This is a genomic window from Paraclostridium bifermentans, from assembly GCF_964259345.1.
Taxonomy (GTDB): Bacteria; Bacillota; Clostridia; order Peptostreptococcales; family Peptostreptococcaceae; genus Paraclostridium; species Paraclostridium bifermentans_B.
The window spans coordinates 403,699-461,369 of the sequence record NZ_CAXVJR010000002.1; the positions used below are offsets into that span (position 1 = coordinate 403,699).

The following is a 57,671-nucleotide window of genomic DNA, read 5'->3' on the forward strand; positions in this document are numbered from 1 at the left end:
TTTGATAGAGATGAATTAAAGGAAAATTTAAAAGATATGATAGTATCTATAAAAGATAAATATGAAAAAGGAGAAAGACCTATAAGTGAAGAAAAACCTAGAATTCTTATAACTGGATGTCCTATAGGAGGAGTAAGTGAGAAAATAGTTAAGACTTTAGAAGATAGTGGAGCTGTTGTAGTTGCATATGAGTTGTGTGGAGGAATAAGATCAAATGATGAATTAGTAGACGAAAGCAATCCAGATCCTATAGATGCTATAGCTAAAAAATATATAAATATAGCTTGCTCATGTATGGCTAATAATGATGCAAGAATAGAACTATTAGATAGATTAATAGATGAGTATAAGGTAGATGGAGTTATAGATGTAGTACTTCAAGCATGTCATACATTTAATGTTGAAAGTTATAGAGTTAAAAAATTTGTAAATGGAGTTAAAAATAAACCTTATATGGCTATTGAGACTGATTATTCAAAGTCAGATACTGAACAGTTAAGAACTAGATTTGAAGCATTTATAGAAATGATAGACTAAAATAGGGGGGAAATATGTATAGTATAGGAATAGACTCAGGGTCTGTAGCAACAAAGGGTGTTTTATTTGATGGAGAAAAAATACTAAAAAAAATTGTTATACCAACAGGGTGGAGTCCTAAAAATGCATCGCTTGAGGTATTTGAAAATCTTACACAAGATATAGATAAAGATAATATAAAAAAAGTTATAGGAACTGGATATGGAAGAGTTAGTATGGACTTTGTTGATAAAAAAGTTACAGAGATAACTTGCCATGCAAAAGGAATTCATTTTCTAAATAACAATATAAGAACAATACTTGATATAGGTGGACAAGATAGCAAAGTTATAAGTTTAGATGATGATGGTAATGTATCAAATTTTATAATGAATGATAAATGCGCAGCAGGAACAGGTAGGTTTTTACAAGTTACAGCTAATTTATTAGGAAGTGATGTTGAAAGTATAGATAAACTTGCTAAGAATACAGAACCACAAATTATATCGAGTATGTGCACTGTATTTGCAGAATCAGAAATTATAAGTTTGTTGGCTAAAAATATTTCTAAAGAATCTATAGCAGCAGGAATATTTAAATCTATAGCAAATAGATCAGCATCTATGCTATCTAGAATAAATATAGTAGATGATATTGCATTTACAGGTGGAGTAGCTAAAAGTAGTGTTCTCGTAGACATGATAGAAGAAAATTTAATGAAAAAAATATATATAACAGAAGATACACAAATTGTAGGAGCATTAGGAGCTGCAATTGTTGGATACAAAAAATAAAAAAGGATGGGGTTTCCATCCTTTTTATTATGCAACTGAATCAGTTGATTCTTCTAATGTATCTTTAGGTAGTCTTGTTATACCAAATCCTGTAGCCGCTAAAGTTAAAGATATTACAGGACATAATAAGTTGAAAAACGCATACGGTAAAAATGCAAATGAGTTAATTGCAAGAGTAGCACTCATATACGCTCCACAAGTATTCCAAGGTATAAGTGGAGATGTTATAGTAGCACTATCTTCTAAAGCACGAGATAAGTTTTCAGGGCAAAGTCCTTGCTTTTTGAATGCTTCTCTATACATACTACCAGGCATAACTATTGCTAAATATTGGTCAGCAACAGCTAAGTTAGTTCCGATGCAAGTAAATATTGTAGCAGCTACTAAACCAAAAGTACCTTTTGCAAATTTTAATATAGCTGTAGCTAATGCTTCTAGCATACCAGTTTTTTCTAGTATACCACCAGTAGCTAATGCACATAACATAAGCGATACTGTACCTAACATACTATCAAGACCTCCACGAGTTAGCAACTCATCAACAAATGCCATTCCACTGTTAGATGTATAACCAACTTGAGCAACTTCTAACACTTCTTTAAATGACGCTCCTTGGAATAAAATAGCAACAGCACCTCCAAGTAATGTACCTATTATAAGTCCTGGTACTGCAGGAACCTTACATATTACCATAACTATAACTAACACAGGAATCAATAATAATAAAGGAGATAGTGTATTATAGCTAGCAGCTAAAGCTTGTTGAATTTGAGCTATTTGACTATTGTCTATAGCTTGCCCAGCATATTTAAAACCTATAATCCCGTAAATAATAAGCGAAATTGCATATGCAGGAACTGTTGAATAAAGCATATGTTTTATATGTGTAAATAAATCTGTACCTGCCATAGCTGGAGCTAAATTTGTAGTATCTGAAAGTGGAGACATTTTATCACCGAAGTAAGCACCAGATATTATCGCCCCTGCTATTATTTCTTTAGGGATACCAAGGGCACTACCTATACCTAAAAGAGCTATACCTATAGTACCAGCTGTAGTCCAAGAAGAACCTGTAGATATAGATACGATAGAACATATTATTGTTGTAGCAACTAAAAATATTCCTGGAGATAATATATTTAATCCCCAATAAATCATACTTGGAACAACACCAGATAAAATCCATGTACCAATTAACATTCCAACTATTAATAAAATTATTATAGCTTGCATTGTAGAATTAATAGTAGCTAAAATACCTTCTTCTAGTTCTTTCCATGTGAACCCTAATTTAAAAACAGCTACAAACCCACTAAATATTCCACCAAGGGCTAGTGGTATATGAGCTGAAACGCCTAACTTAGTTAGAGATATAGATAATAAAACTATTAAGAAACCTATACATAAAAGCGAATCGCCTAATGAAGCTTGTCTTTTTTCTCTTTTTAACATAATTACCTCCCAAAGTTGTAAGAATATAACGAAAAATGGAGAATAATAAAAAAAGTCTAGAAGATGCAAAGAAACTCCTAGACTTGAAATTATAAATCAATATAATAACTTAATCTAAAGATAGCCCTCCACATAAAGTGACAGTGTTATACATATTTTGCATAACCCCAATATATAAGCTTAAAGCATTACTTATATATTTCGGCATTATTACCTTTCTTATTACATCACAGGAGCTTAACCTCAATAATAATACTATTTAACAATGCAACCTCTACCATTAGTTATATTCTGTTTAATTATTTTATGTATACAATTATATCATATAAAATAAAAAAGTAAATAGGAATTTAAATACAAATAAAAATTTTAAGAAAATTTAAAATAGTCTATCTAATAGATAGACTATTTTTTAGCTTAATATATTAGGGCCATAAGTTGATATTATTTCTTCTTTTAACTCATTGGGATCATTTATACCTAGGCTCATTGCTTTAGCTAGTATATTAGCTTTATCATAAGGAGCCATCCAAGAGAAAATACCTCCTAGACAGTTATCTATAACATACTGAGATTTTATATAAATAGATAGAATATCGTCATATGACATTGCAAACTCTCCATTTTTTTCTAAATATGAAGCTTGAGCCTCTTTATCGAACTTAAATGAGTATCCATTTTTATTTATATAATCTCTTCTAAGCTGATCATAAGATTTTGTTACACTAGAACCTAATCTACCATAAAAAGGAACTCCCAATAATATTTTTTCGGAAGGCATACCAGCCTCAACTAAATTTATAACCATTGAATCTACACTATATCCAGGAATGCTTAGGTCAGAATTATATAAATTTGCTTGATGCTTTTTACCACTTTCTCCAGTAGATCCAGCTGTAAAGTCATAACTCATCAAATTAAAATAATTTATTAAAGGCGCTATTTTATCAATTTCAGCACTTTTATTTATATAAGCTTTGTCTCCTGTTCCAGCTACACTTAACCACTTACTATTCCCAATTACATCTCTTATAGCTGTTAATAGTAATGTAAAGTTTTCTCTATCCTCAGGTCTAGATTTAATTCCAGCTGCACTATTTCCTGGATATTCCCAGTCTATATCAATTCCATCTAAGTTATATTGATTTATAAGTGAATTTACTTCTCTAGCAAATTTATATCTAGCAGATGGAGTTAATGCAGCATCTGAAAATCCATCTTGTCCCCAACCTCCAATAGCTGCAATAACCTTTAAATCAGGATTATCTTTTTTTAGAGCTAATAATTGACGTAAATATCTAGGTGTTGGAACAAATAATGTACCATCAGGTTTTATTTCTACAAATGCATAAATAACAAAATCAAGTAAAAATGCATCTACATTAGAAGGATCACCTAAAACATATTCTCCAACCAATCTTCTTAAATCAGGACATGCTGGATTTACAGGTATAGATTTAGATGGAGCATCAATTTGAGGTCTAGATTTAGCACCTTTTTTCTTAGAGTACACTGGTTCAATAATATTATTATTGTCAGAATTTGATTTATCAGGTACAAAACAAAGATACCAGTCTATACATTTTTTATTATTTGAACAACTAGTAATTCGCTCTTTAAGTTCTTTGTATGTCTTAGGAGGTGGAAGTATAACAGGCATACCTGGTAGCCAATTTGCAGGTGTTACAACATTTTGTTCATCTGAAGTTTGTAGAGCATCAATTATTCTTATTATCTCAGGTATGTTTCTTCCTGTAGTTAATGGATAATATAATATAGTTCTTAGTATTTGGTTTGGGTCTATTATAAAAACTGATCTAATAGTAGCTACATCACTCATAGGCTCTGAAATCATTCCATATAGTTGAGAAATCTCCATTTTTCTATCATCAATTATAGGAAATGGAATTTCAACACCAGTGTTTTTGTAAATATTATAGATCCATGCTAAATGAGAGCTATTGCTATCGACACTAAGTCCTAAAAGCTCTGTATTTCTTTTTTTAAAGTTAGGGTAGTATTTTGCAAAGCATAAAAACTCTGTAGTGCAAACAGGTGTAAAATCACCAGGATGTGAAAATAAAACAACCCATTTACCTTTATAGTCTGATAATTTTATAGGTCCATGTGTTGTGTTAGCACTAAAATTAGGTGCTTTAGAACCTAAGCTAGGAAGGCATGGCAAATAAATCACTCCTTTTAAAAATAGTCTTAATTTAATTTATTAATTAATATAGAGTAATGTTACTAATAAGAATTGCTATTTTAAGACAAATTTGGTATATTTATTATATTAGAATACATGTATGATTTATTGATAATAGGGGGCAAAAACATGAAAAAAAGCCAAAAAAATAAAAATGTGCCAAAGTTTGTTAAAGTAATTTCAGACATTTGGAAAATATTTGTTTTGTCATCTTTAATATCTTTAAGTGTTACTAGCATACTCTTGTTAATAAATTCATTTACAGGAGTGTTTATAGGATTTAGATATTATATTGTTTTGGCACTAGGAATGATTATGACACTGACACCATGTTGGGTTTTATGCGATTGTAAAAGAATATTTGGTAGAAGAATAATTAGCGCTAAAAAGCAAGTTAAGACTAATAAAAGACATCAAAGAAATAAAGATACAGTTAGAAGAAGAAAAATATCTTAGAGTACAGCACATGCTGTACTTTTTTTCATATAACTTAATATAATTAATATTAAGTCAGGAGGGGTTATATGAGATTTGATGTGTTTTATAGTAGTGTTACAGGATATAAAAATAAAATTAAGGGGAAGAATTCTCAAGACTATTTAAGAATTAAAAAAGTTGAAAATGGAGTTATATGTGCAATTGGAGATGGTCATGGAATAGATAGATGTAAATATAGTTATAAAGGATCGGAATTTGCATGTGATGCATGTATAGATATTTTAGAAAAACTATATAATGAAATAAAGTTTATAAATTATGAAAATTTAGATAATATAATGAACTATATAAAAAAAGAGGAAAAAATACAAAAACTTATTCAAGAGAGATGGAGAAGTTACGTATTAAGTCACTACAAGACTAAAATTCCAAATGTTTACAATGTAGACTATGTTCTTTATGGTACAACACTTATAGGAAGTTTGATTACTGATAAAATAAAAATTTATATACAAATAGGAGATGGAAATATAGTTGAATACACAAATAAGTTCAATTTAATAAAGTATGATAAAAATAGTAAAGTATATGGGGTATTAAACTCTATGTATTTAGATGATGCTTATAAATATATAGATTTAAAAATAAGTATTAATAATATAGACACTGTAGATTCAATAGTTATTTTTTCAGATGGTTTTACAAATAGTTTTAAAACATATGAGGAGTTAGATAGAAGTTTAAAATTATCTATAAAAGAATACAGAAAAAATGTATTTACAAGGTATAATTTAGAAAAAAAATATAAGCGATATTTAGAATATTTAACAGTGAATAAAAGCAAAGATGACATAAGCATAATATTTATTATATAAGTTGGAAGAAAAAATATTAAGCTTTTACTATATTACAAAATATGGTTAATAATTCTACTATATGTTATAATAAATCATAAAACATTTATATTACTGTTTGAGAAAGGTAAGAGAATGATTATGAAAGATTTTTTTGAAAAAATAGTAGAATTTATAGACAGGAATAATAAAATAATAATAAAATCATCATTAATAATATTGAGTATTATTTTGCTAGGTATATTTATTATATTTACCGCTGATAGTTTTAGCGTAAGTAGAGAGAGTAATAAGCTTGTAAGTTATATAGAAAAAAGAAATTATTCTCAGGCTATATCATACTACGATAAAGTAAAAGAAGAATTTTCGGAAACTAAGATGAATAGATTTAGCAAAAACTTATCAAAAAAGGTTAATAAAATAATTTTAAATTATGGAGATCGATATATAAAAGGAGAGATAGGTAAAGATTACTTTATTTCACTTATAAACATAGTTAATGAATTAGATACAGTTTATATAGATACAGACAGTATAATAGACCAAGCTAAAAGAGTGAATGAACTATACCTACAAGAAAAAATAAGTTATAAAACAGCAATGGGGTATATACAAGCTGTATCTACTCTTAAAATTTCAAAAAATGAAATTTATGTTTATGCTAAAAAAATTGAAGTCATTGAAGATTCTAGAAAAATTTATAAACTTGGAGTTACAGATCAAAGCAAAAAAATGTATAAAGAAGCAATTCAGAATTATGATAAGGTAATATCTGAGGATAAAAAGTATTATGATTTAGCACAAGATAAAAAAGAAGAATGTATAGAGCTTATGTATGACTACTATATAGATAAAGCTAAAATTGAAAATGAAAATGGAAACTATCAAGAGGCACTAGAATATATAGATTACTTAAAACAATATTATTTAGATGATGAAACTTTAGATGATTTATCGACTGAATTTGAAAAGAATTTAGAAATGTACAATATGACTAATGATGAAGTAATATCATTGATATCTAAAAAAAGTGGAATAGATAAACATGATATTAGAGCTAATATATTCCAACAAATGATAAATGGAAATAAATATTATTATGCAGAGGCTTTTGTTAAAAATGACAGAATAGATGAGTTTTTAATAGATCCAATGAATAAAAGAATATACTCATATTTAGATGAAAAAAAATCATATAATAATAATTATAGTGATGGACATTGGAGAGCGACCAAAGATGGTAACGTTGAATTTACTATAAGTAAAAGTACAGCTGAAAGTATTTTGGAGAAAAAACTAAATGAACTTGGAGACAATTACAAATATCTTGCTATAGAAGAAAAAGAAAAAGCACTAAGATATGTAGATGATACTAAGGTTGTAGAAAACTTTGTAGGCAAAAACAATGATATTTATTATTATGCAGTAGTTAATAGAGGATTTTTTAAATCTAAAGAAGTATATTTAATAAATCCATATACAAAACAAATATATAAAGTAGAAGATAATAGTGTAAATAAGATATAAAAGCGTGTGAAAACACGCTTTTATTTTTAAAATTTAATAATTTATATAAATATAATAAGAGTTATGATACTATTAAATTATATTTAGAAGTTAAGGAGATTTATAGTAATTATGGAGGATAAAAATAAAAAATTATATATTATAGTTAGTATTATTATCATTGCAATTGTAAGTATATCAATAGCTTTATTTATACAAAGTAAAAATAATAAAATAGTGAAAAATGTATATATAGAAAATATAAATGTTGGAGGAATGACTAGAGCTGAAGCTAGCAAAAAATTAAAGGAATCATTCAAAGAAAAAAATATAACTCTTAAGTTTGAAAATAAAAATTGGGATGTAGATTATAAAGATTTCAATTTTAATTACAATATAGAGAAAACTATAGATGATGTGTATGAAATTAATAAGGGTAATAATATAGCTAATAATATTATAGAAACAGCTAAAGCTATATTAGGAAATGATACTAAAGTAAATATAGAGATGAATTATGATAATAAGAAATTAGAATCAATAATAAATGATATTGCAAAGGATATAAATAAAAAATCAGAAAATGCAACTATAGATATAAATGGTGATGAAATTAATATAACTAGTGAAAAAATGGGAGCAAAAGTTAATGTGGCAGAAACTTTAAAAAACATAAAGTCTAGTTTAGAAAAGCATAATTTTATATGTGAAATAGTAACAACAAAAGATAAGCCAAATATAACAAAATTAAAATTAGAAAACATTAATACTATTTTAGGAAGTTATTCAACAAATTTTAATGGAGGCATATCTGGGAGAAATCAAAATATAAAGTTAGCAGCTCAAAGAACTAGTGATATATTACTAATGCCAGGAGAGTCATTTTCTTATAATACTTATACAAAAAAGAGAACACTAAGTAATGGATATAAAAATGCACCAGTTATTGTACAAGGGGTTGTTCAAGAAGGAATAGGTGGAGGGGTATGTCAAGTATCTACAACTCTATATAATGCTACATTATATGCAGGTTTAGAGTATATGGAACTTAGAAATCATTCAATTCCATCCTCATATGCGCCAAAAGGAAGAGATGCTACAGTAGCTGATGGAAGTATAGATTTTGTATTTAAAAATAATTTGAAATATCCAATATATATAAAAAATACTGTAAATGGAAACACGGTTACATGTCAGATTTATGGAAGTTCTAAAGATAAGAAAGATATTGAAATATTAACAAGTACTGATGAGGTTTCAGTTGCACCTATAAAAAAAGTTGATGACCCATCATTAGAAAATGGAAAAGAAAAAGTTTTAGAAAAAGGTAGAGATGGGTACATAGTATCAACTTATAGAATATATAAGGATAACAATGGGAATATAATAGAAAAGGAAAAGGTGTCTAAGTCGTATTATCCTAAAAAACAAGGTGTAGTAGCTGTGGGAACTAAGGAAGATACACCTAAACTCGAAGATAATAAAGAAGAATCTGTAATTCAGCCTGATATACAAGTACCTGAAGAAAAACCAGAAGTTAAACCTGTAGACCCAACTACACCACCTGTAATAGATCCAGAATCAAAGCCAGAACAAGAATTAACACCAGAACAAGAGAATAAACCAGAGGATCAAAATAATATTAAACAACCTCAGCAGACACAAAATAATCAAGTAGATACGACAAAAGGTGAATAAATTAAATAGTATTTAAGATTAAAAAAGTCTTACTCAAATATTTGGGTAAGACTTTTAGTAAATTATGTATAATTTTGACTAAATTAAATTAATGTGGTATTTTATTATATATAAATTATAAAGAGGGTGATTAACATATTAAAGTTAAATATACAAAGTGATATAAAAAATTTACATAAAAAAATATTAGATATGTCACTTATAAGCGAAGATAATAATGATACTACTTTTTTTAATATAGATGATGAAGAAATAAATGAAACATTAAAAGCTCTTAAAAAAACATATATAACATCTAATAGTAAAGATGAAACAATATTAAATTTAAAGCATAAAACAAAAAAACAAAATAAGGATATAAGAGCATTAAAGTTAGAGTCTTATAAAAAATATAATGAAGCTTTAAATATGATAAAAAGAAGCTTCATGACAAGTGCTACAGAAATGGTAGAAGAAGCTTTAGAATTAAATCCTAAGGATACGGATATATTAAATTTAAGAGGCTTGTTAAAACTTTTAAAATGTAATTTTGATGAAGCCTTTGAGAGTTTTTATAAAAGTTTATGCTATGATAATAATGAACTAGCTAGAAGGTATGTAGATTTATTAACATCAGATACTTTTAGTATATTTCTAAGCAGATACAACCATGCCATAAGATTTATAAATAATGACTTAAATCAAGAGAGTATACAAATACTTGAAAATATAATAAATGAAGAACCTGAATTGATAGAACCTTATTTACTACTTCATTTAATATATGAAAAACTAGGCGATAATGTAAAAGCTGATGAATATTTAAAAATGTTACAAAAAGTAGATAAAGATAATAGTATTTTTGAAAAAGAAAATACAGATGTGAAAAAAGAAGAGTCTGTTAAAGAAGATCCAAAGAAAAGTAATAAAAGTCATAAATCATTATATGCATTAATAGCTGTATTGGTTTTAATAATAGGTGGAATTTATTTTACTAATAAAAAGAAATTAGATGAGTTAACAAATCAAGTTAGTGAGAAAAATGAGAAACTTGATCAAGCTAGTGAAAAATTAGATAAAACAAAAGATGAATTAGAAAAAGCAAAAACAGAAAATAAAGACAAAGAAGAAAGTAAAACTGAAGTTATTGTAGGCGATGAAGAAGATTTATATTTTAAAGCAATGGATTTAAAAAAAGAAGGTAATAATGAAGAGGCTATAAAATATTTAAAACTAGTAGTTGAGAATGGAAAAACTAAAAAATATATATCAGAAGCTATATATCAATTAGCATTAATAAATGAAGATGAAGGTAATAATGAAGAAGCTATAAAATATTATAGAAAGTATGTAAATACTTATAAACCTTCAGATAATTATTTTGATGATAGCTATTACAATATGGGTATGTTATATTATAAAGATGGAGAATTAGAAAAAGCACAAGAGACATTTTATAGTCTAAGAGCGGAAGATCCAGATAGTATGTATAACAACTCAGAAGTGCAATCTATATTAAAAGAGAGATAAAAGAGTGGGTTTATATAAGAGCGTATTAACGCTCTTTTTTTTTATGCTTAAGACTGTTATTAACGAATATTTGCGGATAATTTATGAAGTATATATATATCAATAGATTGTATTTGAGCATAAAAATTTTGAATAAAGTACAAAGTTGTTGGCGACATTAGAGAAGCAAATTCCTATTATTTAGAATAAAATTTAAAAATTAGTATAGGAAATACAAATTAATAATATTAATTATTAGTAGAGTAGTTAATAATTTATGAAAAGGAGGTTAAATATGAAAAAAGATAAATTATTTCTTCCTATACTAAGAGATGGAAAATATGGATTTCTTGATATTAACAATAATATAGTTATAAAGCCTAAATTTAAATATGTATCGGATAGGTTTAGAGACGGATATTGTATTGTAACATATATAAAGCGTATTAGAAAATCTGTAAAATGGGTTTTTGGATATCTAGATGAATATGGATATAACAATATATATTTACATTTAGATAGTGCATCAGATTTTAATGAAGGAATGTCTAAAATTAAAATCAATGGTAAATATGGTTTTTTAGATAAAAATTTAAACTATGTGATAGAAACTAAGTACGAATCAGCAGCTAATTTTAATGAAGGTTTAGCTGGAATCAAAATCAATAAAAGGTGGGGCTATATAAATAAGTACGGAGAAATAGTTATAAAACCTATGTATAGCTATGTTAATGCATTTAATGAAGGTTTAGCTTTAGTTGAGTATAAGAATAAGTATGGATATATAAATAGATGTGGAGAATTCGCTATAAATCCAGAATATGATATAGCAACTGATTTTTCAGAAGGTATAGCAGGTATACGTTTAAATGACAAATGGGGTTATATAAATAAAAAAGGAGAAAAAATAATAGATTATAAGTTTGATAGGGCGAAATCATTTAGTGATGGGTTAGCACCTGTATGTATAAATGATAAATGGGGTTACATAAATATTTATGGAGAAATAGTTATTGAACCAATATTTGACTATGCATGTGAATTTTGCGACGGATTAGCTAGATTTAATATAGGGTCTAATTCACTAACTAGAGGGATGTGTATCCCTAAAGGTGGATTATGGGGATTTTTAAATAAAGATGGAAAAATAAAAATATTACCAACATTAAAATCAGTTTCAGATTTTGAAAATGGATATGCACAGATAATTGAAGGAGATAACAATAACTATATAGATAAAAATGGTGATATTTTAATAAATTAAGCTGAAAATGTAGAAATATTAGGTTTGAAAAAAGAAAGATATAATAGTAATATATAGAGAGAAGTTTTAGGGAGTAGTAATCTCCCTTTAATTTTGCAAAAAAATAAACTAGGAGATAGAGTAAATGAAATTATTAAGACAGCTGGCCTTAATACTTATTATATGGGCCGTGGGAGAATACATTAGTTCATTTTTAAGTAATATAATTATTATACCTGGAAGTATAATTGGAATGATTTTATTATTTATATTACTAAAAATTAAAGTTATAAAAGTTGAATCTATAGAGGAACTTAGCAACTTCTTTTTAGACAATATGGCTATATTTTTTGTTCCAGCAGGGGTATCGCTTATAAATTCATTAGATTTAATTGGTTCAAATGTAATAGTTTTAGCTGCCACTATACTAATAAGTACTACATTAGTAATGATTGTTACAGCTTTAGTTGTTGAAAAAATGATAGAAATGAAAAGTAAGAGAGGTTAATTTTATGTATGATGTATTAAAGACACCTATATTTGGAATAGTAGCTACAATTATATTTTTTAATATAGGAGCATATATCCAAAAGAAAACAAAAATGGCTATATTCAATCCATTATTAATAGCTATTTTGGGAATAATAGCTTTTTTAAAGGTAAGTAATATTTCTTATGATAGTTATAAACTAGGAGGAGATACAATAAATTTCTTTTTAGCACCAGTAACTATTGTACTAGCAGTACCTCTGTACAAACAATATGACTTATTAAAAAAGCATTTTTATGAAATAATGATAGGAATAACTACTGGGGTGGTAGTTTCATTTGTTAGTATAGTAATTATAAGTAAGTTAACTAAATCAGATATTTTAATAATGAACTCATTATTAGGAAAATCAATTACAACTCCTATGGGAATATCACTAACATCTACATTAGGAGGAATAGAATCAGTTACAATAGTAGCTATAATTTTAACTGGAATAATAGGAGGAATAATAGCTACACCTATATTTAAAATAATCAATACAAAACATCCAGTATCAAAAGGAATAGCGTTAGGAACAGCATCACATGCATTAGGAACAACAAAGGCTTTGGAATTAGGAGAAGTTGAAGGTGCAATGAGTGGATTAGCTATAGGTATCTCTGGTACAATAACTGTAATTTTAATTCCGATATTAATTAATTTTATAAAATAAAGATATAAATATAAAAAGGTTTGAAGGGAGAAAAATGATGAGTGAAGTAAAGAATACTTTAGAGGAAAATATAGTACTGAGGTATTTATTTATAGTAGTGGGAATAACTATATCATCAATAGGAATTAATGGTTTTTTGAAACCAGCACATTTATTAGGTGGTGGAGTAGCGGGACTATCAGTTGCGCTAAACTATCTTACTAACGTAAATATAGGGGTATTGTCATTTCTTATAAATGTACCTATATTTATATTAGGTTTTATATATTTAGAAAAAGAGTTTTGTATAACTAGTTTAATAAATATGATTTTATTTTCTACTATTTTAGGATTGACTCAAAACATAGGAAACTATATTGGGGTTAATGACTTATTATTACAAACAGTATATGGAGGGATACTAGGAGGAATAGGACTTGGTATGGTATTTAAGGCTAAGTCTTCTCTAGGAGGTACAGATATAATTGCAGCTATTCTTAAATTTAAGAAAAATATACCGATGAAAGATACTGGTCTTTTTATGAACTTTTTAGTAGTTTGTATAGGGGCTACGCTTTTTGGATTAGAATTAGGATTATATACATTAATAGGAATGTTTTTAAATGTATATGCTATGAATATAGTTAAAGACGCAATGAATTCTCAAAAATCAGTTATGTTAATATCTAATAAAAGTGAAGAAATATCAAAATGTATAATGAAAGATCTTATAAGAGGAGTAACGCTATTAGAAGCAGAAGGTGCATATACACATGAAAAGAAAAAAATAATATATTGTATAGTTGCTTCAAATGAAATACCAAGGATAAAAGAGATAGCTTTAAGACATGATAAAAAAGCTTTTATATCAGTTAATGATGTAAATGAAGTTAAAGGAAGAGGATTTAAAGAAAAATATTTATAAATTATGAATAAAATATTAAATAATAGATAAAATACATTATGTGATATAGAATATATCACATAACAATATCTAGAATTGTTAATATAAACGGGTAAATATAGTATACATATACGTATAAGCTGTGCTCGTACTTTATTTAGAGCGGAATTGAAATATTAAATCGGAACTTAATTAAAATAATAAAGCATGCTAAAATTAGCATGCTTTATTATTTTAATTATGATATATAAAAATAGGAAATTTAGATGAAAGTATGGAAAAAATGTAGAAGTTTAATATATAATAGAATTAAAAATATAAGAGTAATAAGTGAAAGTAGTGGGGTAGTTATAAATGAACACAGAAAAAAAAGATAAAGACTTAATAGAAACGTACAAAAAAACTATACATAGTATAGAAAAAGAAGTTAAACGTATAAATTTTTTAAATATATTTATATCTAAAAAATCATCGCATGAGGAAGAAGTATCAATAAATAATGAAAATTGCCCGAAAACTGATAAACAAGAAATTGAATTAGATAAAAAAAAATCTGGAAGAATTCATACATTTAATAATGGAGATACCTATATAGGTAAAATTGTAGATGGTAAAATGGAAGGTAGAGGTACATATATATTTTTAAATGAAGATGGGACAAAATTAGAATATATAGGTAATTTTAAAAATGATATGAAAGAAGGCCCTGGAAAGTGCGAACTTCCTAATGGATGTATATATACAGGTGAATGGAAGCATGATTTAATGGACGGGATAGGAAAGATGACTTATGCAAGTAATGATGATTATTTAGGAAATTGGAAAAATGGTAAAAAAGAAGGTCATGGAGTTTATACATGGAAAGATAAAGGTATGTATATTGGTGAATTTAAAAATGGTAAGATGGATGGAATAGGAACATGTTATGATAATGATGGATTAATTATGTATGAAGGTGAATTCAAGAATAACTTACCTCATGGTCAAGGAAGTTACACATGGCCAGATAATAAAAAGTATGTAGGTGAATTTAGGCACGGAAAAAAACATGGACATGGAACTTTCTATATAAATGGTGAAATATGTTATCAAGGAAACTGGAAGTTTGATAAGCCAAGTATTTTCAATAAAAGTTTAGATGAAATAATATCTAGTATAAAATAGACTGTATCTAATATAGGTATAGTCTATTTTATTTATATAAAAATCAATATTATGTATGAAAGAATATAAATATTAATAAATGTATATAATTTAAAAAGCTATAAAACAATTTAAATAAAGGTGTGATAGTTTTGAAAAAAATAATATACATATTAATATTTATAGTTTTAATTACAATATATGTAAATATAGATGGAAACTATGATTATATAAATAATAAAGCAATAAAAGAAACATCTGTTATAGGGGGAGAAGATATAAAAAAATATTACAATATAAAAATTGGAGATAGTGAAAGTAGTGTAATAAATAAAATTGGATTACCAGATAGAAAAGATTTAAGTGAATATGGATTTACATGGTATGTGTATAATAGATTTGAAAAAAATTTTATCATGGTAGGAATTGATAATAACAAAGTTGTAGGATTATATAGTAATTCTTTAGATTCTGAAGAAACTGAAGGAATAAGACTTAATGATAAACAAGAATTAGTTAGACAAAATTATAAAGCAATAGAATATAAGAAAAAAGGAAATACTAAATTTATGATAGAATCTGATAATCAATTTGATATAATTTTAAAAAATAATAAATATATAACTATATTTTATGATTTACATAAAGGGAATAAAGTAATTTCTTATCAAGTAATAGATAAAAATATAGAAGATAGCACTAAAGATATATATCCTACGTATAGCGATGAATTAAAGGAAAGCTTTGAGTTACAAATAATAGATCTTACTAATAGTGTTAGAGAAAAAAACAACCTAAATAGATTGAATTTTAGTAGTAAGGCTAAGATTAGCTCTATAAAACATAGTGAAGATATGCGAAATAAAAATTATTTTGACCATGTAAATAAAAATAATGAATCACCATTTGATAGGATGAAAAAAGAAAAAATAAAATATAGTTTAGCTGGAGAAAATATAGCGGCAGGTCAAGTTAGTGCTATTTATGCCCATGAAGCTTGGATGAATTCATTAGGGCATAGAAAAAATATTTTAGGGGATTATGAAAATATAGGAGTTGGAGTAAGTTTTGGAGGACACTATAAAATATATTATACTCAAAATTTCTATAGTGAATAAACTGACATTACGAAAGGGTGCATTTTATGCAGTTCATAAAAAACAAGTTATATTATATAGCCATAATTATTATAGTTTTTATAATAATTAGTTCAGGGCAAGTTTTTTCTATTAAAAATGAAGAAATATTTATAAAAAATGGGCCAAGAGATAAAAAGTATTTGGCTATAACTTTTGATGATGGACCACATCCGAAAGAAACTAATGAAGTATTAAATGTATTGAAAAAATATGATGTAAAAGCTACTTTTTTTATAGCAGGAAAGCATGCAAATTGGTATAGTGAGCCACTTATAAGAGCTAGTAAAGAAGGCCATGAAATAGGAAATCACACATTTAATCATCCAGATATATCAAACTTAGATAAAGCTCAATTAGAGGAAGAAATTATTAAATGTGAAGAAGTTATTGTTAAAATGACTGGAAAAAAACCTACTCTTTTTAGACCGCCATATGGAAGTTATAAAAAAGAAGAATTAGCTAAAGTTGCAAGTAAGCATGGCTATAAAGTAGTGTTGTGGACTACAATAGATACTAAAGATTGGAAAAATCCACAGGCATTCAAAATAGCAGATACAATAATAAATAATGCTAAAAATGGAGATATAATATTACTTCATGATTATGCAACAAATAATACTGTGGAAGCACTAGATATATTTATACCAGAAATGCAAAAACGAGGATATAAATTTGTTACGGTGTCTGAGTTATATAAATAATAAAAAATAATCTTAAAATATAAAGAAATATATACACTTTTTATCTTAAATTAATATTATATAATAAGACTATTTCTAAAAAAGGATGAAGTGTATGTATAATAAAATATTTGAAAGAAAAGAATTTATAATATTTCAGGTTAAGGAAGGTTATATAGCTTACAATACAAAAAAAGAGTTTAAGGATGGGCATACACACCTAAAGCATTTTAATGCAGCTAAAAAAGCTATAGACTTAGTCATAAATAAAAAAATACCTAAAAGCACTAATGTATACTATTTAACAAGTTTAATAAGATTAACAAATGATGATGGGTATGTAGAAAAAATTAATGAATTAATTGATGTAAGAAGTAAAAAAGGAAAAAAAGAAAAGTATTACAATGTAGGGTATAGATGGACGAAAAGGAGCTCATAGGCTCCTTTTTTATTTTATTATTAGTTTTTTAATACAGTATAATTGAAATATTTATTTTCTAAAATTAACAAAGAGGATATACCTTCTCGGTCAAACTGTTTTATTGTTTTTAAAGCTTCTTTTTTTGACATAGGAGAAGATATAGACTTTGTATCAGATCTTATTATAATATACTTATTCACAATAAAACCTCCTAAAAAATATAATTTTTAAGCTGTTGTACTTTAAGTAGTTTTTGTTTAATATTAATAAATATACATAATATATTCTTGCCATTTTCATCAAAAACGTCTATGTTGACATTGATTTCTCAAGAAATATATAATTAACTTGTAGTAAAAAAATATATAGACATAAAAAATAAGATATTTTGTAATTTATTAATGTAGAGGGGGTATTTTATGATACTAATGATAGATAACTATGATTCCTTTGTTTATAATTTAGTACAGTTTTTAGGAGAAATAGGAGAAGATATAATAGTAAAAAGAAATGATGAAATAACTATAAGGGAGATTGAAAAACTAAACCCTGAAATAATTGTATTATCTCCAGGACCATGCTCTCCTAAAGAAGCAGGAATATGCATAGAAGTTGTAAAAAACTTTAAAGGTAAAAAGCCTATATTAGGAATATGCTTAGGGCACCAAATTATAGGACATGCTTTTGGTGCTAAAATAATAAAAGCCAGTCAGCCTGTACATGGAAAAGTTCATGCCATAAATCATAATAATAGCGGAGTGTTTGAAAATTTAAATAATCCTTTAAATGTAACTAGATATCATTCACTTATAATTGATGAAAATACAATAAATGATGAACTTGAAGTTACTGCAAGAAGTAAGGATGGAGAGATAATGGGCGTAAGATGTAAGAACTATCATATAGAAGGTGTTCAATTTCATCCAGAAGCTATACTATCCGAGCAAGGTCATGACATATTAAGAAACTTTATAAAAAAATCTAGAGCTTGTAAGGAGGATAGCAAATGTTAAAACAAATAAATACTAATTTAAATGCGTTTGAAATATACTCTTTATTTAAAGAGGAAAAAAATAGTTTTATATTAGATAGTGGGATGGATGAAAAAAAATTAGGAAGATATTCCTTTATAAGCTCTAGACCATTTGAAATTATAAAATTAAAAAATACAAATGAAAATCCATTAGATTATCTTCAAAATAAATTAAGTAAATTTAAAGTTGAAAATAATACTGATTTACCGTTTATAGGAGGGGCAGTAGGATACTTATCTTATGATATAGGTAATTATATTGAAAAACTTCCTAGAACGGCTATAGACGATACAGGAGTGTATGATTTATATTTTGGTCTATATAATTTTGTAATAGTTGTAGATCACTTAGAATGTAAAACCTATATAGCTACACCAAATATAGATATAGAAAGAGAAAAAATAATAATTGAAGAAATAGAAAATATTATAATTAATTCAGAAAAAAAAGATATACAGGTTGAACATGAAGAAGTTATAGAGAGTAAATTAGTTTCTAATTTTAAAAAATCTGATTATATAGATTCTATTAATAAAATTAGAGAATACATAAAATCAGGAGATATATACCAAGCTAATTTAACTCAAAGGTTTGAAGGAACTACTAATTTATCTAGTTATTTTTTATATAAGAGATTAAGAGAAGTTAGTAAAGCTCCTTTTGCTGCTTATTTAAACTTTGATGAATATCAAGTATTGTCTAATTCACCTGAAAGATTTATAAAGTGTATAGATAGAAAAATTGAAACAAGGCCTATAAAGGGAACAAGACCTAGAGGTAATACTAAGGAAGAGGATATTAGATTACAAGAAGAATTGAAAAACAGTGAAAAAGATAAGTCTGAGCTTCTTATGATAGTAGATCTAGAAAGAAATGATTTAGGAAAAGTATCTAAAATAGGAACAGTTAAGGTACCTGAATTATTTGTAATAGAACCTTATGCTAATGTAAGTCATTTAGTAGCTACAGTAACAGGTGAACTTGAAGATTCTTTAGATAGCATAGATGTATTAAAAGCTACATTTCCAGGTGGATCTATAACAGGAGCTCCTAAAATTAGAGCTATGGAAATTATCGATGAATTGGAGCCAACACAAAGAAATGTATATACGGGATCTGTAGGGTATATAGGATTCAATGGAGATATGGATTTTAACATAGCTATAAGAACCTTAATAAAAAAAGATGAAAAAATATATTTTCAAGTTGGAGGAGGTATAACTTGGGATTCTAACCCTGAAGATGAATATCAAGAAACTTTAGATAAGGCTAAATCTATAATGGAGGCGGTAAAAGGATACTATGAAAAATAGTGTATCATTTAAGAGTGAATTAAGTAAATTTGGAATGGGATTATTTGAAACTATAAAAATAGAAAATTCAATACCTATTGAATTAGATCTTCATTTAGATCGTATGTATAATTCTATAGAAGAATTGAATTTAAATATAAGTGAAGATAAATACGATTTAAAATCTAAAATTTTAAGTTATATTGATGAAAATAATATAGTATACAAAGCTCTAAGAGTAACTGTATTTGATGAAGGATATAACATATCAACAAGAGATATAGTGTACAATAAAGAAATGTACAATAAAGGATTGAAATTGATGCTATCTACTAATAAAAGAGGAGATAGCATCTTATATAAGCATAAAACAACAAATTATTTTGAAAATATATATATTAAAAGGTATGCGTTAGAAAATGGATTTGATGATGCGATATTTTTAGATTATGAAAATAGAATATTAGAATGCAGTATAAGCAATATTTTCTTTATTAAAAACAATCAAATATATACTCCAAACAAAGATTTATCTATATTAAATGGAATAATGAAAAAAAGGATTATAAGATTATGTGGAGAATTAAAGATTAATATAGTAGAAACTGACATAAAAATAACAGATCTAAAAAATTTTGAATTTTGCTTTGTAAGTAACAGTTTAATGGGAATTATGAAAGTTGAGAAAATAAATGATATTAAATTCAAGCAAAACAATGATATTTTTAATGAGCTATGGAGTAGAATAATTAAATGAAAGAGTTTTTAAAATGTTATTATAAGGAATTAGAAAAACTTAAAAATGATAAAAATAATATTGCTATTTTTCAAGTTGGATCTAGTAAAAATCTAGATTTTACGAAGCTAAAAGAAAATATAAAAGATATAGATATATTCATTATATCTGAGCAAATTGAAGAGCAAATAAGATACACAAAGACAATATATGATATTGAATTAGATATAAATAAATTTTCTATTAAGCACGTTGATAAAATGATTGAAAGTAAAGAATATTTTTTTATAAACGAAATGAAAGATGCAAAAATTATATATGATAGATATAATATGGGAAAAAATGTTATAAATTTATCTAAAATTAAGTATGAAGAAGGCCCCGAAAAAATATCTAAAGAAAATTTATTAGTAATATCTACAACAATATATGATAATATATCTAGATTAAAGGAAAAAGACAAGTTTGAAAATTATGAATATGAGTTTTTGACGAATATATATTTAAAAGATATAATAAAGGGATACTTTATAATTAATAGTAAATGGATACCTAAAGATAAAAAAATTTTTAAATATTTAAGTGAAAATGAAAAAGACTTATTTAAATTAGCAAAAAAGGTCTGCGAAGATTATAATTACTATAATCTAGAAAAAGTATATAAATATGTATTTAATGATTAAATTATAAAAAATGAGGGGGTTAAATGTATGTATAATGTAGATAAGAAAAAGATAGAAAATGCTGTAAAAGATATATTGGAAGCTATAGGAGAAGATCCTAATAGAGAAGGATTAGTAGACACACCTAAAAGAGTGGCTAAAATGTACGAAGAAATATTCTCTGGAATACATAAAGACCCAAGAGATCATTTAAAAATATTATTTCAATCAGAGGAACATGAAGAACTAGTTTTAGTAAAAGATATACCTTTTTATTCATGTTGCGAGCATCACCTAGTTCCGTTTTTTGGAAAAGCTCATATAGCTTATTTACCTAGAGAGGGTAGATTAACAGGGCTATCTAAGTTAGCTAGAGTTATTGAAGACTTAGCAAAAAGACCACAGTTACAAGAAAGAATCACTAAAAGTACTGCAGATATAATAATGGAAGAATTAAAACCATATGGTGTAATTGTAGTATTAGAGGCAGAACATATGTGCATGACTATGAGAGGTGTAAAAAAACCTGGGTCTAAGACTATAACATCTGCAGTGAGAGGTATTTTTGAAAAAGACATAGCTGCAAGAGCAGAAGCGATGAGTTTAATAAACATGAGATAGGAGAGATTAAATGTTTGAATATGGCAAAAAAACTTATATAATGGGGATTTTAAATGTAACTCCAGATAGTTTTTCAGATGGTGGTGATTATACAGATATAAAAAAAGCTGTAGACCATGCTAAAAAGATGATTGAAGATGGGGCAGATATCATTGACTTAGGAGGAGAATCTACTAGACCTGGACATAAAAAAGTAGACGTTGATGAAGAATTAAAAAGAGTCATTCCTGTTGTTAAAGCTTTAAAAGAAGAATTAGATATAAAGATTTCTGTAGATACTTATAAAGCTAAAGTTGCAAAAGAGAGTCTAGAACTAGGGGTTGAAATGATAAATGACGTATGGGGACTTAGAAAAGACCCAGATATGGCTAGTGTTATAGCTAAATATAATGCATATGTTTGTATAATGCATAATCAAAATGGGACAACTTATGATAAAGACATAATAGAATCTATGAAAGAATTTTTATTAGAAAGTATAGAAATAGCTAAAAAATCAGGTATAGATGATAAAAAAATAGTTCTAGATCCTGGTATAGGTTTTGGAAAGACATTTGAACAAAATGTAGAGGTTATGTCAAGGTTAAGTGAATTAAAAACATTAGGTTACCCAATATTACTTGGTACATCTAGAAAATCTATGATTGGAAATATTTTAGATTTAGAACCTAAAGACAGAATTGAAGGAACGATAGCTACTACTGTTTTAGGTATAAAAGATGGGGTAGATATAGTAAGGGTACATGATGTATTAGAAAATATCAGAGCTATAAAGGTTACAGATGCTATATGCAGAAGGTAGGTGTTTTTATGGATAAAATCTTAATGAATAATATGGGGTTTTATGGATACCATGGAGTTTTTAAAGAAGAGAGTATTTTAGGACAAAAGTTTTTTATAGACATGGAACTGTATTTAGATACTAAAGAAGCTGGTTTAACTGATGATATGAATAAATCTGTTAGCTATGGAGAGGTTTATGAATTAGTAAAAAATATAGTTGAAAATAAAAGATTTAACTTGTTAGAAGCTCTATCAGAAAATATAGCTAAAGAAGTTTTAAAAGAATTTTCCTTAATAAAAGAAGTTATGGTTAGAGTAAAAAAACCTGAAGCTCCAGTGCCTGGTATATATGATTACTTTGGTGTGGAAATAAGGAGAAAGAGACATGAATAAAGCTTATTTAGGTTTAGGAACTAACATAGGAGATAGAGTGAATTACTTAAGCCAAGCTATTAAAATATTAGATTCTGAGAAAGATATAATTATAACTAAAAAGTCAAAATTATATGAAACTAAAGCATGGGGATATACAAATCAAGATGATTTTTTAAATATGTGTATAGAAATAGAGACGAAATTAAATCCTAATGAACTTTTGAAAAAGTGTCAAAACGTAGAAAAAGAATTGAATAGAGAACGAAAAATAAGATGGGGGCCAAGAACTATAGATGTTGATATATTATTTTTTAATGATATAATTTTACAAGAAGAAAATCTAGAAATTCCTCATCCTAGAATAGGAGAAAGAGCATTTGTATTAATACCACTTATTGATTTGAATGAAAAACTTAAAATAAATGAAATAAGTATAACAAAGTACCTAGAATCTTTGACGGCTGAGGAAAGAGAAGAAGTAAAGGAGTTTATAGGTAATGAATAAAAACCTATTTAGTGATAATTTAAAAATCAAAATAAATAACGAGTTACAAATACCAGATAATAAAATTGTAATGGCAGGACCATGTGCTATAGAAAGTTATGAACAACTTTTACAAACTGCAAAGTTTATAAAAGAAAAAGGCGCAAATATGTTAAGAGGTGGAGCTTATAAACCAAGAACGTCTCCTAAATCATTTCAAGGATTAAAAGAAGAAGGCCTTAAAATTTTAAGTGAGGTAAAAAAGGAAACTAATTTACCTGTTATAACAGAACTTATGGACTCTAGAGATTTAGATAAAGTTTATGAAGTTGCAGATATAATTCAAATAGGTTCTAGAAATATGCAAAATTTCACACTTTTAAGTGAAGTTGGAAAACAAGATAAGCCTGTAATGTTAAAAAGAGGAATAAGTTCAACTATTACAGAATGGATAGGTGCAGCAGAATATATTGCTATAGGTGGAAATAATAATATAATCATGTGTGAAAGAGGTATAAGGACATATAATGATTACACAAGAAATACCTTAGATATAGCGGCAGTTCCTATAATAAAAAAAGAAACGAACCTTCCTGTAATAGTAGATCCAAGTCATGCAACAGGAGTTAGATATCTAATAAAACCTATGTCTATAGCATCATTAGCAGCAGGAGCAGATGGAATAATGGTTGAAGTACATCCAAATCCTAGAGAAGCTTTATCAGATGGACCACAATCTCTTCATTTTGATGAATTTGAAGATTTAATGAAAAATATAAAAAATTTTTAAAAAAATAAAGAGGCTAACTGCCTCTTTTGTTTTTTAGTTAAATAATTATATTAAAATATTAAAAATTAGTATTGAAATTGCAATTATTATACAAAATAATAAAATGACATGTTTTTATAAAATTTTTAAAATAAAAAAATTAAATTTTAAAAAAAAATTTATGCAAAAAAGAAGGAATGATATAAAAAAAGTCGAATTATGTATAATGAACATTTGACAAATTTCTAATATATTGTAAAATAGTAATGTTAAAAAAATTACACCAGAAGGTGATAATATGAGTGATATAAAAGATACGATAGAAGAAATAAAATCTAGAACTGATATAGTAAAAGTAATATCAGATTACATTAAAGTACAGCAATCGGGAGCAAATTACAAAGGGCTATGTCCTTTCCACGGAGAAAAAACTCCTTCATTTTACATCAATACTTCAAAGCAAATATATAAGTGCTTTGGATGTGGAGAAGGTGGAGATGTAATTAATTTTGTTATGAAAATTGAAAATCTTGAATTTATGGATGCGGTCAAGTTATTAGCTAAAGATTGTGGAATTGAAATAAACACAAATATGGATGAGCAATCTAAAATCAGGATGGAAAAAATAAAAAGATTTCAAGATATAAATACCGAAGCTGCTAGATATTATTTTTCAAACCTAATTAAAGAAAAAAATTATGGGTATGAATACTTAAGAAGAAGAGGACTGGATGATAAAACTATAAAAAAGTTTGGTCTTGGATATGCGCCTAAGGCTTGGTCTAACCTTATGGACTATCTTATATCCAAAGGATATGAAAAAGACACTCTTGTTGAGTGTGGATTGGTTACATACAAAAAAGATGGAAATAAATATTATGATAGGTTTATCAATAGAGTAATTTTTCCTATATTTGATTATAGAGGTAATGTAATAGGATTTGGAGGTAGAGTTTTGGATGATTCTCTTCCGAAATATTTAAATTCTCCAGATACATTAGCATTTAATAAAAAATATAATTTATATGGATTAAATTTTGCTAGGAAAAATATATCAGATAGAACAATAATTCTTGTGGAAGGATATATGGACTTAATATCTTTATATCAATATGGAGTAAGAAATGTGTGTGCTACACTAGGAACTGCCCTTACACTAGAACAAGGGAATTTACTAAAAAGATATGTAGATACAGTTATAATTTCTTATGATTCTGATGATGCCGGTGTTAAAGCTACATTAAGAGCTATAGACATATTGGTAAGTGTTGGAATAAATGTTAAAGTGTTAAACTTAAAAGATGTTAAAGATCCTGATGAATTTATAAGAAAGTATGGTTTTAACGAATATAAAAATTCTATTGAAAATTCAATTCACTATATAAGATATAAAATAACTAAGTGCAAAAAAAATTACGATTTATCGAAAGATGAAGAAAGGCTAAAGTTTACTAAAGAAGCTACAAATATAATCAAAACTTTAAAAAGTCCTGTAGATATAGACTATTATATTAATTTCTTGAGTTCAGAAAGTAATATAAGTATAGAATCTTTGAAAAAAGAAGTGTATGGTAAAAATTACAATCCTAAATATAATGAAAATTATAAAAAAGATAAATATTTTAAGCGAGATGAAAATGCTTATAAAAAACCTAAAATAATAAATAATGGTAATGAAGTTATAGAAAAAACTTTAATAAAAATATTATTAGAAAATAAAGAAATTAGGAAGTCTTCAATTCTTAAATTAGATGAAAATGATTTTATCTTAAAAGAAGATAAAGAAATTTTAAATTTTATAATTAAAAATGAAGAATTGGATAAAATAACTATTGACAAAATGAAAAGTTTAAACTTATCCGAAAAATATATTAAAGATTTGGAAAATTTAAACCTAGAAAATATTGAAATTTATGATTCTAAGAGCATAGAAGAAATAATTAAAAAAGTAAAAAGAAACAAGCTTCAAAATGATATAGATAATTTATTAAAGAAGCAGATGGAACTAGAAAAAAACAAGGATAATGAGAATTCAAATGCGAAAGAGGTAGATGTACAGGTTATGGAAATTGCTATAAAAATAGTTGAACTAAGAAGAATGTTACAAAAAATATAAATGAAGGGAGGTTTGAGAATGGAAACTAAAAAACCAAAAAAAGAATCTAAAAGAGTAACAGCAAAATCACTTATAGAAAAAGGGAAAAAACAGGGTAGCCTTACGCTTATGGAAATAATGGAGGCTTTTGCAGAAACAGAACTTGATAAAGATCAAGTTGAAAATTTATATGAAACATTAGGTAATTTAGGAATAGAAGTAATTCAAAAGAAAGAAGAAAAAGCTGATGCTGATATAGAGTTTAATTCAGAAGATGGAGATGTATCTAATTTAGAAGATATAGATGATACTATAGATGATGATATGTCTAAAGAAGAAAATACTATGGAAATAGAGCAAATAGACTTAACTTTACCTAAAGGGATAAGTATAGATGACCCAGTTAGAATGTATCTAAAAGAAATAGGTAAAATACCTTTACTTAAACCTCATGAAGAAGCAGAACTTGCAAGAAGAATGCATGAGGGAGATGAAATAGCTAAACAAAGATTAGTAGAAGCAAACTTAAGACTAGTTGTAAGTATAGCTAAGAGATATGTTGGAAGAGGTATGTTATTTTTAGATTTAATTCAAGAAGGTAATTTAGGTCTAATAAAAGCAGTAGAAAAGTTTGACTATACAAAAGGATTTAAGTTTAGTACTTATGCTACATGGTGGATAAGACAAGCTATAACTAGAGCTATAGCAGACCAAGCAAGAACTATAAGAATACCTGTTCATATGGTTGAAACTATAAATAAATTAATAAGAGTATCAAGACAATTACTACAGGAGCTAGGTAGAGATCCAAAACCTGAAGAAATTGCTAAAGAAATGGATATGACGGAAGATAAAGTTAGAGAAATAATGAAAATAGCTCAAGATCCTGTATCTCTAGAGACTCCTATAGGAGAAGAAGAAGATAGTCATTTAGGAGACTTTATACCGGATGATGATGCACCAGCACCAGCGGAAGCAGCAGCATATTCACTATTAAAAGAACAAATAGAAGAAGTTTTAGGATCATTAAATGAAAGAGAACAAAAAGTTTTAAAATTAAGATTCGGACTTGAAGATGGACGTGCTAGAACACTTGAAGAAGTTGGAAAAGAATTTGATGTAACAAGAGAAAGAATTAGACAAATAGAAGCAAAAGCATTAAGAAAATTAAGACATCCAAGTAGATCTAAAAAGCTTAGAGATTACTTAGATTAATATAATTAATATAAAAATTCGTCTATATATAGGCGAATTTTTATATATTCAAAACATAGGTGAAAGGAAGACAAAATTTGAAATTAACAGATAGATTATTAAAGATAGCAAACCTTGTGAGTGAAGGAAAGAGAGTTGCGGATATAGGTACAGACCATGGATATATTCCAGTATACCTTCTAAACAATAATAAAATAGATTATGCTATATTAGCTGATGTAAATAAAGGACCTTTAGACAATGCAAAAAAAGAAGTTAATCATAATAACTTAGAAGATAAGGTAGATTTAAGGTTAGGATCAGGGCTTGAGGTTTTAAATGAGAATGAAGTAGATGAAGTTATAATAGCTGGTATGGGAGGAATCCTTATAAGTGAGTTATTAGAGGCTAAAAAAAGTGTTGCACATACTGTTGATAAACTGATATTACAACCTATGCAAGCACAAAATGAACTTAGAAAATATTTATATAATAATGGATATGAAATATTAAATGAGGTATTAGTTAAAGAAGATTTTAGAATATATGAAATAATCGAAGTTAAGTATACAGGTAAAAACACTAATTTTGAAAATGACATATACTACGAAGTAGGAAAAAAGTTAATAGACAATAAAGATGAATTATTAACTGAGTTTATCCATAAAAAAATAAACGCATATGAGGGAATAATAAATAAGCTAGAAGGGAAAACAGGAGAGGCCATAGAGGCAAAAAGAAAAACTGTTATAGAGGTTATAGAAAAACTTAAGGGGTTGATCTAATGAAGCTAAAAACATTATTGAAAAAAATAGAAAGTAAATATCCTTTAAACTTAGCATATGAATGGGATAACGTAGGTCTTATAGTAGGAGATTATGAAAAAGAAATTAAAAAAGTTATGACAGTACTAGAGGCTAATGAAAAGGTAATTAATGAAGCTATAGATAAAGATATAGACTTAATAATAACTCATCACCCATTTATATTTTCTAAAATTAATAAATTAACAACATCTAATTTAAAAGGGAAGTTAATACATAAATTGATAAAAAATGATATAGCTATATATTCTATGCATACTAATTTTGATATAGCATTTGATGGACTAAATGATTATTTTGTTGAAATGTTAAATATTGAAAATGTAGGGATACTAGATAAAACTAAAAATGAAACATTGTATAAACTAGCGGTGTATGTACCTAAAACTCATGTAGATGTAGTTAGAACAGCTCTTGGCAATGCAGATGCAGGACATATAGGAAATTACAGAGAATGTTCATTTACTACTGAAGGGGAAGGTAGATTTAAGCCTTGTGAAGGAGCTAATCCATATATAGGAAGTGAAGAAGCTTTAGAAAGTGTTAATGAAGTAAAAATAGAAACAATAGTTCCTCAGAGAATATTGGATAAAGTTATAAGTGCCATGATAAAAGCTCATCCTTATGAAGAAGTTGCATATGATTTATATAAATTAGAAATAAAAGGTGAAAGTGTGGGACTTGGTAGGTATGGAAAATTAAAAGAATCTATGAGCTTTAAAGAATTAGGTATGAAACTTAAACGTGAATTGTCTATAAATCATTTAAGGATAGTTGGAGATTTAAGTGATAAGGTTGAAAAAGTTGCTATAGTTACAGGTTCTGGAGCTGATATGATAAAAAAGGCTTATAAACATGGATGTGATGTTTTAATTACAGGAGATATGAAGTATCATGATGCTCAAGATGCATTAGATATGGGAATGAAAGTTATAGACTGTGGACATTTTGATACTGAAAAGGTATTTGCAGACATAATGTTTAAGTACTTAAGCCGAAATTTTGATATAGATATTATGAAAAGTGATGTAAATTTAAATCCTTTTGATATAATATAGTTATGATTAATAGCCTTAAGAAAATCTTAAGGCTATTTAAACTATGGAGGAACAATATGAAATGTGAAAATTGTGATTTAAAATGTGATAACAACAATTATTGCAAAATTGATGGCCATTATATAAATGAATATGGAAACGATAAAATTAAAATTGTTCATGAAAATATATGTAATGACTGTGGTGAAATAAATAAAGCTGGAAATATATATTGTAATAGATGTGGAAACAAACTATCTATATTAAAACAAGTAGAAAAAAACAAATATAATATTAAAGATTTATACGAAAAGGGTAATACAATAGGTAATATTAAATCTTATATAAATAGAATTGATTTAAAAAAGAAAGCAATACCAGCAATTGTATCTATGCTTTTGTTAATAATTATAGCTATATTTATAAAATTATTAATAAGTATAATGGGGTTAAGTATAAACAAATATATCAACATATTTAGTATAGTTTTAGGTTTAAACTTAGTTCCTATAAATTTAGTGTCATCCTCAGTTATAGGAGTTGGAAATGTAGATATAAGCCTAGGATTGATAATTTACTTGGTAATTCCGTTTATATGTATTGGTGTAAGTAATGTTATACTTATAAATAAAGATTATATAAAAGAAAACGAAATTTTTAAGGATGTTTTTACAATAAGTATAATATATGGACTACTATTAGGATTTATATCTTTTTTAGGTAAAGAATTTATAAATGTTAATGTAAATGAGTATTATAGTATGTCTATAGTTATCAAATATAGTTTTTTGAACAGTGTTATAAATGGTATTATTATATCGGTTTTACCTACATACATAGTTTTATTTAATAAAACAAAACCTAAATTAAAGAAATTTAAAGTTATAAATAGAGTTTTAAAAACTATAGGATTAATATATTTATCAATTTTAGTTATTTTGGCAATGAGTTTGATTTTTAACAATACATATGGAGGAAACGATAGTATAAGCAAGTTTGTCAATATAACTCAAGTTGGAGGATATATTCTTCAAGCTGTTAATTTAATACCTATTGTTGTACTAAATACAATAATATCTATATTTAATATAAGTGATATTAGTATATATTTGAATGAAAATTTAAACTTACTTATTTATTCCATGATATTACTTACTATAATTATACTAATTATTACAGGGTATGATATAAAAAATAAATTTAAAGATAAGAAAGTTATAAAATATTTTTGTATGTGCTATTCTATTATTATAGGAAGTATAGTATATTTAAGCAAAATTGATACAAGTGGAAGCTTATCATTATTAGAACTTCAAAATTATGAAACATATTCTTACATAGGATCAAGTGTTATTGTAGGTATTATAATAGCTTTTTTATACAGTTATATTGTAATTTTATTAGGGTACAAACTTAATAATGAATAGTAGGTTGATATAAGGAGAAGTTTATGCACAATTTTAAAGATAGAATAAACAAAAATAAAGAAAAAGTTGAAATCATCAAAGAGTTAAATAAATTAAATGATATTATTGAACAAGCTAATAGTGAAAAAGTAAAGATATTTGTAGAGGCTGGAATAGAAATACATAAAAAGATAAGAAAAAAAGAGATTACTCAAGATTGTATAATTGGCTTATTTGAAGGTATAAGTGAAATAGATAAGACTATATATGAAGCTAATTTGGAAATTAATAAAATTACGTTAAAAAATGAAATGATTTGCGAGTGTGGAAATAGAGTAGATGTTGAGAATAATTTTTGTTGTATATGTGGTAAAAAAATAGACTATGAAAAAAATACTATTAAGTGCCAGCATTGTTTTAGTGAAATAGATGAAAATTCTATATATTGTGGTTGTTGTGGTCAAAAAATAGTAAAAGATATATAATAAAGGGGATGCTAAATGCATCCTTTTATATTTAGATTAAGAATTTACAGGAAGAAGGAAGGAATATGTCAAAAGCTAAGAAATCAGCGGTGATATTGATGTTTATAACTCTAATATCAAAGGTAACGGGCTTTTTTAGAGATATAATTTTAGCTCAGAAATTTGGAGCTAGTATTATAACTGATGCTTATATAACGGCACTTAACATACCTGTTGTTTTATTTACAGGAATAAGTGCATCTTTAGGAACTACTTATATTCCTATGTTTTTTAACATTAAAGAGACAAATGGAGATGAAGAAGTTAATAAGTTTACAAATAATATTTTAAATATAATTACAATTCTTAGTTTAATAACTATAGTTGTAGGGATTATATTTGCACCATATATAGTTAAAATATTTGCTATGGGATTTAAAGGTGAAGAATTAGAAATAACAACAAAATTTGCTAAAATACTTATGCCGTCTATAATATTTATAGCTATAAATGGGTTGGTGTCATCTTATTTGTTAGCAAATGGAAGGTTTTATATATCTGGATTAGTTACAATTCCATTTAATATAATATGTATAATTGCAATAATAATAGGTAGTTATACAAGTTCGTATATTATGGTATGGATTACTTTACTTGCATATATAGCTCAACTTATATTTCAAATACCTTTTTTAAAGAAAAGTGGATATAAACATAGCTTAACAATAGATTTTAAGGATGAGAATGTAAAAAAAATAATTTACTTAATTTTACCTGTATTTCTGGGTTCGTATGTAAATCAAATAAATAGTGTAATAAATAGGACGTTAGCATCTACTTTAGATACAGGTAGTATAACTGCTCTTAATTATGCTAATAAACTTAATGTATTTGCAGTTGGAATACTTGTTATATCTATTTCTACGGTTATGTATCCGATGCTTTCTAAATATGCTAGTCAAAATAATATAAAAGCTTTTAAAAGCAGTTTAATTAGATGTATAAATTTAGTTCTAATTATTATGATTCCGGTTATGTTTGGGACTATGATATTTTCAACACCTTTAGTAAAATTTTTATTTGAAGGAGGTTCATTTGATAGTAGAGATACTTATTTAACATCTAGTGCGTTATTATTTTACTCTCTTGGTATGGTGGCATTTGGAATAAGAGATATATTATCTAGAGGGTTTTATTCTCTACAAGATACAAAAACACCGGTAAAAAATGCAATTGTTGCAGTAGTTGTAGATATTATATTTTCCATTATATTAGTTAAAATTATGGGTATAGGAGGGCTTGCGTTATCTTCTTCGATATCTGTTATATGTGGGGCTCTGTTACTTATGAAATCTTTAAGGAAAAAAGTTGGAAGATTAGGTATTAAGAGTAGTATAGTAACGTTTTTAAAATCATTTATAGCTTCTATAATTATGGGGATTATAGTTAACTATTTATACAATTTTATCTTTTTACTGTTAAAAAATAGTATGGATAGGGAAAAATACATAATACTTGTATCTTTAATAATATCAGCTACGGTTGGAGCTATGATATATTGCATTTTATGTGTATTATTTAATATAAAAGAAGTTAAAGAAATATTATATCAAATTAAATATAAAATTTTATGTGTTATAAAAAAAGCAAGATGATACATCTTGCTTTTAGTTTTATAAAAAATATATATATTATGGTATAATTAAATATATATAAATACAAATAGTTTTAATTAGGGGTGAAAAAATGAGCCTAGAAATATCAGAAAAAACATGCAAAGATAATATAAAATATTTAAAGTTGCTGTCTAAACAGTATCCTACAATATCTCAAGCATCTACAGAAATTATTAAGCTAGAATCTATACTGAATTTACCAAAAGGAACAGAACATTTTTTATCAGATGTACATGGAGAGAGTGAGCCGTTTGTACATGTACTAAAAAATGGATCTGGCGTGGTTAAACGAAAGATAGAAGAGTTATTTGGGGATTCACTTATGGAAAGTGAAAAAAAGACTTTAGCTACTTTAGTTTATTATCCAGAGCAAAAACTAGAAATAGTTTTAAAAGAAGAACAAAATATAAATGATTGGTATAGAGTCACATTGCATAGGATTGTAGAATTATGCAGGTACGCATCTACTAAGTATACAAAAGACAAAGTAAGAAAATATTTACCAAAAGAATTTGCCCATATAATTGAAGAATTATTAAATACAGATTGTAATATAGATCATAAGAAAAAATACTATCAACAAATCATAAATACTATAATTGAAATAGATAGATCTAAAGAATTTATAATTGCAATCTCTAAACTTATTCAAAGGTTAGTTGTAGATAGATTACATATAATAGGTGATATTTACGATAGAGGTCCGAGACCGGATATTATAATAGATACTCTTATGGATTATCATAGTGTAGATATACAATGGGGAAACCACGATATTTTATGGATGGGGGCAGCAGCAGGACAAAAGGTATGTATAGCTAATGCATTGAGAATATCAGCTAGGTATGCTAATTTAGACATAATAGAAGATATCTATGGAATAAATCTTCTTCCTTTAGCTACATTTGCATTAAATGCATATAAAGACGATCCGTGCACTACATTCTTGCCTAAAATATCTGATGGAGAATATAATAAGAGTGAAATATCTTTAATAGCTAAAATGCATAAGGCTATTTCAATAATTCAATTTAAACTTGAAAGTGAAGTTATAAAGAGAAGACCTGAGTTTAAAATGAATCATAGAATTTTATTAGAGAAAATAAATTATGAAACTGGTACTATAAATATTAATGGTAAAGAATATAAATTAAAAGATGATAACTTCCCAACTATAGATCCATCTAATCCTTGTAAATTAACTAAGGATGAAGAAGTAGTGATAGAAAAATTAAAATCATCATTCATAAATAGTGAAAAATTGCAAAAACATACATCTTTTTTATTTTCAAAAGGAAGTATTTATTTAAATTGCAATTCAAACCTTTTATTCCACGGATGTATACCTTTAAATGTAGATGGATCATTTAAAAAGCTTACTATAGATAATGTTGAGTATAGCGGTAAATCGCTTATGGATAAGTTTGATTTATTAGCTAGAGAAGGTTATTTCCATAGTCATGGGAACAAACAAAAAGAATATGGAATGGATATAATGTGGTACTTATGGACAGGAGAAGCATCTCCACTATTTGGAAAAGATGATATGACTACATTTGAAAGATATTTTATAAAAGAAAAAGAAACACATAAGGAAAAAAAGAATGCATATTTTGAATTTAGAGATACTGAAAATATGTGTAATATGATATTTGAAGAATTTGGATTGGATAAAAAAGAATCTCACATAATAAATGGACATGTACCTGTTGAATGTAAAAAAGGAGAGAATCCTATAAAAGCAAATGGGAAGCTAATAGCAATTGATGGAGGCTTTTCTAGAGCATATCAACAAAAAACAGGTATTGCTGGTTATACACTTATATACAATTCGTATAGTCTTCAATTAGTATCACATCAACATTTTACAACTACAGAACAAGTTATAATAGAAGAAAGCGATATACTTTCTACAACTTCTATAGTAGAAAGAAATATAAATAGAAAATATATAAGAGATACTGATTCAGGAAAAGAAATCTCAGAAAATATAAATGATTTAAAATTACTTTTAATGGCTTACAGAAAAGGTATAATAAAAGAATCATAAAAAAAGAGGTAATGTTTAATTAAACATTACCTCTCTTTTATTAAGCTAAATCTGAATTTTGAAAATCATCATTCCAACACTCAGTTCCTTTTAAATCTTTTATTGAAGATGCTTTAAAAGTAGGTTCTTTTATGCCTGAATTTTTTTGATTAGTATAATCTTTTAAAGCCAGGAATGCAAACTTACTAAGCTTAGCTATGGCAAATAGGTTTATTATAGCCATTAAGCCCATAAATAAGTCTCCTAAATTCCAAACTATTTCAACTGCAGTTAAAGATCCAAATATAACCATACCAACAACTAACACTCTATATCCAGTTAGTAGTGATTTATTAGTACTTATAAATTCTATGTTTGATTGACCATAATAATAGTTACCAACTATAGAACTAAATGCAAATAAGAATATACAAATAGCGATGAAGTAATTACCTAAAACACCTATCTGAGAAGATAGTGCATATTGTGTTAATTGTATACCTGATAAATTAGAAGTAGCATAATCAGAACAAGTTAATATTATAAAAGCAGTACAGCTACATATAACTAAAGTATCCGTAAATACTCCAAGTGCTTGAACTAATCCTTGCTTAACAGGGTGAGATGTAGTTGCAGCAGCTGCTGCATTTGGAGCACTACCCATACCAGCTTCATTAGAGAATAAACCTCTCTTAACACCCATAAGAACAGTAGCACCGATACCACCACCAGCTATTGCTTTTAATCCGAATGCATTTTCAACTATAAGTTTAAAAATTTCTGGAAGTTTTTCTATATTTATAGCTACTACAAATAATGAAACTAATATATAAGCTACTGCAAATATAGGAACAATAACTTCTGATATTTTAGCAACTCTATGAACACCTCCAAATATTACTACTGTTGTAAGAATTGCAAGAATTATACCTATAATCATTTTATCTATACCAAATGCAGATTGGAAAGCTTCTGCAACTGTATTTGATTGTATTGCGTTGAAAACAAATCCAAAACATATTGTGATAAGTACAGAAAAAGCAATACTTAAGACATTATTATTAAGGCCTTTCTTTATATAATAAGCAGGTCCTCCTCTGAATCCATTTTCATCTTTTACTTTGTAGATTTGAGCAAGCGTCGACTCTACAAAACTAGATGCAGCACCTATTAATGCTACTATCCACATCCAAAATACTGAGCCGGGACCACCTAAAGTTATAGCTATTGCTATACCAGCTATATTACCTGTTCCAACTCTAGAAGCAGTACTTATGCAAAATGCTTGGAATGAAGAAACATGCCCCTTTTCTTTATCAGATGTAGAAGATGCACCTAAAAGTCTAATCATTTCTTTAAAATATCTAAATTGAACGAAATTACTTTTAAAAGTAAAATAAACTCCTAATACTAATAATAAAGCAATTAAAACATATGACCATAAAAAGTCGTTGATTGATGTAACTAAGTTGTTAAAGATAATCAAAATAATCCCTCCTAATATATAAAAATATAATTTATTAAATTCTCAAAAAAGAAATTTTATAAAGTTAATTATGCATTTTTAGAAATTATACAACATATTTACTAATAAATCAATATATATAATTGTTGGAAAAACTTAGGATAACGTTATTCTGTATAAATGAAACTGAAAAATCAAAAAATAAAATTGCAATAAAATAAGGAAACTAATAAAAAAATGTAAAGACTAATTTAAAATACACCTAAATAATGAATGTATATATGAATAATCAATAGGTAAAAATAAATTGAGAAAAAGTTATCATAGATTAAATAAAACTACTTGATTCTACAAAAAATTAATTATATAATAATATATGTAATTAAATTAAATTTAATTTTATTGTTTATGAAAACGTAATTTAATGCTAAGGAGTGTAGAATATGGGCTTATTCGATATATTCAAAAAGTCAAAGAAACAAGAAGAAGTTAAAGGGATAGTATCACCTACAAATGGAGAGTTACTAGATATAACTAAGGTACCAGATGAGGTATTTTCAACTAAGATGATGGGTGATGGATTTGCTATAAAGTCAAATGATGGTGTTATCGTGTCTCCTGTAGATGGTAAGGTAGGAGTAGTTTTTGAAACAAAACATGCTGTAATAATAGAGTCTACAGAAGGAAAAGAAATACTTATACACTTAGGTATAGATACTGTAAATTTAAAAGGTGAAGGATTTGAAGTATTTGTAAATGTTGGGGATGAAGTTAAGGCTGGAGATAAATTAGTAAAAATGGATTTACCATTTATAGAAGCTAATGCAAAATCATCAATAAGTCCAGTTATATTTACAAACTTAGAATCTAATGAATCTATAAAGGTTGTAGAAGGACCTGTAAAGGCATTAGAAACTGGAAGAGTAGAAATAGTTAAGTAATCTAAGAGAGTCTGAATTTCAGGCTCTTTTTTATTTTTATCAAAATAGTAAATTTTTTATTAATTAATTGGAATTTTTTTTCGTTGAAGTGAATAAGTTTTAATATAGTATTTAACTAAGGGGGAAAATAAATATGAAAAGCCAATTAATAAGAGATTTACATTCTGTGAACATAAGAAGACATCCGCTAACTAGAAAAAAATTAGAAAATTTAAAAACTTCAGAAATAGTTAATATATGGTATGAATACTTTAAAAAAGAATAGATTATAAAATAAAGAGTAGCAAGTTAAAATTTAACTCGCTACTCTTTATTTATGTTTTTCTGGTTTATTGTAAGATTTACCTTTAGTATCTATAGTTATAGAGTTTATAGTGAAAATTTCACCCTTAGATCCTAAATCTTCTATTTTATGAACTAAGTCTAGTCCTTTTATAACCTTACCAAAACTTGCATATTTACCATTAAGATTAGGTGATGACTTTGTAACTATAAAAAATTGACTACCAGCACTGTTTTTATCAAAGCTCCTAGCCATAGATAAAACACCTTCTGTATGTTTTAAATCATTCTTAAACTTATTTTTATTAAATTCTCCTTTGATTGTATATCCAGGACCTCCCATACCAGAGCCATCAGGACATCCACCTTGAATTACAAAGTTTTTAACTACTCTATGAAATGTTAAGTTATTATAAAATTCCTCGTTAGATAAATATATAAAATTGTTAACTGTATTAGGAGCTATATGAGGATAAAGCTCAGCTTCTATAATACCAATATTTTTAACATCAATATAAGCTACAGGAAGTTCGCTTGGAACTTGTTTAACCTCAGTAGAATTTTCGTTTTTAGCTATTCTAAATAAATTACATATCTTAGATAAAATATTACTTTCTTTACTCATTAAATCACCTTCCAAATTTAGATATATTTTAAATTATATCATAAATGATATGAAAAATTTTTATGTATAAAAAATTTTGTATAAGTGAACTTATGTTTGGTTATAATTCAAATAGGAAAATATTAAAGGAGGTATAACATTGAATAGTGTTATTTTATTAGGGAGACTTACTAAAGATCCTGAAATTAAATATATAGGAGAAAAAGGAATTCCGGTTGCTAATTTTACTTTAGCTGTAGATAGGAATGTAAAAAAAGAAAGTAAATCACAAAAAACAGATTTTATAAGAATTGAAGCTTGGAGAAATGCGGCAGATATTTGTGCAAATAAAGTTAAGAAAGGAAACTTAGTATCTTTAACAGGAGAGCTTAGAATAGATGAATATGATGATAAAGAAGGAAATAGAAAATATATTACAAAAATAACTACACAAAATATTAATTTGCTTGAACATAATAAAAAAATGATTAATGGAAATGATTTGTTTAATAATGAAAGTGATAAAGGTATAGAAGAATCTGCTCTTCCGTTTTGATAAAAAGCCTAAGGTAATCTTATCTTAGGCTTTAATTATAGTTAATAAATTAGTAAACTTGTTGAAAGTTTAACAATTTATTAACTATAATTAAAGTATATGAATATTAGTCAATATAATCAAAAATTGGAGGGGGAGTTTTAATGTGGTTTATGAGCTTTTCTAAAGCTAGCTGCAAAAACTGTTATGCATGTGCGAGAGTTTGCCCAGTAAATGCTATAAAGATAAAAAATGAACATGCTCAAGTTATAAAAGAAAGATGTATTGTTTGCGGAAACTGTTTTAAAGTTTGTCCTCAGTATGCAAAAATAATAAAATCAGATGTTAAAACTGTTAAAGAATATATAGAAAGTGGTAAAAAGGTTGTAGCATCCGTAGCTCCTAGCTTTTCAGCTATATTTGGAAATAATAGCAACAAGTTAAAAACACTATTACTAAAGTTAGGATTTTATGGAGTAGAAGAAACTATAAAGGGTGTAGAAATAATTGAAGATGCATATGAAAACTATGCAAATAAAGATGATGACAAATGTTATATAACTAGTTTTTGTCCATCAGTTACAAGTTTAGTTCAAAAACATTATCCAGATTTAATTGATAATTTAATACCTATAATATCTCCTGCTATTTGTCATGCAAAAATATTAAAGGAAAAATATAAAGAAGATATAAAAGTTGTATTTATAGGACCTTGTTTAGCTAAAAAAATAGAAGGAGACGAAGATGAATCTATAGATGTTGTATTAACTTTTGTAGAGTTAATAGAATGGATAAATAAAGAAGGAATAAATATTGAAGAATTAGAAGAAAGGCCTTTTGAAAAATTAATAGGAAATAAAAGATTATTCCCTATAGTAGGAGAACCTACTAGATGTATAGAAAACAAAGGAACTAAAAAGATAATTATACAAGTTGAAGGAAGCAAAGATTGTATGAGAATGCTTGAAGCCATTCAAGTTGGAAAGTTTAAAAATACATTGTTAGAACTAAGCTATTGCAGACATAGTTGTTTAGGGGGCTCAGGAATGCCCAAAGATGGAATTAACTGCTATGAAAGAAGAGTTAGAGTAAGAAAATATGCTAAAAATTTAGAGGGAATTGATAACATAAAAGAACTTAGTAATTATAAAGATGAGTTTAAAGATATAAGCATAGATAAAATATATAATTCTTTGAAAATAGAGCTTAAACAGCCTACGGAAAAAGAGATTAGGGAAATATTAAAAAGTATGGGGAAATATATAAAAAAGGATGAATTAAACTGTGGTAGCTGTGGATATAAGACTTGTAGGGAAAAAGCCATAGCAGTATATAATAATATGGCAGAAATAGAAATGTGCTTGCCATACATGAGGGATAAAGCTGAGACTTTAACAAATATTATATTTGACTCTACACCAAATATGATTGTTATTGTAGATAAAAACTTAGACATAATAAAAATGAACAAATCAAGTGAAAGTTTTTTTAAAGTTGAGATTCCAAGAGGTAAAGGTTTACCTATAATTATGTATTTAGATGAAGATAAGTTTAAAGAAGTTAGAGATAATAGGAAAAATATAATTAGAGAGAAAGTTATATTATCTGATAATTCTAAGACTATAATTCAAAGTATAATATGGATAGAACATAATAAAGTTTTACTATGGATAGCCGATGATATAACCGAAAATGAAGAAAAGGATAAAAAGCTTAAGCAAAAACAAATAGAAGCTATGAATATGACTCAAGAGGTTATTAATAAACAAATGGTAGTAGCTCAAGAAATTGCTAGCTTATTAGGAGAAACTACAGCTGAAACTAAAGTAACTTTAAATAAATTAAAAAATCTCATCCAAGAAGAGGTAAGATGATGGATACATTTATTGATTTTTCAAGTGGTAGTATGAATAAATATAAAGAAGAGTTATGTGGAGATAAAGTAGAATTTTATAAAGATGAAGATAAATTTATTGCAGTGCTATCAGATGGACTTGGAAGTGGTGTTAAAGCTAATATTTTAGCAACTTTAACATCAAAAATAGCTATAACTATGTTAAAATCAGGAGCAGATATTTATGAGGTAGTAGATACTATAGCAAATACTCTTCCAGTTTGTTCAATAAGAAAACTAGCATATTCAACATTTACAATAGTAAGTATAGATAAAACTAATATGATTTATATAGCTGAATTTGACAACCCAAGCATGTTTTTTTTAAGAAATGGAGTTATAGCAGATATAAAATGGGATATTATAAAAATTAATGAAAGAACTGTAAAAGAAAGTAGGTTTAAGTTAAAAGAAAAAGATATATTAATATTTGTTAGTGATGGAGTTATACACGCTGGAGTTGGAATGGTATTAAACTTAGGATGGAAATGGTCTGATGTAGCAAAATATATAGAAAAGTATATAAAACCGAATATGTTATCTAAGAACATAACAGACACATTACTTGGAGTATGTGACCAATTGTATATGCAACAGCCGGGTGATGATACTACTGTAGCATGTGTAAAAGTTACTAAATCAAAAAAAACTATTTTATTTTCAGGACCTCCGATAGATAAAAGTAAAGATAGTGAAATTGTTGAAAAATTAATGAAATATAAAGGTAATAAAATTATTTGTGGAGGAACAGCTGCAAATATTGTAGCAAGAGAATTAAATGAGCAAATACGTACTAGCTTTGAGATACTTGATAAAAACGTTCCGCCTATTTCATATATAAAAGGAATAAACCTTGTTACTGAAGGAGTATTAACATTAAAGCAAGCAATTGAAAAATTAGAAAATATAAAAACTGAAATGAATTTGAAGTTTCTAGATGGAGAAGATGGAGCATGTAAACTTGCGAAATTACTATTTGTTAATTCTACACATATAAAATTTTTAGTGGGAGGAGCTATAAATCCAGCTCATCAAAACCCATGTTTTCCTAAAGATATGAGTGTGAAAATTGAAATATTAGAAGAACTCCAAAGAACACTTATAAGTTTAGGAAAGATAATTGAAATTGAATACTTTTAAATAAAATTAATTTTAATAAATATAAGGAGATGGTATAATGGATAAGTTAGATTTTATATATGATAGAGTAAGTATAAGAAGATATAAAGAAGATTCGATACCTAAAGAAGATATTTTAGAAATTTTAAAAGCAGGAACTTATGCACCTTCAGGTAAAAATCTTCAAAATTGGCATTTTGTAGTTGTAACAGATGTTGAAAAAATAAAAAAAATTGCAACAATAGTTGGAGATAAAGGTCTCAAACTTGCTAATAAAATTAATGATGAAAAAATGAGAGACTCAATCTTGAGGATGTTACCATATTTCACTGTATTTAAGGGAGCACCAGTTTTAATACTTGTATATGCTAGTGAATATCCAAATACAGAGTATAATGTATTAAAACTTATTAAAGAACCAGAGGATGCTATAAATAAAGCTTTATTTTCAGATCCAGGGATACAAAATATAGGAGCTGCTATGGAAAATATACTTTTAGCATCAAGTGCATTAGGCTATGGAACTTGTTGGATGACAGGGCCCAACTATGCAAGAGATGAAATAAAAGAATGTATAGGATTTAATAAAGAAGGGTATGAATTAGCTTGTATGACACCACTTGGAATACCTACTGAAAAAAAACACCCAAGACCAAAGAGAAAACCTATAGAAGAAGTAACTACTTTTATAGACTAATATAAATTTTAGACAAAAGACAAAATAGAAGGAGAAACAGTATGAGCAAAAATTTAGAACTATCATATTCATTTGGATATGTATATGACAAAAGTAAATTAATAGTTATGTGTCCAATAGGCGAAAATACTATGAGTGAAGAAGAATATGAAATGGAAGTAGAAGTTGCGTTTTTAGAAGATGGCATAGAAAGAGCCTTTGAACAAAATGATATAGATGAAGCTAATGAAATTATAAAACCTTTGGAAACATTCTTAATGAAGCCAAATAAGATAATTCCATTTGTTACTAGTATAAAAAATGCAGAAACTAAAGAAGAATATAATAAAATGTTAGAAGAGTTTGATGAAGAATATAAAGTTAAAGAAAGCTATAAGAAAAAAGGTTATGAAATAGCAGATATATATGAAGTATTTCAAAATATAGTAAATTACATACCTAAAGAAAGTTTAGATAACTTAAATATACTTAAAGTAGAAGCTGATAAAATTAACTTAAAAGAATTTATAAATAACACTAGATCTAATTTAGATGATGCTATTGAAAGCAATATGATTCCTATTGTCATGAGAAAAAGCACATTAACAAATAGACTTTTTGTAGAAGATGAAAAACAAGTTTTAAATAAAGATAATATAAATAAAGATGAAATATTAAATGTGTTAGATAAAAATAGTTTATATGTTATGTTTGGAATAGATACAAGTGAGTATAGTGAAGGGATTTTATGCGCTAATAAAGAAAAAATAGAAGACTTAGATTGTGATATGGGAGATTTAGAAATTTCTTGCACAAGAGATTTTGGATATATAATAGAAAAAATAGATGGATATTTATGTTTTAAAATAGCTAATTTTAATAGTGAAGCTTATAATAATCAAAAAATAGCACAAGTAGTTGATTATAGTGGAATATTTAAACCTATGATGATAAATTTTATAAATCAATTTATAAAATAGATAAAATAAGACCTAGAATATAGGTCTTATTTTATTACATGAAATACAGTAAACTTGCACTAACACAGCATATATGATAAAATTCAAATGTTAAAATTTAATAATATAAGAAATAGGTGATAAAATGCTTAATGAAACAAAAGAGTTATTAAAAAACTTCTATGAACTAGATGATGAAATATTTAATTTAGCTAATGAAGTTATGGATGATATAAAAGGTAGATTCGAAGAAATAAAAGAAATAAGAGAATATAATCAATATAAAGTTTTAAAGGCTATGCAAGAATGTCATTTAAGTGATACTCACTTTAACTGGACAACAGGTTATGGATATAATGACGTTGGACGTGAAAAAATAGAAGAAATCTATTCTAAGGTGTTTAACACAGAAGATGCAATAGTAAGACCTATAATTGTTAATGGAACTCATGCATTAACACTTTGCTTACAAGGTATAGTAAGACCAGGAGATGAAATACTATCAGTTACAGGCAAACCATATGATACATTAGAAGGTGTTATAGGTATAAGAGAAGAAAAAGGGTGTTTAAAAGAATTTGGAGTTACATATAACCAAGTTGACTTTTTAGAAAATGGTGAAGTTGACTTAGATGGTATAAAAGAAAACATAAATGAAAAAACAAAGCTAGTAATGATACAAAGATCTAAAGGATACTCTTGGAGAAAATCATTAACAATAGATGATATAAAAGAAATCATAGATACTGTAAAAAGTATAAAGCCAGAAGTTGTAGTAATGGTAGATAACTGTTATGGTGAATTTATAGAAACTAAAGAGCCTACAGATGTAGGTGCTGATATAATGGCTGGTTCACTTATAAAAAATCCAGGAGGAGGACTTGCTCTAACTGGAGGATATATAGTTGGGAAAAAAGAATTAGTTGAATTAATATCATATAGATTGACATCTCCAGGAATAGGTAAAGAATGTGGACTTACATTTGGAACAAGTAGAACTGTTTTACAAGGATTTTTCATGGCTCCATATGTAGTATCACAAGCATTAATGGGAGCTATATTCTGTGCAAGAATGTTTGAAAAATTAGGATATGATGTACTTCCAAAATATGATGATCTAAGAAGTGATATAATACAATGTGTAAGATTAAATAGTGCACAAGAAGTTATAGATTTTTGTCAAGGTGTTCAAGCAGCTGCACCAGTTGATTCATATGTAAAACCAGAGCCTTGGGCAATGCCAGGATATGATAGCGAAGTAATAATGGCAGCAGGTGCATTTATACAAGGTTCTTCTATAGAATTAAGTGCAGACGCTCCAATTAAACCTCCGTATAATGTTTATTTCCAAGGGGGACTTACTTTTGACCACTCAAAAATGGGAACTTTAAAAGCTTATCAACATATGAAAAAAAATAGATAGCAAAAAACCCTCAATTATTGAGGGTTTTTACTTTTTAAAATCTATTAAATTTCCTTCGCATAAATCTTTTTGTTTTATATTTATATTAAACTCTTTAGATAAAACTCTTATAGAACCAAGTTCTTTAGGTGTTATTATAGATATAGCATCACCTTTATTTTCTCCTCTTGCAGTTCTTCCAACTCTATGAACATACTCATTACTACTAACAGGGAAGTCTAAATTGAAAACATGAGTTATATCTTTTATATCAAGACCTCTTGCAGATAAATCTGATGAAACTAATACATTAGCTTTACCAGTTTTAAATTTATATAAAGCATTCTTTCGATCTTCTTTACTCATTTTTCCATATATGCACACAGCGTTTCTATTATGGTGGTTTAATTTAGCATTTATAATTTCTATGCTATCTTCATCATTTACAAACACAATAGCTTTTTTAGGGTTAACAGCAGCTAATGATTTTCTAAGTAATTTAAATTTATCTCTTACATCACCTAATAAATACATGTGATTTATATTTTTATTAACACTTATTTTTGGAGTAGATCTTAATACTTTAGGATCTTTCATTATAGATTTTAACACATCTATACATTTGTCATTAGTACTAGCTGAGAATGCTAGAATTTGTCTATCTCTTAATGTACACTTGACTATATCTTTTACAGTATTTAAATTTTTTCCGCTAATTAAGTTATCAGCTTCATCTAAAACTATAGTTTTTACGTTGTGAACTTTTAACTTTCTTTGTTTTATTAAGTCAAGTATTCTACCAGTTGTACCAACAACTATATGTGGTTTAGTAGATTTTATATTTTTTATTTGCTTTTGTATATTAACTTCACCCATTAAAGGTAATGTAGTGATATTCATATTAGAATTTTGAGAAAGTAGCTTAATTTGGTCCACAATTTGCATAACAAGTTCATGTGTTGGGGCTAAAACCATAACTTGAGTTTCTCTTTGTGTAGAATCTATCTTCGAAAATAAAGGTAGTAAGTATGCTAAAGTTTTACCACTTCCTGTTTGAGCTTGTACTATTAAATCGTTATGTTTTTTTATATCCTCAAAAACAAGAGATTGAACTTTGTTTAAGTTGTTGATACCTTGTTTTTGTAATGCTTTAACTAAATTTGAATCTAAATTTATGTCTTTAGTTTTGTTCATTTTTTACTCCTTTTTTATATAATTATTTCTAAATTAGATTTATAGTATAACACTAAATTAAATATAATTCAAAAGTATTCATATAGCAAATAAATTTGAATTATTATACAAAATTATACTATAATATAATTTATGAAATTTAAAAAGGAGTATAATCTTATGAGTAGTAAATATGATGAAATTTTATTAAGATTAATTTTGTGGAGAGAAGTTTTATATATCCCTACTTATACAATATTATATGATTATTTTGGTAATATATTTTGGATAGTGGTTGTAATAGACAAACTGTTAAATTTATTAATAATAGCTAAAAATATAGATATAGATATATTGTTTGATAAGTTATTAAAACCATATGAAGATAGAGATTATAAATCAGAAAAATTAGCTAAACTAGGTTTTTTTACAATTATAACAACCCCTATACTATATGTATTAACACTTATAAATAATCAAAAATTATTTTTAATACTAATAACTTTAGAAATAGCTGACTTTATAGTTTTAAAATTATTAGATAAAGATACAGTTACAAAAAAAAGAAAATTTAAATAATAAATATAAAAATACACACACTAAATTAAAAATATTTTCAGAGGTGAACGTAACATGAAAATTTTAAAAGTGTGTATTATTACAGTTATTATATTAGCAACATATACAAATATTATAAAATCGTATACTTATTATGATTTGCTTTTTGAGAAGTCTAGTGAAATTATAGTAAAAGAAGAGCATAAGAATATAAATATAAGAGATAGAATAAAAATTAAATATGATCAAAATTTATCAAAAGATGAAATTGATATAATAAACTATAATATAAAAAACTATTTAGACATAAATAAAATGTTAAATAGCAACGTACTAGAAAATGAAAATCAAGAAGAAGTTATAATTACATATATCAATATAAATGGAAGATTAATTAAAGATTATAAAACATGGAGTAAAAGTAAAAATGTAAATATAATGGTTCCTATAAATATAGAATAAATGAAATTGGAAAGGGTATCTAAAAATAGATACCCTTTTAAATTATTTTTTGAAAATATCTATAAAAGCATCGTATCCATTAGCTTTTAAATTTTCAATGATTTCCTCAGCATAAACTCTATTGTTGAAAGATCCACATACGACTCTATAAAATGTATTGGAATCTATAACAGGAGGTTGAGGAGTTGAAGAAGGTTTTTCAGGAGTTGGTGTAAATTTAACTCCTAAGTATTCACATATACCAATCGCTATGGATAAAGCAAAACTATCTTGCTTATCTATAAGTAGTTTAGAGTCTTCATTATTATCTATAAATGCAAGTTCTATTAAGCAAGAGCGCATACTACTCTTTCGTAATACATAAAAGTTTGCAGTTTTAAGTCCTCTATTTTTAGTATAAATTTTAGAATCTAATATCTCATTATGGATATGATTTGCCAAATCATTGGTCTTAGTAGAATAACTAAAAGTTTCTATGCCTTGAGCTGTGGTATTAAATGAGTTACAGTGAATAGAAATATAACAGTCGGCCCCCCATTTATTAGCAGCTTCAGTTCTAGAATTTAAAGAAATAGTAGAATCGTCACTTCTACTTAAACGGACGTCGAGATTTTGTTTTTTTAAAATATCATATACTTTTTTAGCTACAGATAAATTTATATTTTTTTCTAATAAATTATTAACACCAACAGCACCGCTATCGTTACCTCCATGACCTGGATCAAGAAAAACTTTTTTTACCATAATAACCTCCTAAAAAATATAATTGTACTTAAAGTACTATATATAATATGAAAATAACAAAAAACTTGTTCACTAAGATAAGACATAAAAAAACTTTATAACACATATTCAATTAAAAAGTTAAAAATTATTAAATTGAAATTTATTGTTTTAAAGTTAAAATTAACGGGTAAATAATAAATGCTAGCATAAATAATACTTACTAAAATTGGAGGCAATAAAAATGAAAGCATTTGTAGATAAAGATATATGTATAGGGTGTGGAGCATGTACAGGAATATGTCCAGAGATATTTGATATGGATAACGATGGATTAGCAGTTGCTAAAGAGTGTGATATAACTGCTGATTTAGAAGAAAGTACATTAGAAGCGCAAGAAGGATGTCCTGTAAGTGCTATATCGGTAAAATAGATAATTAGTACCTATAAGCTAAGATAGCTTATAGGTATTTTTATGTAAAATTTAAAAAAATTTAATATATAAAAGACAATATACGACAAAAAATATAGTTAATAATTTAGTAATATAGTATAATATTGGTCATAATAAAAATAATATATAATAGCTTAAAATGGAGGCTTTATTATGAAACGAATAAATTTGCTAAATATATTAGCTATATTTTTTTGGGTAAATATATTGATTATAGCTAATTCTAATTTAGTATACGCCTATGATAATATAAATTTTAGAAATATAACTATAGAAGATGGATTATCACAAGGATCGGCAGAGACCTTATATCAAGATAGTAATGGATATATATGGATAGGTACGAATGATGGTCTAAATAGATATAATGGATATGATTTTAAAGTATATTCATATGAAGGGAATTCTCAAAATAGTATAGTAAATAATTATATAGTAGATATAAAAGAAGACAATAAAGGTAATATATGGGTAGGAACAGCAAGCGGTTTAAGTAAAATTAACGTAAAAGATGATAAAATTACAAATTATTTAGATTCACCTGATAAAGGAAATTTATCTCACTATAACATAGGTGATATATTGGTTACTAATGATGGTAGAGTAATAGTAGCAACATCTGGAGGGTTAAATATATACAATGAAAATCAAGATAAGTTTGAACGAGTTTTAGAAAAGGAAAATCAACTTACAAGTCAAGTGATAAATACCTTAACAGAAGATAATGAGGGCAATATATGGCTAGGAACTAAAAATGGAGTTGATAAGTACGATAAAAATTTAAAAAAAAGAATAAATATATATGAAAATGGGGGAAAAAACTCTTTAAGTGAAAGTAATATATATAAAGTATATTATGACAAATCAGGATATATATGGGTTGGAACTAGCAATTCAGGATTAAGTCAAATAAATTTAAAAGACAATAAAATAAGAAGGTTTAAAAATAGTTCTAGTGAAAGAAACTCACTACCGGGGAATTATGTAAGAAATATGTTAAAAGATAGCAGGGGCAATATGTGGATATGCACTGATCAAGGTTTAGCAAAATATACTGATGATGGATTTATAACTTATAATAATAAAGTATATGATAAAAATAGTTTAGCAGATGATGATACATTTAGTATTATAGAAGATAAAAGTGGGTTAATGTGGGTCGGTACTTATGCTGGAATAAGTATATTTGATCCAGATAACCATATACAGCACTACAAAACAGATCCCTTTGACCAAAATTCTATAAATGATAACTTAATACAAGGAATATATGAAGATAATGAAGGTCTTTTATGGATAGGCACAAACTCTAAAGGATTAAATATAATTGATAGACAAACAGATAAAGTAATAAGGGTAGATAAAAAAAATGATATTTATAAATTAAGCAATTATTCAATAAATGATATAGTGGGAAATGAAAATATAATATATATTGCAACTAATAATGGGCTAAATATAATAAATAAAAATACGAAAGAAGTTAAGCAATTATTTAAGGAAGATAATATAGCTAACAATAATATAAAAGAATTATACTTAGACAAAAACAAAAATTTATGGATAGGTACAATTGATGGACTTAGTATATTAAATACTAAAAATGATAAAATAAAAGATTTTACAAGTGTATTAGAAAAATATAATACCAATGACACATATATTTCATCTATATGTGAAGGTGATAATGAAAAAATGTATATTGGATTTTTCTTAGAAGGTGGTATGTTAGAATTAGATTTAAAAACAAGAAAAGGTATAGTATACAAAAATAATTCTAATAGTAACAATAGTATTAGTAGTAATAGCATAAAAGATATAAAACAAGATAAAAGTGGAAATGTGTGGATAGGAACAAGGTATGGACTAAACAAATTTAATATAAAAGATAAAAGTTTTAATGTATACACTAAAAAGGATGGACTACCTAATAATACAATTTATGGGATACTATTTGATAAAAAAGGTAATCCTTGGGTTAGCACAAATTTTGGAATATCCAAATTAGATTTAAAATCTAATAAATTTAAATCATTAGGAATTACAGATGGATTACAAGGGAATGAATTTAATGGAAATGCAGCTTACCAAAATAATGAAGGAGAGTTTTTTTTTGGAGGAATTAATGGACTTAATGTTTTTTATCCAAAAGATATAAAAAAATCTGACTTTGAAGCTGAGGTTAAGTTTGATGAATTTAATGTAGATGGAAAAAAGTATAAAAATATAGAAAATAAGAAATTTAAAAGCAGTCAAAATACTATAGGTATCAAGTTTTTTTTAACATCGTACAATAATGCTAAAAAAACTCAATATTATTACAAGCTAGAATCTAAAATAAATAAATTTATGCCACATAAAAAAGAAGAATGGAATTTATCTGATACTAATAATGTGATATACAGTGATTTAGATCCAGGTAATTATACATTTAGAGTAGTTGCTAGAAATTATGACGGAAGTTTTAGTGATGAAAGTAGTGTAAACTTCACAATTGAGAAACATTTTTTAAAAAGTAATATAGCATTATTACTATATATATTACTTGGAATTTTCTTTTTTTATAGAAATAGAAACAGAGTTAAAAGATTGGATTATCTTGTTGAAAAGAGAACAAGACAGTTAAGAGAAGAAATGGAAAAAAGCAATAGGCTTTTAAATAAAGTTATAAGATTAGAAAGAAATAAAAATAATTATTTTGTAAACTTATCGCATGAATTAAGAACGCCACTAAATGTTATAAATGGAACACATCAACTTGTAGCAGAATTAAATAAAAAAGATAATGGAATTAGTAGAGAAAAAATAAATCATTATATGTCAGTGATAGATAAAAATTCAAAGCGTCTTTTAAATTTAATAAATAATATAATTGATAGTACAAAGCTACAAAACGCTCAGTACATAGTTCATTTAGGAAGTTATGATATAGTATATATAGTTGAAGAAACGGTGTTAGGATTAAGAGATTATATAGAAAATAAAGGAATAGAATTAATTATAGATCCAGAAATAGAAGAAAAGGTCATAGAGTGTGACAGTCATGAAATAGAAAGATGTATAGTAAATTTAATAGGAAATGCTGTTAAATTCACTCCTAGTGGAGGTAAAATAGAAGTTACAATAAAAGATTTAGATAGTAAAGTTATGATTAGTATAAAAGATGATGGAATAGGAATTGAAGAAAAATATCATAAATCTATATTTGATAGATTTAATCAAGTAATAGATGCAAATGCAGAAGTAAAAGGCGGTAGTGGATTAGGTCTTACGATAACAAAACAAATTATAGAACTTCATAAAGGTAATATATATGTTGAAAGTGAACCTGGAAAAGGAAGCAACTTTATAATAATTTTACCTGTTAAAGTAAAGTAAAAAGAACTCATACGAGTTCTTTTTTAATCTAATTTAACAATGATATTAGTAAGTTGAGAAACTAAATCACTCATTTTAAATAAATCTTCTTCAGAAAGAGTTGATATTTTAGAAAGTAGAGATTCTTTAAGTCTCTTCTTATGTTCTAAAGCTAGATTATGAGCTTTTTCAGTTAAATCTATTCTAATTTTTCTTCTATCATTAGGATCTTCTTTTCTATAGACTAAATCCTCTTTGATAAGTTTATCTATAATAGGTGTCATATTTGGTTTAGATATAGCAAGCATAGAAGCTATATCAGATATAGATGATGAACCATTGTTAAATAGGTAAAAAATAACTTTAACATGAGAAGGTGGTAATGGAGAACATTTAACCATTTTATCGTGATTAAAAACTTTACTATTTAACTGCATAAGCAAGTGAAATAATTCATCTGAAACTTTAGTCAAGTCTATATTATTCATGTAAAAACTCCTTTAATATATAATGATATTACTATTATAAACTAAAATAATATTTTATACAATTTAAAAAAGTTATTGACTTATAATTATTATAAAAATATAATGATTATAAAAACATAACTAATTAATATCTATAAAGGGAGAAAGAACGAAATGATTAAGCTTATTAAACATTTAAGAAATTCAGTAGGTTCTGTATTGCTTATAGTAGGTCTTTTGACAATACAAGCAATATGTGATCTATCTTTGCCAGACTATACATCTGATATAGTAAATGTTGGGATACAACAAAGTGGAGTTGAAAATGCAGTCCCAAAAGCTATAAGAGAAAGTCAACTAAATAAACTTACTATGTTTATGGATGAAAAAGATAAAAAGGAAGTAATGGATAATTATACATTGCTTGATAAAGGTGAATATAAAGATAGTAAAGTAGATGAAAGAATTTATGAATTAAATACAAAGAACAAAGAAGAAATAGATAAATTAAATAAGATATTTGGAAAATCTATGCTAGTAGTTTCTGGAATAGAACAAAATGAAGAAAAAATAATAAAAGAAATAACACCTGAAGGTATGCCAGTGAACCCTAATATGGATGTTATGGAAGTATTCAAATCTATGCCTAAGGAATCTTTCGATCAACTGAAAGATAAGTTTGAAGAAAAAATAGATGATATGCCAGAAAGTATGGTAACTCAAAGTGCTATTAGCTATGTTAAAAATGAATATAAAGCTATAGGTATTGATGTAGATAAAATGCAAACTAACTATATATTTAAAACAGGAGCTATAATGCTAGGTATAGCGCTAATAAGTATGGTTGCTACAGTAGCTGTTGGATATTTAGGAGCCAGAGTTGCTGCTAAACTTGGTAGGGACCTAAGAAAAGGTGTATTCGAAAAAGTGGTATCTTTTTCCAATAAGGAAATGGATGAATTTTCAACTGCATCATTAATAACACGTAGTACAAATGATATACAACAAGTTCAGATGTTAATGGTTATGTTATTAAGAATTGTATTTTATGCCCCAATACTTGCTTTAGGTGGAGTTATAAAAGTATTAAACACAGATACTTCAATGGCTTGGATAATAGGAGTTGCTGTTCTTGCAATACTTTCTGTAGTTTTACTTTTATTTGCATTAGTTATGCCTAAATTCAAATCAGTACAAAAGCTTATTGATAAAGTTAACTTAGTTACTCGTGAGATGCTTACAGGTATGCTAGTAATAAGAGCATTTGGAACAGAAAGATATGAAGAAAAAAGATTTGACAAAGCAAATACTGATTTAATGAAAACTAATTTATTTGTAAATAGAGCAATGTCTATGATGATGCCGACTATGATGCTTATAATGAATGTTATAACTGTGGTAATTGTATGGAATGGAGGTCACAGTATAGATTCAGGAAGTATGCAAGTTGGAGATATGATGGCTTTTATTCAATACACAATGCAAATAATAATGGCATTTTTAATGATATCTATGGTATCTATGATTCTACCTCGTGCAGTAGTTTCTATGGATCGTATAGATGAAGTTTTAACAACAGATTTAATTATAAAAGATAAAAAAGAAACTAAGAAATTTAATGACAATAAAAAAGGTGTTGTTGAATTTAAAAATGTTAGCTTTAAATATCCAAATGCAGAAGAAGATGTTTTAAGTAATATATCATTTACTGCAAAACCAGGTCAGACTACTGCTTTTATAGGAAGTACAGGGGCTGGTAAATCAACACTTATAAATTTAATACCACGTTTTTATGATGCTACAGAAGGTGAGATTTTAGTAGATGGTATAAATGTAAAAGATGTTAGCCAATATGAATTAAGAGATAGAATAGGGTATGTTCCTCAAAAAGGTGTTTTATTCTCAGGAACTATTAGTTCTAACTTAAAATATGGAAAAGAAGATGCAAGTGATAAAGAAATTAAAAAAGCAGCTAATATAGCTCAAGCTAGTGAATTTATAGACACTAAACCTAAAAAATATGAAAGTGAAATAGCACAAGGTGGTACTAATGTTTCAGGAGGTCAAAAACAAAGACTTTCAATAGCAAGAGCAATAGCTAAAAATCCAGAAATATATATATTTGATGACAGTTTCTCTGCTCTAGATTTAAAAACGGACGCAGCACTTAGAAAATCATTAAATGAAGAAACTACAGATGCAACAGTGCTTATTGTTGCACAAAGAATAAGTACTATAATAAATGCAGATCAAATAGTAGTTTTAGACCAAGGTAAGGTTGTAGGAATAGGAAAACATGATGAGCTTCTTAAAAACTGTGAAGTTTACAATGAGATAGCCCTATCACAACTTTCAAAGGAGGAACTTGCAAATGGGTAATTCAAAGAGTGCTCCAAAGGGTCCAGGACCTAGAGGGCCTATGGGTGGAATGAAAGGTACTGAAAAAGCAAAAGACTTTAAAGGTACTATGAAAAAACTTTTTAACTATTTAAAACCATATAGAATATCGATGTTAATAGTTGTAATATTTGCAATAGGAAGTTCAGCATTTTCTATTGTTGGGCCTAAAATATTAGGAAATGCTACAACAGAAATTTTTGAAGGGTTAATAAGAAAGATAAGTGGAGAAGGAAATGGAGGAATAGACTTTGATTATATAGGAAAAGTTTTAGGTGGACTTTTAGCTCTTTATATAATTAGTGCGCTATTCTCATATGTTCAGGCATTTATAACATCAGGAATATCTCAAAAGGTTTCTTATAGACTAAGAAAAGAGATATCTGAAAAAATAAATAGAATGCCACTTAAATATTTTGATAAAAGAACTCATGGAGAAGTTTTATCTAGAGTTACTAATGATATAGATACTTTGAGTCAAAATTTAAATCAAACTATGACTCAAATTATAACTTCTGTTACTACAGTAATAGGTGTATTAATAATGATGATATCTATAAGTTGGCAAATGACTATAGTTTCATTATTGATACTTCCTTTATCTATGATAGTAATAGGTACGATTGTAAAAAAATCTCAGAGACACTTTAAATCTCAACAAGAATACTTAGGTCATGTAAATGGTCAAGTAGAAGAGGTTTATGGAGGACACAATATTGTAAAAGCATTTAATAGAGAAACTGAATCTATAAATGAATTCAATAATTTAAATGAAAAACTTTATGAATCAGCATGGAAGTCTCAATTTTTATCAGGTATGATGATGCCGATGATGACATTTATAGGTAATATAGGATATGTTTTAGTATCTATGTTAGGCGGATATTTTACAATTAAAAAGACTATAGAAGTTGGAGATATACTTTCTTTTATACAATATGTAAGAAGCTTTAATCAGCCTATAGCACAAACTGCTCAAGTTGCAAATATAATGCAATCAATGGCAGCGGCGGCAGAAAGAGCTTTTGAATTTTTAGATGAAGATGAAGAAGTTCAAAATGTTGAAAATCCTATAAGTACCAAAGGAATAGAAGGAAATGTTGAATTTGAAAATGTAAACTTTGGATACTCAGAAGATAAGATAATAATAAATGACTTTACAACTAAAATTAAAGCTGGACAAAAAGTTGCTATAGTTGGACCAACGGGAGCTGGAAAAACTACAATAGTAAAACTATTGATGCGTTTTTATGATGTAAATAAAGGAGCAATACTAATAGATGGAAATAATATAAATGACTTTAATAGAAGTGATTTAAGAAGTTTATTTGGAATGGTGCTTCAAGATACATGGTTATTTAATGGAACTATAATGGAAAATATAAGATATTCAAAACTTAATGCAAGCGATGAAGAAGTTATAAAGGCAGCAAAAGCGGCACATGCTGATCATTTTGTAAAAACTCTTCCAGATGGATATAACATGAAGTTAAATGAAGAAGCTAATAATGTATCACAAGGTCAAAAGCAACTTTTAACTATTGCTAGAGCTATATTAGCAGATCCTAAGATACTTATACTAGATGAAGCAACAAGTTCAGTAGATACTCGTACGGAAATATTAATTCAAAAAGCTATGGAAAATCTTATGGAAGGAAGAACAAGTTTTATCATAGCACACAGACTATCAACAATAAGAGATGCGGATTTAATACTTGTTATGAAAGATGGAGATATAGTGGAACAAGGAGATCATGAAGAGTTGTTAAAAGCTAATGGATTCTATGCATCTTTATATAATAGTCAATTTGAAGAAGTAGAGGAAGTTTGTTAGAAATAAATAGAAAAAACGTTGTAATGTATGTGTAATTATGATAAACTAGAATTAGCATTAATAAATGTTAATTTTAGTAACAAGGTTTTAGGAGGATTCCAAGATGATGAATGGAACAGTTAAATGGTTTAACAATGAAAAAGGATTTGGATTTATATCTGTAGAAGGTGGAGATGACGTATTCGTACATTTCTCAGCTATACAAAGAGATGGATTTAAATCATTAGAAGAAGGTCAAAATGTTAACTTTGAAATAGTTGAAGGTGCAAGAGGACCTCAAGCTGCTAACGTAACTATAGCAGAATAATTGAGTTTATATATAAAACACAATTAAGAAAACAAAACTAGAGAATATTCTCTAGTTTTTTTTTGCAAGAAGTCGTACTGTTGAATTTTCAATTTTGTTACATATATGTAACGAAATTGTAACATTTTAATGTTATAATTTGTGATATAACTTAGGAAAAAGTAGAATAAGATATATTTATGACAAAAGGAGAAACTTTATGTGTGGACATGTATTTATATACAATAAAAAAGGAAATATAGATAAAAATTTATTAGAGGAGTTAACTGATAAGATAAATCATAGAGGACCAGATGATACAGGTTATTTTACAAAAGATAATGTCGGATTTGGATTTAAGAGATTAAGTATAATAGATTTAGCTCATGGACATCAACCATTTAATAAAAATCAAAATACGATAATATTTAATGGGGAAATATATAACCACGAGGAATTAAGAGAAGACCTTATAAAAAAAGGATATGAATTTTCAACAGATTCAGATACAGAAGTTTTATTAACTTCATATATAGAAAATAAAAAAGAAGCTGTAAAAGATTTAAGAGGTATGTTTGCATTTGTAATTTATGATGAAGTAACAAATACTATATTCGGTGCAAGAGATCACTTTGGAATAAAACCGCTTTATTATACTGAAAATGAAAATTATATAGCATTTTCATCTGAGTATAAATCATTAATGCCATTAGTAGAAGACAAAAACGTAGATAATAAAAGCTTACAAAATTATTTATCATTCCAATACGTACCTAATTACAAAACTATGGTAGATAGTATAAAAAAGGTTCCTAATGGGACATGTTTTACTATAGAGAATAATGAAATAAAATTTGAAAAATATTTTGAAGCTAACTTTAAACATGAAAAAGACATAACAAAAGAAGATGTGTACAACATATTAAATGACTCAGT

56 protein-coding genes and 1 riboswitch (2 of these 57 only partly in view) are annotated in these 57,671 nt (G+C 26.6%); of the genes, 48 read left to right on the top strand and 8 right to left on the bottom strand.

Features of this window, described 5'->3' with window-relative positions; translation table 11 throughout:
* Positions 1–537, top strand: the 3' end of a protein-coding gene (locus ACEXNK_RS05965) for a double-cubane-cluster-containing anaerobic reductase (RefSeq protein WP_373601415.1). The gene continues 618 nt to the left of window position 1, outside the view; only the last 537 of its 1,155 coding nucleotides appear in the window; its start codon lies off the left edge, out of view; it ends in the stop codon at positions 535–537.
* A 14-nt stretch (positions 538–551) separates the two neighbouring features.
* Positions 552–1,310: an acyl-CoA dehydratase activase gene (locus ACEXNK_RS05970; protein WP_373601416.1), complete on the top strand. Its 759-nt coding sequence runs from the start codon at positions 552–554 to the stop codon at positions 1,308–1,310.
* A gap of 27 nt (positions 1,311–1,337) precedes the next feature.
* Here the strand turns inward: ACEXNK_RS05970 and nhaC are convergent, their stop codons facing one another.
* Entirely contained in the window at positions 1,338–2,762 is a 1,425-nt protein-coding gene (nhaC, locus tag ACEXNK_RS05975; RefSeq protein ID WP_373601417.1) for a Na+/H+ antiporter NhaC, read from the bottom strand.
* Between the two features lie 113 nt (positions 2,763–2,875).
* Positions 2,876–3,047: riboswitch (Lysine riboswitch) on the bottom strand.
* 127 nt (positions 3,048–3,174) lie between these two features.
* Complete coding sequence (locus tag ACEXNK_RS05980; RefSeq protein ID WP_373601418.1) at positions 3,175–4,956, bottom strand: peroxiredoxin; 1,782 nt, start codon at positions 4,954–4,956, stop codon at positions 3,175–3,177.
* A 141-nt stretch (positions 4,957–5,097) separates the two neighbouring features.
* On the opposite strand from ACEXNK_RS05980, the gene ACEXNK_RS05985 reads away from it, so the two are divergent.
* The 13 genes from ACEXNK_RS05985 (at position 5,098) to ACEXNK_RS06045 (ending at position 17,684) form a co-directional block, all read left to right on the top strand.
* Positions 5,098–5,424, top strand: coding sequence for a hypothetical protein (locus ACEXNK_RS05985; RefSeq protein ID WP_373601419.1), 327 nt, complete (start codon positions 5,098–5,100; stop codon positions 5,422–5,424).
* Between the two features lie 68 nt (positions 5,425–5,492).
* Entirely contained in the window at positions 5,493–6,281 is a 789-nt protein-coding gene (locus ACEXNK_RS05990; RefSeq protein ID WP_373601420.1) for a protein phosphatase 2C domain-containing protein, read from the top strand.
* Positions 6,282–6,401: 120 nt separating this feature from the next.
* Complete coding sequence (locus ACEXNK_RS05995; RefSeq protein ID WP_373601421.1) at positions 6,402–7,787, top strand: UbiD family decarboxylase; 1,386 nt, start codon at positions 6,402–6,404, stop codon at positions 7,785–7,787.
* Positions 7,788–7,898: 111 nt separating this feature from the next.
* Positions 7,899–9,464 (top strand): VanW family protein, encoded by a 1,566-nt coding sequence (locus tag ACEXNK_RS06000; RefSeq protein WP_373601568.1) that lies wholly within the window; start codon positions 7,899–7,901, stop codon positions 9,462–9,464.
* 126 nt (positions 9,465–9,590) lie between these two features.
* A complete protein-coding gene (locus ACEXNK_RS06005) occupies positions 9,591–10,973 on the top strand; it encodes a tetratricopeptide repeat protein (RefSeq protein ID WP_373599512.1) in 1,383 nt (460 codons plus the stop codon).
* 274 nt (positions 10,974–11,247) lie between these two features.
* A complete protein-coding gene (locus ACEXNK_RS06010) occupies positions 11,248–12,216 on the top strand; it encodes a WG repeat-containing protein (protein WP_373599511.1) in 969 nt (322 codons plus the stop codon).
* A gap of 124 nt (positions 12,217–12,340) precedes the next feature.
* Complete coding sequence (locus tag ACEXNK_RS06015) at positions 12,341–12,703, top strand: CidA/LrgA family protein (protein ID WP_373599510.1); 363 nt, start codon at positions 12,341–12,343, stop codon at positions 12,701–12,703.
* 4 nt (positions 12,704–12,707) lie between these two features.
* The gene (locus ACEXNK_RS06020; protein WP_373599509.1) at positions 12,708–13,400 is read left to right on the top strand and encodes an LrgB family protein; all 693 of its coding nucleotides are present in this window, start codon (positions 12,708–12,710) and stop codon (positions 13,398–13,400) included.
* 37 nt (positions 13,401–13,437) lie between these two features.
* The gene (locus ACEXNK_RS06025) at positions 13,438–14,304 is read left to right on the top strand and encodes a YitT family protein (protein ID WP_373599508.1); all 867 of its coding nucleotides are present in this window, start codon (positions 13,438–13,440) and stop codon (positions 14,302–14,304) included.
* Positions 14,305–14,637: 333 nt separating this feature from the next.
* The gene (locus ACEXNK_RS06030; RefSeq protein ID WP_373599507.1) at positions 14,638–15,447 is read left to right on the top strand and encodes an MORN repeat-containing protein; all 810 of its coding nucleotides are present in this window, start codon (positions 14,638–14,640) and stop codon (positions 15,445–15,447) included.
* Positions 15,448–15,578: 131 nt separating this feature from the next.
* The gene (locus ACEXNK_RS06035; protein WP_373599506.1) at positions 15,579–16,544 is read left to right on the top strand and encodes a CAP domain-containing protein; all 966 of its coding nucleotides are present in this window, start codon (positions 15,579–15,581) and stop codon (positions 16,542–16,544) included.
* 26 nt (positions 16,545–16,570) lie between these two features.
* On the top strand, positions 16,571–17,266 hold the full coding sequence (locus ACEXNK_RS06040; RefSeq protein ID WP_373599505.1) for a polysaccharide deacetylase family protein: 696 nt from the start codon (positions 16,571–16,573) through the stop codon (positions 17,264–17,266).
* A 94-nt stretch (positions 17,267–17,360) separates the two neighbouring features.
* Entirely contained in the window at positions 17,361–17,684 is a 324-nt protein-coding gene (locus tag ACEXNK_RS06045; RefSeq protein ID WP_373599504.1) for a hypothetical protein, read from the top strand.
* Between the two features lie 20 nt (positions 17,685–17,704).
* On the opposite strand, the gene ACEXNK_RS06050 is transcribed toward ACEXNK_RS06045, so the two are convergent.
* On the bottom strand, positions 17,705–17,866 hold the full coding sequence (locus ACEXNK_RS06050) for a hypothetical protein (RefSeq protein ID WP_373599503.1): 162 nt from the start codon (positions 17,864–17,866) through the stop codon (positions 17,705–17,707).
* Between the two features lie 219 nt (positions 17,867–18,085).
* Here ACEXNK_RS06050 and ACEXNK_RS06055 point away from each other — a divergent pair, with 219 nt between their 5' ends.
* The 17 genes from ACEXNK_RS06055 to ACEXNK_RS06135 all read left to right on the top strand — a co-directional run bounded on the left by ACEXNK_RS06055 (position 18,086) and on the right by ACEXNK_RS06135 (position 35,168).
* Entirely contained in the window at positions 18,086–18,679 is a 594-nt protein-coding gene (locus tag ACEXNK_RS06055; protein ID WP_373599502.1) for an anthranilate synthase component II, read from the top strand.
* A complete protein-coding gene (gene pabB, locus ACEXNK_RS06060) occupies positions 18,673–20,013 on the top strand; it encodes an aminodeoxychorismate synthase component I (RefSeq protein ID WP_373599501.1) in 1,341 nt (446 codons plus the stop codon). The genes ACEXNK_RS06055 and pabB overlap by 7 nt, the downstream gene beginning before the upstream one ends.
* Positions 20,003–20,749 carry an aminotransferase class IV gene (locus tag ACEXNK_RS06065; RefSeq protein ID WP_373599500.1) on the top strand — a complete coding sequence of 249 codons (747 nt, stop codon included), beginning with the start codon at positions 20,003–20,005 and terminating at the stop codon, positions 20,747–20,749. The genes pabB and ACEXNK_RS06065 overlap by 11 nt, the downstream gene beginning before the upstream one ends.
* Positions 20,746–21,411, top strand: a complete 666-nt coding sequence (locus ACEXNK_RS06070; RefSeq protein ID WP_373599499.1) for a hypothetical protein — start codon at positions 20,746–20,748, stop codon at positions 21,409–21,411. The genes ACEXNK_RS06065 and ACEXNK_RS06070 overlap by 4 nt, the downstream gene beginning before the upstream one ends.
* A 27-nt stretch (positions 21,412–21,438) precedes the next feature.
* Positions 21,439–22,011: a GTP cyclohydrolase I FolE gene (folE, locus tag ACEXNK_RS06075; protein WP_373599498.1), complete on the top strand. Its 573-nt coding sequence runs from the start codon at positions 21,439–21,441 to the stop codon at positions 22,009–22,011.
* Positions 22,012–22,021: 10 nt separating this feature from the next.
* Positions 22,022–22,813, top strand: coding sequence for a dihydropteroate synthase (folP, locus tag ACEXNK_RS06080; protein WP_373599497.1), 792 nt, complete (start codon positions 22,022–22,024; stop codon positions 22,811–22,813).
* Between the two features lie 8 nt (positions 22,814–22,821).
* Positions 22,822–23,187: a dihydroneopterin aldolase gene (gene folB, locus ACEXNK_RS06085; RefSeq protein ID WP_373599496.1), complete on the top strand. Its 366-nt coding sequence runs from the start codon at positions 22,822–22,824 to the stop codon at positions 23,185–23,187.
* Positions 23,180–23,674, top strand: coding sequence for a 2-amino-4-hydroxy-6-hydroxymethyldihydropteridine diphosphokinase (gene folK / locus ACEXNK_RS06090; protein WP_373599495.1), 495 nt, complete (start codon positions 23,180–23,182; stop codon positions 23,672–23,674). The genes folB and folK overlap by 8 nt, the downstream gene beginning before the upstream one ends.
* Positions 23,667–24,443, top strand: a complete 777-nt coding sequence (gene aroF / locus ACEXNK_RS06095) for a 3-deoxy-7-phosphoheptulonate synthase (RefSeq protein ID WP_373599494.1) — start codon at positions 23,667–23,669, stop codon at positions 24,441–24,443. The genes folK and aroF overlap by 8 nt, the downstream gene beginning before the upstream one ends.
* 277 nt (positions 24,444–24,720) lie before the next feature.
* Positions 24,721–26,538, top strand: a complete 1,818-nt coding sequence (dnaG, locus tag ACEXNK_RS06100) for a DNA primase (protein WP_373599493.1) — start codon at positions 24,721–24,723, stop codon at positions 26,536–26,538.
* An 18-nt stretch (positions 26,539–26,556) separates the two neighbouring features.
* Entirely contained in the window at positions 26,557–27,732 is a 1,176-nt protein-coding gene (rpoD, locus tag ACEXNK_RS06105) for an RNA polymerase sigma factor RpoD (RefSeq protein WP_373599492.1), read from the top strand.
* A gap of 77 nt (positions 27,733–27,809) precedes the next feature.
* Complete coding sequence (locus ACEXNK_RS06110; RefSeq protein ID WP_373599491.1) at positions 27,810–28,496, top strand: tRNA (adenine(22)-N(1))-methyltransferase; 687 nt, start codon at positions 27,810–27,812, stop codon at positions 28,494–28,496.
* Positions 28,496–29,593 carry a Nif3-like dinuclear metal center hexameric protein gene (locus ACEXNK_RS06115; RefSeq protein ID WP_373599490.1) on the top strand — a complete coding sequence of 366 codons (1,098 nt, stop codon included), beginning with the start codon at positions 28,496–28,498 and terminating at the stop codon, positions 29,591–29,593. The genes ACEXNK_RS06110 and ACEXNK_RS06115 overlap by 1 nt, the downstream gene beginning before the upstream one ends.
* Positions 29,594–29,649: 56 nt before the next feature.
* Entirely contained in the window at positions 29,650–30,999 is a 1,350-nt protein-coding gene (locus tag ACEXNK_RS06120; protein ID WP_373599489.1) for a hypothetical protein, read from the top strand.
* 23 nt (positions 31,000–31,022) lie between these two features.
* On the top strand, positions 31,023–31,463 hold the full coding sequence (locus ACEXNK_RS06125; protein WP_373599488.1) for a hypothetical protein: 441 nt from the start codon (positions 31,023–31,025) through the stop codon (positions 31,461–31,463).
* Between the two features lie 65 nt (positions 31,464–31,528).
* On the top strand, positions 31,529–33,097 hold the full coding sequence (murJ, locus tag ACEXNK_RS06130; RefSeq protein ID WP_373599487.1) for a murein biosynthesis integral membrane protein MurJ: 1,569 nt from the start codon (positions 31,529–31,531) through the stop codon (positions 33,095–33,097).
* 91 nt (positions 33,098–33,188) lie between these two features.
* Complete coding sequence (locus ACEXNK_RS06135; protein ID WP_373599486.1) at positions 33,189–35,168, top strand: fructose-1,6-bisphosphatase; 1,980 nt, start codon at positions 33,189–33,191, stop codon at positions 35,166–35,168.
* A gap of 40 nt (positions 35,169–35,208) precedes the next feature.
* Here ACEXNK_RS06135 and ACEXNK_RS06140 read toward each other — a convergent pair whose 3' ends face one another.
* Positions 35,209–36,633: an alanine/glycine:cation symporter family protein gene (locus ACEXNK_RS06140; RefSeq protein ID WP_373599485.1), complete on the bottom strand. Its 1,425-nt coding sequence runs from the start codon at positions 36,631–36,633 to the stop codon at positions 35,209–35,211.
* Between the two features lie 422 nt (positions 36,634–37,055).
* Here ACEXNK_RS06140 and ACEXNK_RS06145 point away from each other — a divergent pair, with 422 nt between their 5' ends.
* Both ACEXNK_RS06145 and ACEXNK_RS06150 read left to right on the top strand, forming a co-directional pair.
* Positions 37,056–37,553, top strand: coding sequence for a PTS sugar transporter subunit IIA (locus tag ACEXNK_RS06145; RefSeq protein ID WP_445013612.1), 498 nt, complete (start codon positions 37,056–37,058; stop codon positions 37,551–37,553).
* A gap of 133 nt (positions 37,554–37,686) precedes the next feature.
* Positions 37,687–37,818: a hypothetical protein gene (locus ACEXNK_RS06150; RefSeq protein ID WP_373599484.1), complete on the top strand. Its 132-nt coding sequence runs from the start codon at positions 37,687–37,689 to the stop codon at positions 37,816–37,818.
* Positions 37,819–37,863: 45 nt separating this feature from the next.
* Here ACEXNK_RS06150 and ACEXNK_RS06155 read toward each other — a convergent pair whose 3' ends face one another.
* Positions 37,864–38,460: a peptidylprolyl isomerase gene (locus ACEXNK_RS06155; RefSeq protein ID WP_373599483.1), complete on the bottom strand. Its 597-nt coding sequence runs from the start codon at positions 38,458–38,460 to the stop codon at positions 37,864–37,866.
* A 139-nt stretch (positions 38,461–38,599) separates the two neighbouring features.
* Here ACEXNK_RS06155 and ACEXNK_RS06160 point away from each other — a divergent pair, with 139 nt between their 5' ends.
* From ACEXNK_RS06160 to ACEXNK_RS06185, 6 genes are all read left to right on the top strand, one after another.
* On the top strand, positions 38,600–38,995 hold the full coding sequence (locus tag ACEXNK_RS06160; RefSeq protein ID WP_373599482.1) for a single-stranded DNA-binding protein: 396 nt from the start codon (positions 38,600–38,602) through the stop codon (positions 38,993–38,995).
* Between the two features lie 143 nt (positions 38,996–39,138).
* On the top strand, positions 39,139–40,848 hold the full coding sequence (locus ACEXNK_RS06165; RefSeq protein WP_373599481.1) for a [Fe-Fe] hydrogenase large subunit C-terminal domain-containing protein: 1,710 nt from the start codon (positions 39,139–39,141) through the stop codon (positions 40,846–40,848).
* Positions 40,848–42,008 (top strand): SpoIIE family protein phosphatase, encoded by a 1,161-nt coding sequence (locus tag ACEXNK_RS06170; RefSeq protein ID WP_373599480.1) that lies wholly within the window; start codon positions 40,848–40,850, stop codon positions 42,006–42,008. The genes ACEXNK_RS06165 and ACEXNK_RS06170 overlap by 1 nt, the downstream gene beginning before the upstream one ends.
* 37 nt (positions 42,009–42,045) lie before the next feature.
* Positions 42,046–42,684 (top strand): nitroreductase family protein, encoded by a 639-nt coding sequence (locus tag ACEXNK_RS06175; RefSeq protein WP_373599479.1) that lies wholly within the window; start codon positions 42,046–42,048, stop codon positions 42,682–42,684.
* Positions 42,685–42,725: 41 nt separating this feature from the next.
* Entirely contained in the window at positions 42,726–43,643 is a 918-nt protein-coding gene (locus tag ACEXNK_RS06180) for a hypothetical protein (RefSeq protein WP_373599478.1), read from the top strand.
* Between the two features lie 124 nt (positions 43,644–43,767).
* Positions 43,768–45,045, top strand: coding sequence for a methionine gamma-lyase family protein (locus ACEXNK_RS06185; protein ID WP_373599477.1), 1,278 nt, complete (start codon positions 43,768–43,770; stop codon positions 45,043–45,045).
* Between the two features lie 27 nt (positions 45,046–45,072).
* Here the strand turns inward: ACEXNK_RS06185 and ACEXNK_RS06190 are convergent, their stop codons facing one another.
* Complete coding sequence (locus ACEXNK_RS06190) at positions 45,073–46,218, bottom strand: DEAD/DEAH box helicase (RefSeq protein ID WP_373599476.1); 1,146 nt, start codon at positions 46,216–46,218, stop codon at positions 45,073–45,075.
* A 159-nt stretch (positions 46,219–46,377) separates the two neighbouring features.
* Here ACEXNK_RS06190 and ACEXNK_RS06195 point away from each other — a divergent pair, with 159 nt between their 5' ends.
* Positions 46,378–46,776 carry a hypothetical protein gene (locus ACEXNK_RS06195; protein ID WP_373599475.1) on the top strand — a complete coding sequence of 133 codons (399 nt, stop codon included), beginning with the start codon at positions 46,378–46,380 and terminating at the stop codon, positions 46,774–46,776.
* Between the two features lie 54 nt (positions 46,777–46,830).
* Entirely contained in the window at positions 46,831–47,217 is a 387-nt protein-coding gene (locus ACEXNK_RS06200) for a hypothetical protein (protein ID WP_373599474.1), read from the top strand.
* A 42-nt stretch (positions 47,218–47,259) separates the two neighbouring features.
* On the opposite strand, the gene ACEXNK_RS06205 is transcribed toward ACEXNK_RS06200, so the two are convergent.
* Positions 47,260–47,961: an N-acetylmuramoyl-L-alanine amidase gene (locus ACEXNK_RS06205; protein ID WP_373599473.1), complete on the bottom strand. Its 702-nt coding sequence runs from the start codon at positions 47,959–47,961 to the stop codon at positions 47,260–47,262.
* Between the two features lie 223 nt (positions 47,962–48,184).
* Here ACEXNK_RS06205 and ACEXNK_RS06210 point away from each other — a divergent pair, with 223 nt between their 5' ends.
* Both ACEXNK_RS06210 and ACEXNK_RS06215 read left to right on the top strand, forming a co-directional pair.
* Entirely contained in the window at positions 48,185–48,373 is a 189-nt protein-coding gene (locus tag ACEXNK_RS06210; protein WP_373599472.1) for a ferredoxin, read from the top strand.
* Between the two features lie 174 nt (positions 48,374–48,547).
* The gene (locus ACEXNK_RS06215; protein WP_373599471.1) at positions 48,548–51,772 is read left to right on the top strand and encodes a ligand-binding sensor domain-containing protein; all 3,225 of its coding nucleotides are present in this window, start codon (positions 48,548–48,550) and stop codon (positions 51,770–51,772) included.
* 23 nt (positions 51,773–51,795) lie between these two features.
* Here the strand turns inward: ACEXNK_RS06215 and ACEXNK_RS06220 are convergent, their stop codons facing one another.
* A complete protein-coding gene (locus ACEXNK_RS06220) occupies positions 51,796–52,239 on the bottom strand; it encodes a MarR family winged helix-turn-helix transcriptional regulator (RefSeq protein WP_373599470.1) in 444 nt (147 codons plus the stop codon).
* Positions 52,240–52,392: 153 nt separating this feature from the next.
* Between ACEXNK_RS06220 and ACEXNK_RS06225 the strand changes: the two genes are divergently transcribed.
* The 4 genes from ACEXNK_RS06225 to asnB form a co-directional block, all read left to right on the top strand.
* The gene (locus tag ACEXNK_RS06225) at positions 52,393–54,597 is read left to right on the top strand and encodes an ABC transporter ATP-binding protein (RefSeq protein WP_373599469.1); all 2,205 of its coding nucleotides are present in this window, start codon (positions 52,393–52,395) and stop codon (positions 54,595–54,597) included.
* Positions 54,590–56,449, top strand: coding sequence for an ABC transporter ATP-binding protein (locus tag ACEXNK_RS06230; RefSeq protein WP_373599468.1), 1,860 nt, complete (start codon positions 54,590–54,592; stop codon positions 56,447–56,449). The genes ACEXNK_RS06225 and ACEXNK_RS06230 overlap by 8 nt, the downstream gene beginning before the upstream one ends.
* A 103-nt stretch (positions 56,450–56,552) precedes the next feature.
* Complete coding sequence (gene cspD / locus ACEXNK_RS06235) at positions 56,553–56,756, top strand: cold-shock protein CspD (RefSeq protein WP_373599467.1); 204 nt, start codon at positions 56,553–56,555, stop codon at positions 56,754–56,756.
* 199 nt (positions 56,757–56,955) lie between these two features.
* A protein-coding gene (gene asnB / locus ACEXNK_RS06240; RefSeq protein ID WP_373599466.1) for an asparagine synthase (glutamine-hydrolyzing) crosses the window boundary here: on the top strand, positions 56,956–57,671 show its beginning. Its footprint extends 1,123 nt past the window's final position; only the first 716 of its 1,839 coding nucleotides appear in the window; its start codon is at positions 56,956–56,958; its stop codon lies beyond the right edge, outside the window.

Coding starts and splice junctions, on each gene's coding strand:
- ACEXNK_RS05970 (WP_373601416.1), top strand. CDS start 552: ATGTATAGTATAGGAATAGACTCAGGGTCTGTAGCAACAAAGGGTGTT.
- nhaC (WP_373601417.1), bottom strand. CDS start 2,762: ATGTTAAAAAGAGAAAAAAGACAAGCTTCATTAGGCGATTCGCTTTTA.
- ACEXNK_RS05985 (WP_373601419.1), top strand. CDS start 5,098: ATGAAAAAAAGCCAAAAAAATAAAAATGTGCCAAAGTTTGTTAAAGTA.
- ACEXNK_RS05990 (WP_373601420.1), top strand. CDS start 5,493: ATGAGATTTGATGTGTTTTATAGTAGTGTTACAGGATATAAAAATAAA.
- ACEXNK_RS05995 (WP_373601421.1), top strand. CDS start 6,402: ATGAAAGATTTTTTTGAAAAAATAGTAGAATTTATAGACAGGAATAAT.
- ACEXNK_RS06000 (WP_373601568.1), top strand. CDS start 7,899: ATGGAGGATAAAAATAAAAAATTATATATTATAGTTAGTATTATTATC.
- ACEXNK_RS06010 (WP_373599511.1), top strand. CDS start 11,248: ATGAAAAAAGATAAATTATTTCTTCCTATACTAAGAGATGGAAAATAT.
- ACEXNK_RS06015 (WP_373599510.1), top strand. CDS start 12,341: ATGAAATTATTAAGACAGCTGGCCTTAATACTTATTATATGGGCCGTG.
- ACEXNK_RS06020 (WP_373599509.1), top strand. CDS start 12,708: ATGTATGATGTATTAAAGACACCTATATTTGGAATAGTAGCTACAATT.
- ACEXNK_RS06025 (WP_373599508.1), top strand. CDS start 13,438: ATGAGTGAAGTAAAGAATACTTTAGAGGAAAATATAGTACTGAGGTAT.
- ACEXNK_RS06030 (WP_373599507.1), top strand. CDS start 14,638: ATGAACACAGAAAAAAAAGATAAAGACTTAATAGAAACGTACAAAAAA.
- ACEXNK_RS06040 (WP_373599505.1), top strand. CDS start 16,571: ATGCAGTTCATAAAAAACAAGTTATATTATATAGCCATAATTATTATA.
- ACEXNK_RS06045 (WP_373599504.1), top strand. CDS start 17,361: ATGTATAATAAAATATTTGAAAGAAAAGAATTTATAATATTTCAGGTT.
- ACEXNK_RS06055 (WP_373599502.1), top strand. CDS start 18,086: ATGATACTAATGATAGATAACTATGATTCCTTTGTTTATAATTTAGTA.
- pabB (WP_373599501.1), top strand. CDS start 18,673: ATGTTAAAACAAATAAATACTAATTTAAATGCGTTTGAAATATACTCT.
- ACEXNK_RS06065 (WP_373599500.1), top strand. CDS start 20,003: ATGAAAAATAGTGTATCATTTAAGAGTGAATTAAGTAAATTTGGAATG.
- ACEXNK_RS06070 (WP_373599499.1), top strand. CDS start 20,746: ATGAAAGAGTTTTTAAAATGTTATTATAAGGAATTAGAAAAACTTAAA.
- folE (WP_373599498.1), top strand. CDS start 21,439: ATGTATAATGTAGATAAGAAAAAGATAGAAAATGCTGTAAAAGATATA.
- folP (WP_373599497.1), top strand. CDS start 22,022: ATGTTTGAATATGGCAAAAAAACTTATATAATGGGGATTTTAAATGTA.
- folB (WP_373599496.1), top strand. CDS start 22,822: ATGGATAAAATCTTAATGAATAATATGGGGTTTTATGGATACCATGGA.
- folK (WP_373599495.1), top strand. CDS start 23,180: ATGAATAAAGCTTATTTAGGTTTAGGAACTAACATAGGAGATAGAGTG.
- aroF (WP_373599494.1), top strand. CDS start 23,667: ATGAATAAAAACCTATTTAGTGATAATTTAAAAATCAAAATAAATAAC.
- dnaG (WP_373599493.1), top strand. CDS start 24,721: ATGAGTGATATAAAAGATACGATAGAAGAAATAAAATCTAGAACTGAT.
- rpoD (WP_373599492.1), top strand. CDS start 26,557: ATGGAAACTAAAAAACCAAAAAAAGAATCTAAAAGAGTAACAGCAAAA.
- ACEXNK_RS06115 (WP_373599490.1), top strand. CDS start 28,496: ATGAAGCTAAAAACATTATTGAAAAAAATAGAAAGTAAATATCCTTTA.
- ACEXNK_RS06120 (WP_373599489.1), top strand. CDS start 29,650: ATGAAATGTGAAAATTGTGATTTAAAATGTGATAACAACAATTATTGC.
- ACEXNK_RS06125 (WP_373599488.1), top strand. CDS start 31,023: ATGCACAATTTTAAAGATAGAATAAACAAAAATAAAGAAAAAGTTGAA.
- murJ (WP_373599487.1), top strand. CDS start 31,529: ATGTCAAAAGCTAAGAAATCAGCGGTGATATTGATGTTTATAACTCTA.
- ACEXNK_RS06135 (WP_373599486.1), top strand. CDS start 33,189: ATGAGCCTAGAAATATCAGAAAAAACATGCAAAGATAATATAAAATAT.
- ACEXNK_RS06145 (WP_445013612.1), top strand. CDS start 37,056: ATGGGCTTATTCGATATATTCAAAAAGTCAAAGAAACAAGAAGAAGTT.
- ACEXNK_RS06150 (WP_373599484.1), top strand. CDS start 37,687: ATGAAAAGCCAATTAATAAGAGATTTACATTCTGTGAACATAAGAAGA.
- ACEXNK_RS06155 (WP_373599483.1), bottom strand. CDS start 38,460: ATGAGTAAAGAAAGTAATATTTTATCTAAGATATGTAATTTATTTAGA.
- ACEXNK_RS06165 (WP_373599481.1), top strand. CDS start 39,139: ATGTGGTTTATGAGCTTTTCTAAAGCTAGCTGCAAAAACTGTTATGCA.
- ACEXNK_RS06170 (WP_373599480.1), top strand. CDS start 40,848: ATGGATACATTTATTGATTTTTCAAGTGGTAGTATGAATAAATATAAA.
- ACEXNK_RS06175 (WP_373599479.1), top strand. CDS start 42,046: ATGGATAAGTTAGATTTTATATATGATAGAGTAAGTATAAGAAGATAT.
- ACEXNK_RS06180 (WP_373599478.1), top strand. CDS start 42,726: ATGAGCAAAAATTTAGAACTATCATATTCATTTGGATATGTATATGAC.
- ACEXNK_RS06185 (WP_373599477.1), top strand. CDS start 43,768: ATGCTTAATGAAACAAAAGAGTTATTAAAAAACTTCTATGAACTAGAT.
- ACEXNK_RS06190 (WP_373599476.1), bottom strand. CDS start 46,218: ATGAACAAAACTAAAGACATAAATTTAGATTCAAATTTAGTTAAAGCA.
- ACEXNK_RS06195 (WP_373599475.1), top strand. CDS start 46,378: ATGAGTAGTAAATATGATGAAATTTTATTAAGATTAATTTTGTGGAGA.
- ACEXNK_RS06200 (WP_373599474.1), top strand. CDS start 46,831: ATGAAAATTTTAAAAGTGTGTATTATTACAGTTATTATATTAGCAACA.
- ACEXNK_RS06205 (WP_373599473.1), bottom strand. CDS start 47,961: ATGGTAAAAAAAGTTTTTCTTGATCCAGGTCATGGAGGTAACGATAGC.
- ACEXNK_RS06210 (WP_373599472.1), top strand. CDS start 48,185: ATGAAAGCATTTGTAGATAAAGATATATGTATAGGGTGTGGAGCATGT.
- ACEXNK_RS06215 (WP_373599471.1), top strand. CDS start 48,548: ATGAAACGAATAAATTTGCTAAATATATTAGCTATATTTTTTTGGGTA.
- ACEXNK_RS06220 (WP_373599470.1), bottom strand. CDS start 52,239: ATGAATAATATAGACTTGACTAAAGTTTCAGATGAATTATTTCACTTG.
- ACEXNK_RS06225 (WP_373599469.1), top strand. CDS start 52,393: ATGATTAAGCTTATTAAACATTTAAGAAATTCAGTAGGTTCTGTATTG.
- ACEXNK_RS06230 (WP_373599468.1), top strand. CDS start 54,590: ATGGGTAATTCAAAGAGTGCTCCAAAGGGTCCAGGACCTAGAGGGCCT.
- cspD (WP_373599467.1), top strand. CDS start 56,553: ATGATGAATGGAACAGTTAAATGGTTTAACAATGAAAAAGGATTTGGA.